The 54,814-nt window shown below is 70.7% G+C and carries 56 protein-coding genes and 2 pseudogenes (1 of these 58 cut by a window edge); 23 read left to right on the top strand and 35 right to left on the bottom strand.

Annotation, left to right across the window (positions count from 1 at the left end):
- A protein-coding gene (locus tag ACTOWY_RS05185; protein WP_441308449.1) for a GmrSD restriction endonuclease domain-containing protein crosses the window boundary here: on the top strand, positions 1–606 show its 3' portion. Its footprint begins 63 nt before the window's first position; only the last 606 of its 669 coding nucleotides appear in the window; its start codon lies off the left edge, out of view; it ends in the stop codon at positions 604–606.
- 81 nt (positions 607–687) lie between these two features.
- Here ACTOWY_RS05185 and ACTOWY_RS05180 read toward each other — a convergent pair whose 3' ends face one another.
- The 14 genes from ACTOWY_RS05180 to uraD all read right to left on the bottom strand — a co-directional run bounded on the left by ACTOWY_RS05180 (position 688) and on the right by uraD (position 15,769).
- A complete protein-coding gene (locus ACTOWY_RS05180; protein WP_441308448.1) occupies positions 688–1,947 on the bottom strand; it encodes an MFS transporter in 1,260 nt (419 codons plus the stop codon).
- 12 nt (positions 1,948–1,959) lie between these two features.
- Positions 1,960–3,957: a PEP/pyruvate-binding domain-containing protein gene (locus ACTOWY_RS05175; RefSeq protein WP_441308447.1), complete on the bottom strand. Its 1,998-nt coding sequence runs from the start codon at positions 3,955–3,957 to the stop codon at positions 1,960–1,962.
- A gap of 305 nt (positions 3,958–4,262) precedes the next feature.
- Positions 4,263–4,826: a nucleotidyltransferase family protein gene (locus tag ACTOWY_RS05170; protein WP_441308446.1), complete on the bottom strand. Its 564-nt coding sequence runs from the start codon at positions 4,824–4,826 to the stop codon at positions 4,263–4,265.
- Positions 4,823–5,251 carry a DUF3592 domain-containing protein gene (locus tag ACTOWY_RS05165; protein WP_246492695.1) on the bottom strand — a complete coding sequence of 143 codons (429 nt, stop codon included), beginning with the start codon at positions 5,249–5,251 and terminating at the stop codon, positions 4,823–4,825. The genes ACTOWY_RS05170 and ACTOWY_RS05165 overlap by 4 nt, the downstream gene beginning before the upstream one ends.
- Positions 5,252–5,336: 85 nt before the next feature.
- Positions 5,337–6,467, bottom strand: a complete 1,131-nt coding sequence (gene alc, locus ACTOWY_RS05160; RefSeq protein WP_441308445.1) for an allantoicase — start codon at positions 6,465–6,467, stop codon at positions 5,337–5,339.
- Between the two features lie 3 nt (positions 6,468–6,470).
- Positions 6,471–7,796, bottom strand: a complete 1,326-nt coding sequence (gene allB / locus ACTOWY_RS05155; protein WP_441308444.1) for an allantoinase AllB — start codon at positions 7,794–7,796, stop codon at positions 6,471–6,473.
- A 7-nt stretch (positions 7,797–7,803) separates the two neighbouring features.
- The gene (locus tag ACTOWY_RS05150; protein WP_441308443.1) at positions 7,804–10,035 is read right to left on the bottom strand and encodes a molybdopterin cofactor-binding domain-containing protein; all 2,232 of its coding nucleotides are present in this window, start codon (positions 10,033–10,035) and stop codon (positions 7,804–7,806) included.
- Positions 10,032–11,399, bottom strand: a complete 1,368-nt coding sequence (locus ACTOWY_RS05145) for an 8-oxoguanine deaminase (RefSeq protein WP_441308442.1) — start codon at positions 11,397–11,399, stop codon at positions 10,032–10,034. Before ACTOWY_RS05145 ends, ACTOWY_RS05150 begins: the two co-directional genes overlap by 4 nt.
- Entirely contained in the window at positions 11,396–11,869 is a 474-nt protein-coding gene (locus tag ACTOWY_RS05140; RefSeq protein WP_441308441.1) for a (2Fe-2S)-binding protein, read from the bottom strand. Before ACTOWY_RS05140 ends, ACTOWY_RS05145 begins: the two co-directional genes overlap by 4 nt.
- A complete protein-coding gene (locus ACTOWY_RS05135) occupies positions 11,860–12,732 on the bottom strand; it encodes an FAD binding domain-containing protein (RefSeq protein ID WP_441308440.1) in 873 nt (290 codons plus the stop codon). The genes ACTOWY_RS05140 and ACTOWY_RS05135 overlap by 10 nt, the downstream gene beginning before the upstream one ends.
- The gene (locus tag ACTOWY_RS05130) at positions 12,710–14,077 is read right to left on the bottom strand and encodes a nucleobase:cation symporter-2 family protein (RefSeq protein ID WP_441308439.1); all 1,368 of its coding nucleotides are present in this window, start codon (positions 14,075–14,077) and stop codon (positions 12,710–12,712) included. Before ACTOWY_RS05130 ends, ACTOWY_RS05135 begins: the two co-directional genes overlap by 23 nt.
- 3 nt (positions 14,078–14,080) lie before the next feature.
- Positions 14,081–14,953: a factor-independent urate hydroxylase gene (pucL, locus tag ACTOWY_RS05125; RefSeq protein WP_441308438.1), complete on the bottom strand. Its 873-nt coding sequence runs from the start codon at positions 14,951–14,953 to the stop codon at positions 14,081–14,083.
- Between the two features lies 1 nt (position 14,954).
- Positions 14,955–15,281, bottom strand: a complete 327-nt coding sequence (uraH, locus tag ACTOWY_RS05120; protein ID WP_441308437.1) for a hydroxyisourate hydrolase — start codon at positions 15,279–15,281, stop codon at positions 14,955–14,957.
- A complete protein-coding gene (gene uraD, locus ACTOWY_RS05115; protein WP_441308436.1) occupies positions 15,278–15,769 on the bottom strand; it encodes a 2-oxo-4-hydroxy-4-carboxy-5-ureidoimidazoline decarboxylase in 492 nt (163 codons plus the stop codon). Before uraD ends, uraH begins: the two co-directional genes overlap by 4 nt.
- A 140-nt stretch (positions 15,770–15,909) precedes the next feature.
- Between uraD and ACTOWY_RS05110 the strand changes: the two genes are divergently transcribed.
- A complete protein-coding gene (locus tag ACTOWY_RS05110; RefSeq protein ID WP_441308435.1) occupies positions 15,910–17,484 on the top strand; it encodes a PucR family transcriptional regulator in 1,575 nt (524 codons plus the stop codon).
- Positions 17,485–17,505: 21 nt separating this feature from the next.
- The gene (locus ACTOWY_RS05105) at positions 17,506–18,150 is read left to right on the top strand and encodes a hypothetical protein (RefSeq protein ID WP_441308434.1); all 645 of its coding nucleotides are present in this window, start codon (positions 17,506–17,508) and stop codon (positions 18,148–18,150) included.
- Positions 18,151–18,263: 113 nt separating this feature from the next.
- Here ACTOWY_RS05105 and ACTOWY_RS05100 read toward each other — a convergent pair.
- Positions 18,264–19,145, bottom strand: a pseudogene (locus tag ACTOWY_RS05100) (oxidoreductase); the annotation flags it as partial.
- Positions 19,146–19,189: 44 nt separating this feature from the next.
- Between ACTOWY_RS05100 and ACTOWY_RS05095 the strand changes: the two are divergent.
- Entirely contained in the window at positions 19,190–19,723 is a 534-nt protein-coding gene (locus ACTOWY_RS05095; RefSeq protein WP_441308433.1) for a TetR family transcriptional regulator, read from the top strand.
- A 30-nt stretch (positions 19,724–19,753) separates the two neighbouring features.
- Here the strand turns inward: ACTOWY_RS05095 and ACTOWY_RS05090 are convergent, their stop codons facing one another.
- Both ACTOWY_RS05090 and ACTOWY_RS05085 read right to left on the bottom strand, forming a co-directional pair.
- Complete coding sequence (locus ACTOWY_RS05090) at positions 19,754–20,572, bottom strand: SDR family NAD(P)-dependent oxidoreductase (protein WP_441308432.1); 819 nt, start codon at positions 20,570–20,572, stop codon at positions 19,754–19,756.
- Between the two features lies 1 nt (position 20,573).
- Positions 20,574–22,079: a flavin-containing monooxygenase gene (locus ACTOWY_RS05085; protein WP_441308431.1), complete on the bottom strand. Its 1,506-nt coding sequence runs from the start codon at positions 22,077–22,079 to the stop codon at positions 20,574–20,576.
- 74 nt (positions 22,080–22,153) lie between these two features.
- Here ACTOWY_RS05085 and ACTOWY_RS05080 point away from each other — a divergent pair, with 74 nt between their 5' ends.
- The 3 genes from ACTOWY_RS05080 (at position 22,154) to ACTOWY_RS05070 (ending at position 23,545) form a co-directional block, all read left to right on the top strand.
- Positions 22,154–22,774, top strand: coding sequence for a TetR/AcrR family transcriptional regulator (locus ACTOWY_RS05080; protein ID WP_441308430.1), 621 nt, complete (start codon positions 22,154–22,156; stop codon positions 22,772–22,774).
- A gap of 67 nt (positions 22,775–22,841) precedes the next feature.
- Positions 22,842–23,240 (top strand): hypothetical protein, encoded by a 399-nt coding sequence (locus tag ACTOWY_RS05075; protein WP_441308429.1) that lies wholly within the window; start codon positions 22,842–22,844, stop codon positions 23,238–23,240.
- On the top strand, positions 23,237–23,545 hold the full coding sequence (locus ACTOWY_RS05070) for a DUF3817 domain-containing protein (RefSeq protein ID WP_308302101.1): 309 nt from the start codon (positions 23,237–23,239) through the stop codon (positions 23,543–23,545). Before ACTOWY_RS05075 ends, ACTOWY_RS05070 begins: the two co-directional genes overlap by 4 nt.
- Before the next feature lie 12 nt (positions 23,546–23,557).
- Here the strand turns inward: ACTOWY_RS05070 and ACTOWY_RS05065 are convergent, their stop codons facing one another.
- Positions 23,558–24,325, bottom strand: a complete 768-nt coding sequence (locus ACTOWY_RS05065) for a TetR/AcrR family transcriptional regulator (RefSeq protein WP_441308428.1) — start codon at positions 24,323–24,325, stop codon at positions 23,558–23,560.
- Between the two features lie 82 nt (positions 24,326–24,407).
- Between ACTOWY_RS05065 and ACTOWY_RS05060 the strand changes: the two genes are divergently transcribed.
- The gene (locus ACTOWY_RS05060) at positions 24,408–24,971 is read left to right on the top strand and encodes a hemerythrin domain-containing protein (RefSeq protein ID WP_441308427.1); all 564 of its coding nucleotides are present in this window, start codon (positions 24,408–24,410) and stop codon (positions 24,969–24,971) included.
- Positions 24,972–25,006: 35 nt separating this feature from the next.
- On the opposite strand, the gene ACTOWY_RS05055 is transcribed toward ACTOWY_RS05060, so the two are convergent.
- Positions 25,007–25,396, bottom strand: a complete 390-nt coding sequence (locus tag ACTOWY_RS05055) for an STAS domain-containing protein (protein WP_441308426.1) — start codon at positions 25,394–25,396, stop codon at positions 25,007–25,009.
- A 139-nt stretch (positions 25,397–25,535) separates the two neighbouring features.
- On the opposite strand from ACTOWY_RS05055, the gene ACTOWY_RS05050 reads away from it, so the two are divergent.
- Entirely contained in the window at positions 25,536–27,047 is a 1,512-nt protein-coding gene (locus tag ACTOWY_RS05050) for a SpoIIE family protein phosphatase (RefSeq protein WP_441308425.1), read from the top strand.
- A gap of 53 nt (positions 27,048–27,100) precedes the next feature.
- Here ACTOWY_RS05050 and ACTOWY_RS05045 read toward each other — a convergent pair whose 3' ends face one another.
- Complete coding sequence (locus ACTOWY_RS05045; RefSeq protein ID WP_441308424.1) at positions 27,101–27,355, bottom strand: hypothetical protein; 255 nt, start codon at positions 27,353–27,355, stop codon at positions 27,101–27,103.
- Positions 27,356–27,478: 123 nt separating this feature from the next.
- Between ACTOWY_RS05045 and ACTOWY_RS05040 the strand changes: the two genes are divergently transcribed.
- The 3 genes from ACTOWY_RS05040 to ACTOWY_RS05030 are packed head-to-tail and all read left to right on the top strand — an operon-like array spanning position 27,479 to position 30,683.
- Positions 27,479–28,657: a PP2C family protein-serine/threonine phosphatase gene (locus ACTOWY_RS05040; RefSeq protein ID WP_441308423.1), complete on the top strand. Its 1,179-nt coding sequence runs from the start codon at positions 27,479–27,481 to the stop codon at positions 28,655–28,657.
- On the top strand, positions 28,654–30,237 hold the full coding sequence (locus tag ACTOWY_RS05035) for a sensor histidine kinase (RefSeq protein ID WP_441308422.1): 1,584 nt from the start codon (positions 28,654–28,656) through the stop codon (positions 30,235–30,237). Before ACTOWY_RS05040 ends, ACTOWY_RS05035 begins: the two co-directional genes overlap by 4 nt.
- Positions 30,234–30,683, top strand: a complete 450-nt coding sequence (locus ACTOWY_RS05030; RefSeq protein WP_441308421.1) for a response regulator — start codon at positions 30,234–30,236, stop codon at positions 30,681–30,683. Before ACTOWY_RS05035 ends, ACTOWY_RS05030 begins: the two co-directional genes overlap by 4 nt.
- A gap of 3 nt (positions 30,684–30,686) precedes the next feature.
- Here ACTOWY_RS05030 and ACTOWY_RS05025 read toward each other — a convergent pair whose 3' ends face one another.
- The 4 genes and pseudogenes from ACTOWY_RS05025 to ACTOWY_RS05010 form a co-directional block, all read right to left on the bottom strand.
- The gene (locus ACTOWY_RS05025) at positions 30,687–31,031 is read right to left on the bottom strand and encodes a type II toxin-antitoxin system PemK/MazF family toxin (RefSeq protein ID WP_441308420.1); all 345 of its coding nucleotides are present in this window, start codon (positions 31,029–31,031) and stop codon (positions 30,687–30,689) included.
- Entirely contained in the window at positions 31,025–31,288 is a 264-nt protein-coding gene (locus ACTOWY_RS05020; protein ID WP_441308419.1) for a CopG family transcriptional regulator, read from the bottom strand. The genes ACTOWY_RS05025 and ACTOWY_RS05020 overlap by 7 nt, the downstream gene beginning before the upstream one ends.
- Before the next feature lie 75 nt (positions 31,289–31,363).
- Complete coding sequence (locus tag ACTOWY_RS05015; protein ID WP_441308824.1) at positions 31,364–31,756, bottom strand: carbohydrate-binding protein; 393 nt, start codon at positions 31,754–31,756, stop codon at positions 31,364–31,366.
- A 24-nt stretch (positions 31,757–31,780) separates the two neighbouring features.
- A pseudogene (locus ACTOWY_RS05010) lies at positions 31,781–33,643 on the bottom strand (glycoside hydrolase family 3 protein); the annotation flags it as partial.
- 403 nt (positions 33,644–34,046) lie between these two features.
- Between ACTOWY_RS05010 and ACTOWY_RS05005 the strand changes: the two are divergent.
- Entirely contained in the window at positions 34,047–35,624 is a 1,578-nt protein-coding gene (locus ACTOWY_RS05005) for a S8 family peptidase (protein WP_441308418.1), read from the top strand.
- A 77-nt stretch (positions 35,625–35,701) separates the two neighbouring features.
- Positions 35,702–36,631, top strand: coding sequence for an AEC family transporter (locus ACTOWY_RS05000; RefSeq protein ID WP_441308417.1), 930 nt, complete (start codon positions 35,702–35,704; stop codon positions 36,629–36,631).
- On the opposite strand, the gene ACTOWY_RS04995 is transcribed toward ACTOWY_RS05000, so the two are convergent.
- Both ACTOWY_RS04995 and ACTOWY_RS04990 read right to left on the bottom strand, forming a co-directional pair.
- Positions 36,628–36,867, bottom strand: a complete 240-nt coding sequence (locus ACTOWY_RS04995; protein ID WP_441308823.1) for a carbonic anhydrase family protein — start codon at positions 36,865–36,867, stop codon at positions 36,628–36,630. The two genes, ACTOWY_RS05000 and ACTOWY_RS04995, sit on opposite strands and share 4 nt — an antisense overlap.
- Positions 36,868–37,267: 400 nt before the next feature.
- On the bottom strand, positions 37,268–37,858 hold the full coding sequence (locus ACTOWY_RS04990) for a dihydrofolate reductase family protein (protein WP_441308416.1): 591 nt from the start codon (positions 37,856–37,858) through the stop codon (positions 37,268–37,270).
- A 71-nt stretch (positions 37,859–37,929) separates the two neighbouring features.
- Here ACTOWY_RS04990 and ACTOWY_RS04985 point away from each other — a divergent pair, with 71 nt between their 5' ends.
- The gene (locus ACTOWY_RS04985) at positions 37,930–38,727 is read left to right on the top strand and encodes an MBL fold metallo-hydrolase (protein ID WP_441308415.1); all 798 of its coding nucleotides are present in this window, start codon (positions 37,930–37,932) and stop codon (positions 38,725–38,727) included.
- A gap of 124 nt (positions 38,728–38,851) precedes the next feature.
- Here the strand turns inward: ACTOWY_RS04985 and ACTOWY_RS04980 are convergent, their stop codons facing one another.
- Positions 38,852–40,501 carry a bifunctional 3'-5' exonuclease/DNA polymerase gene (locus tag ACTOWY_RS04980; RefSeq protein ID WP_441308414.1) on the bottom strand — a complete coding sequence of 550 codons (1,650 nt, stop codon included), beginning with the start codon at positions 40,499–40,501 and terminating at the stop codon, positions 38,852–38,854.
- A 100-nt stretch (positions 40,502–40,601) separates the two neighbouring features.
- Here ACTOWY_RS04980 and ACTOWY_RS04975 point away from each other — a divergent pair, with 100 nt between their 5' ends.
- Positions 40,602–40,766: a hypothetical protein gene (locus ACTOWY_RS04975; RefSeq protein WP_441308413.1), complete on the top strand. Its 165-nt coding sequence runs from the start codon at positions 40,602–40,604 to the stop codon at positions 40,764–40,766.
- Positions 40,767–40,793: 27 nt separating this feature from the next.
- On the opposite strand, the gene ACTOWY_RS04970 is transcribed toward ACTOWY_RS04975, so the two are convergent.
- From ACTOWY_RS04970 to ACTOWY_RS04950, 5 genes are all read right to left on the bottom strand, one after another.
- Positions 40,794–41,417 carry a response regulator gene (locus tag ACTOWY_RS04970; protein ID WP_441308412.1) on the bottom strand — a complete coding sequence of 208 codons (624 nt, stop codon included), beginning with the start codon at positions 41,415–41,417 and terminating at the stop codon, positions 40,794–40,796.
- Entirely contained in the window at positions 41,414–42,703 is a 1,290-nt protein-coding gene (locus tag ACTOWY_RS04965) for a sensor histidine kinase (protein WP_441308411.1), read from the bottom strand. Before ACTOWY_RS04965 ends, ACTOWY_RS04970 begins: the two co-directional genes overlap by 4 nt.
- Entirely contained in the window at positions 42,694–43,419 is a 726-nt protein-coding gene (locus tag ACTOWY_RS04960; protein ID WP_441308410.1) for an ABC transporter permease, read from the bottom strand. Before ACTOWY_RS04960 ends, ACTOWY_RS04965 begins: the two co-directional genes overlap by 10 nt.
- A gap of 27 nt (positions 43,420–43,446) precedes the next feature.
- Complete coding sequence (locus tag ACTOWY_RS04955; protein ID WP_441308409.1) at positions 43,447–44,349, bottom strand: ABC transporter ATP-binding protein; 903 nt, start codon at positions 44,347–44,349, stop codon at positions 43,447–43,449.
- A gap of 120 nt (positions 44,350–44,469) precedes the next feature.
- Entirely contained in the window at positions 44,470–45,480 is a 1,011-nt protein-coding gene (locus tag ACTOWY_RS04950; protein WP_441308408.1) for an LCP family protein, read from the bottom strand.
- 126 nt (positions 45,481–45,606) lie between these two features.
- On the opposite strand from ACTOWY_RS04950, the gene ACTOWY_RS04945 reads away from it, so the two are divergent.
- A complete protein-coding gene (locus ACTOWY_RS04945; RefSeq protein WP_441308407.1) occupies positions 45,607–46,131 on the top strand; it encodes a hypothetical protein in 525 nt (174 codons plus the stop codon).
- A 61-nt stretch (positions 46,132–46,192) separates the two neighbouring features.
- Here the strand turns inward: ACTOWY_RS04945 and ACTOWY_RS04940 are convergent, their stop codons facing one another.
- Positions 46,193–46,606: a VOC family protein gene (locus tag ACTOWY_RS04940; RefSeq protein ID WP_441308406.1), complete on the bottom strand. Its 414-nt coding sequence runs from the start codon at positions 46,604–46,606 to the stop codon at positions 46,193–46,195.
- A gap of 81 nt (positions 46,607–46,687) precedes the next feature.
- Between ACTOWY_RS04940 and ACTOWY_RS04935 the strand changes: the two genes are divergently transcribed.
- The 5 genes from ACTOWY_RS04935 to ACTOWY_RS04915 all read left to right on the top strand — a co-directional run bounded on the left by ACTOWY_RS04935 (position 46,688) and on the right by ACTOWY_RS04915 (position 49,493).
- On the top strand, positions 46,688–47,344 hold the full coding sequence (locus ACTOWY_RS04935) for a GntR family transcriptional regulator (RefSeq protein WP_441308405.1): 657 nt from the start codon (positions 46,688–46,690) through the stop codon (positions 47,342–47,344).
- A gap of 119 nt (positions 47,345–47,463) precedes the next feature.
- The gene (locus ACTOWY_RS04930) at positions 47,464–47,706 is read left to right on the top strand and encodes a hypothetical protein (protein WP_441308404.1); all 243 of its coding nucleotides are present in this window, start codon (positions 47,464–47,466) and stop codon (positions 47,704–47,706) included.
- 10 nt (positions 47,707–47,716) lie between these two features.
- The gene (locus ACTOWY_RS04925; RefSeq protein ID WP_441308403.1) at positions 47,717–48,118 is read left to right on the top strand and encodes a hypothetical protein; all 402 of its coding nucleotides are present in this window, start codon (positions 47,717–47,719) and stop codon (positions 48,116–48,118) included.
- Between the two features lie 95 nt (positions 48,119–48,213).
- Positions 48,214–48,891, top strand: coding sequence for a DsbA family protein (locus ACTOWY_RS04920; protein WP_441308402.1), 678 nt, complete (start codon positions 48,214–48,216; stop codon positions 48,889–48,891).
- Positions 48,888–49,493 (top strand): vitamin K epoxide reductase family protein, encoded by a 606-nt coding sequence (locus ACTOWY_RS04915; protein WP_441308401.1) that lies wholly within the window; start codon positions 48,888–48,890, stop codon positions 49,491–49,493. The genes ACTOWY_RS04920 and ACTOWY_RS04915 overlap by 4 nt, the downstream gene beginning before the upstream one ends.
- A 571-nt stretch (positions 49,494–50,064) precedes the next feature.
- Here ACTOWY_RS04915 and ACTOWY_RS04910 read toward each other — a convergent pair.
- Positions 50,065–51,594 carry a hypothetical protein gene (locus ACTOWY_RS04910; protein WP_441308400.1) on the bottom strand — a complete coding sequence of 510 codons (1,530 nt, stop codon included), beginning with the start codon at positions 51,592–51,594 and terminating at the stop codon, positions 50,065–50,067.
- 30 nt (positions 51,595–51,624) lie between these two features.
- Positions 51,625–52,998 carry an LVIVD repeat-containing protein gene (locus ACTOWY_RS04905; RefSeq protein ID WP_441308399.1) on the bottom strand — a complete coding sequence of 458 codons (1,374 nt, stop codon included), beginning with the start codon at positions 52,996–52,998 and terminating at the stop codon, positions 51,625–51,627.
- A 95-nt stretch (positions 52,999–53,093) separates the two neighbouring features.
- Between ACTOWY_RS04905 and ACTOWY_RS04900 the strand changes: the two genes are divergently transcribed.
- A complete protein-coding gene (locus ACTOWY_RS04900; protein ID WP_441308398.1) occupies positions 53,094–54,575 on the top strand; it encodes a peptide ABC transporter substrate-binding protein in 1,482 nt (493 codons plus the stop codon).
- The last annotated feature ends 239 nt before the right edge of the window (positions 54,576–54,814 follow it).

The following is a 54,814-nucleotide window of genomic DNA, read 5'->3' as shown; positions in this document are numbered from 1 at the left end:
AAATCTCCGACCGGGGCGCCACCATCGGCGACCTCCTCGGCGCAGACCCAGCCCGGCGCGGCACCCGCCGACGTGGCGCGGGCCCGCACCGAGCTGGGCACGCTGAAGGTGATCGCCTGGGCGCCGATGAAGGGCTACACCCGGGAGCGCTTCAAGCATTGGACGGCCCAGGGCGAGTCCTGTGACACCCGGGAGTTCGTGCTGCGCCGCGAGGGCGAGGACGTCAAGACGGACAAGGCGTGCAAGGTCATCTCCGGCCGCTGGCGCAGTGTCTACGACGACAAGGTGGTCACCGGCCCCGGCGAACTCGACATCGACCACACCGTGCCGCTGGCCAACGCCTGGCGCACCGGCGCGGCCGACTGGACCGACGAACGCCGCTCCGAGTTCGCCAACGACACCCGCAACCCCCAACTGATCGCGGTAACGGCGGCAACCAACCGCTCCAAGGGCGACCAGGACCCCTCCCAATGGAAGCCCCCAGCCACGGGCGTGTGGTGCACCTACGCGGTGCACTGGATCAGGGTGAAGGCGGTCTACGCCCTGGGCGTCACCGAGGCGGAACGCGGCGCCCTGAAGGACATGCTGGGCCACTGTCCTAAGTAGACAACAGTGCTGGATACAGGAAAGCCGCGTTCGTCGCCCCTGCGCGACGAACGCGGCTTCCCCTGGCGCGAGCCCGGTCAGCTAGCTGCTGCCCGTTCCCGCGTTCAGGCGGCGGCGGGCCACCGGCACCAGCACGGCCAGTGCGGCCATGAGTGCCAGTGATCCCGCCGCGGAGTACAGGAGGAATTCGCCGAGTGCGCCCCGGTTGAGGAAGCCGCCGAGGATCAGGGCGACCACGGCGCAGACGGCGCGGTCGATGATGGACTCGATGGACAGCAGGGTGGCGCGGTAGGGCGTTTCCGGGATGGCGTCGTTGATGAGCTGGCGCTGGATCGGGAAGGAGAACCCGCCGGCCATGGCGAAGACGCAGAGCAGGGCGATGGTGCCGGGGATGCCGGCGAAGACGGTGCCCGCCAGGGTCAGCGCCATCACGATGGTGATCAGGAAGACGGCCTTGGTGTCGCTGAGGAAGCGGCGCAGGAAGCCGGGGCGCATGGAGCCCAGGGCCTCGAAGGCGGTCATCGCGGCGAGCACGGCGCCGTGGGAGATCACCGGGAGTTGTTTGTCCAGCAGGATGGGCTGGAACAGGTTGACCTGGCAGATGCGGACCAGGGTGAAGATGGCCACGCCCTGCACGATCAGCAGCTGGAGTACCGGAGCATCGCGCAGCACGGTGAGCGCGCGGCCCATGGTGGCCCACGGCGACAGCTTCGCCGGGTCTTCGGAGTCCACTGTGGACGGTGCGGGCGGCAGTGCGGGCAGGCGTAGCGCGATCAGCACGGCGATCGCGGAGCTGATCGCGGTGAGCCAGTACGGCGAGGGCGTGTTCCAGGCCATCAGCAGGCCGACCACCGGCCAGGCGGCGATCCGGCCGATGAGACTGTAGAACCGGGCGCTGCCCTCGGACTGCTTGTACGCCGCGCTGTCGCCGGTGCGCTGCAGATAGGTGTAGAGGTAGGCGCTGGTGGCCACGATGGTCAGCGAACGGGCCACCGCGATCAGCAGGAAGTGCGCCAGGAAACCCCAGTAGGCAGGGGCGGCGACCACCAGCAGGTTGGCGGCGGAGAGGATGGCCGCGCCTGCCAGCATCGAGTTCCGGTAGCCGAGCCGGTCGGAGATCATCCCGGTGGGCACGGCCAGCAGGCAGAACGCCACGTAGTAAATGCTCTGGATGCCCAGGATCTCCGCCGCGGACAGGCCGAACTGCTGTTGGTAGGCATAGAAGATCGGCGTCCACAGCAGCAGGGTGAAGAAGAACTGGAAGCCGATGGAGAGCCGGATGACCCGCTTGGCGGCGGGGGACACCGGCGTCTTCGACGGGCGCGAAACCAGGACTGGCATGGGTTTTCGCGCTCAGACCGAGTAGGGGCGGAGCTGGAGGATGTGCACGCGTTCGGCGCCGGCGACCCATTCGATGTCCACCGGCGCGGCGAAGGTGTAGTCCGGGGAGAAGTGCGACTGGAGCAGTCGCCCGGCCAGCGCGAGTTTCTGCAGCATGGCCTGGATGCCCGCGGACAGGTCTTGTTTTGCATCGCCAAGGGACAGCGTGCGGCCGCCGCCCTCCACCGTGCTGTACAGGTACTGCATCGGCAGGACCGTGCCGGAGACGACGTCGGTCACCTCCGGCGAGACGTTGATGTAGACGTTGCGGAAGTCGTTGCGCGCCATGGGGTTGGTCGTGACCAGCACGCCGCCGACCGGGGCGTCGACCTGCTCCTGCACGATCACGCCCATGTAGCAGTCGTCCAGCGAGATCCCGGCTTGCTGGCGCAGTCGCACGCTGCGCGGGGAGACCAGCGAGGCCCAGACCAGCTTGATGCTGTCGAAGATGGCCTCGGCGGTACTGACGTGGTTGACCGACTCGTAGATACCGGCGGCGGAGAAGCCGTCCAGGTCCTCGGCGTTGGAGGAGCTGCGGACCACGAAGGTGCGCACCCCGCCGAGCTGTTCGACGATGGCGGAGTCGATCTCCTGCCGGATGTCCGCGGGCATCCGCGCGGTGCGGATCAGCTTCTGCAGCGCCAGGCTGAGCGGTTCGGCCTCGGGCACGTCCAGTTCCAGGGCCATCTTCAGCTTGCCGATGGTCTGCTGGATGCGCGGGGAGGACTGCAGGAACCGCTGCTGCACGGCGAAGGGGATGGCGATGCCGCGCGGGATGCGCACGGTGTCCCGGAGGAACTGCCAGGCCGCGCCGGCCAGTTCGTCGTTCTCCGGCACGTCCAGGTTGCGGGCCAGGTAGCTGAGCAGGTTCGGCCGGGGCGGGCGCGGCACCTGGTAGAAGCCGAGCAGCCGGTCCGAGCCGTGGTCCAGGATGTGCCGCAGTTCGCCGAGGTTGGCCGCCTTGGTGCCGTAGCGGTGCCGGTCGGCGGCACGCAGCTTGTGCATGTCCAGGATCGGCGTGCGCTCGGTTTCCGGCTCCTCCAGGGTGATCTGCTGCGCGCGCCAGGCGGGCGGCGCAACCAGGTCGGCCGGGGCTTCGGTGGGGGACAACGAGATCTCGGTGCCGCCGGACTCGACGCGGTATTCCACCCACTGCCCGTCGAGCCGGCCCTCGGCGATGGTCTCCAGCACGCCGAGCTGGATGGCGTTGGGGATCTTCCAGCCGGAGGCGAGCACGTTGGTGTGCGACAACGGGGTGGTGTGCTGGGCGTTGATGATCCCGGCCAGGCGTGGGATGTCGTCGGGCACCCGGTCCATCACGATGATGTCGAACCACTCCAGGGTGTTCGCCGCGGCGGCGTAGTCCCTGTCCGTGGCGAAGGCGCGCAGGCGGCCGGTGGCGGTGCCCGGGTTCAGCGGCACGAACCGGGTGGAGGCGAACAGTTCGTGCGCGGTGACCCTGGGCAGTTCGGCGGGCGGGATGCTGTCCAGGAACCGTTCCTGGAGGTGGGTGGCCGGTTTGAACACCAGCGGCACCGAGGGGTCGACCCATTCCCGGACGAAGCCGTAGAAGAAGCGGATCATGTCCGCGGACATGGTGTCGACCTCGACGGTCTCCAGGGAGATGAACCGGCGCTCGGCGCCGCCCTCGTGCGCGGTTCGCTTGTGCAGGGCCAGGATGCCGAGGTAGAAGCGGCGGTCCGGGTCGTGGTAGACGCTGTCGTTGAACGAGTTGACGTTGGCGGCCAGCTCGTCGAAGTCCATGCCCAGGATGTCCAGGCCGACGTACTGGACGTGGAACTCGCGGTGGGCGTTGTTGATGAAGTGGATGACACCCAGTTCCCGGTCGACCACGAGCTTCACGAACGGCTGGCCGGCGAGCATCCCGGAGAGCTGGTCGAAAGCGGCTAGGGACAGCTTCTCGCCGATGATGGGGTGAACCAGGTCCGTCTCGGTCGGGGCCGCGTGCACGGGTCCTCGTCTTTCCGGGGGCGTCGGGGCATGCCGGGATCCGGCAGCGGAAACTGGGTGAACAGCGGGTGAAGCTAGCAGGTTCTGACAAACCGGTCAGGTCGGCCGAATGGCCGCGCGATCCGTCGATCGGGGGACCCGCGGATTCGTCACGGATTCCCGGCATTCGGGAAAGGGCAAGTGCTTTCCAGGGCGGCAACGGGGTTTGCCCGATGCGCGCTCCCAGGGGCTGGGAGGCCGATCATGGTCGGGGTTCGGTCGAGTCGCTGAGTGCCGTTGGCCACAGTGTGGCAGGCAACACCCGTTCAGCCCAACGGGTTCGGAGTGTCCACATCAGACCCTTCGGCCACGTCCTCGCATGCCACGGGTAGTGGCGGATGGGTTCTGAGGTATTCGCGGGCACCGGCATCGCCGATGGCCGTGGCGGCCGCGGCCGCCCAGTGCGCGCGGCCGAACAGCACCGGGTGCCCGCGGCGGCCGTGGAAGGTGGCGGCGGCCAGCGCGGTGGGCGAGGCGTGCGCGCGGACCCGGCGGACGGCTTCGGCGGTGAGACCGGGCATGTCGACGGGCAGCACGATCACCGCGTCGAGGTCCGCGGGCAGCGCGGCGAGTCCGGCGCGCAGCGAGGAGCCCATGCCGGTGGGCCAGTCCGGGTTGTGCACCGGGGTGACGTCGAGGAGGTTGGCGGTGGCCAGGACCTCGTCGGCGGCCGCGCCGAGCACGGCGTAGACGGGGGTGCAGCCGCCGTCGAGCAGCACGGTGGTGGCCAGGTCGAGGAAGAGCACGCCGTCCCGCCGGGCCAGGGCCTTGGGACCGCCGTAGCGGCGGCCGGCCCCGGCGGCGAGCACGAGTCCCGCGACCCGGCTCACGTGGTGCGTTCGGCCAGGTAGAGCATGAAGGCCAGCCAGGCCAGCAGCACGGTGGCGCCGACCAGCAGCGCGCCCACCGAGACCGAGCGGGCCGAGACGGCGCGCTCGGGGCTCTCCGGCAGGTAGAGCACCTGGACCGATTCGCCGACGCTGTGGTCGCCGCGGATCTCGGTGACGTGCTGCTCGCCGCGGCTGTCCTGGTAGGCGACCGTGGCGTAGTGCTCGACCCGTGTCACCCATTCGGGGCCCACGCCGGGGTTGCGGTCCTCGTACAGCTGGGTGCGGCTGCTCAGCACGGTGGCGGCGGTGTTCACGCCCTGGGTCCGCCAGTGCAGGGTGCGTAGCAGCAGCACCGCCAGCACGATGCTGACCAGCAGGATCAGGGCGCCAGGCAGCCACTCCCAGTGCAGTTCGCCCGGTGTCATGCTTGGCAGCATCGTCGCGGTCGCCGCGCTGGTCAACGGCGTGTGATGACTCCGTGACGGGTTGCATGCCAAGGCGGAATATTTGTCACTCCGGTGCCGGGAAGGTGTCCCGGCCCAGTTCGCGCAGGACAGCGGGCAGCTGGGTGGCCGGGCGGACGTGCAGCAACGCGATGGCGTCGTTCTCAGCCAGGCCGTGTGCCTGGAGGACCGCCTTGGCCTCGCTGCCGGAGAGCGCGTTGAACCAGCGCAGCGCCAGGTCGTGCCGGCCGGCGGTGGTGAGCGGGCCGTAGACGCGCAGCCTGCCGATGCCGCCGTCGGGGTGGATGTCCAGGCGGATCTCGGTGACCGGGCGGGGCTCGGGGACGGGGAATCGGTGGCCGGTGTCGGGTAGCAGCGGGGTGTTCGGCAGCAGCGGCGCCCAGTCGGTGCCGGGGGTGCGGCCCCACACGGTGGCGCCGGCCGGTGAGTTGCCCTTGTAGTGCAGGGTGCTCACCTCGATCACCCGGGGGATGGCCTCGGCGGTCAGCCGGAGCACCGCCCAGTCGTTGCCGTCGCCGCGGCGGCGGGCGGTTTCCCAGCCGTCGCTCATGTATTTGGACTCGCCGGGCTGGAGCATGTTGTCCGGCGGGGAGAAGAAGCCGTCGCTGGCCTGCACGGCGCGGCCGCCGTTGGCGGTGGCGGCCAGGTCCAGGGGCACGCCGATGAGGTCGCGCGGGTCGGGCAGGGGTTCGCCGTGCACGCGCAGCCGGGCCACGCCGCCGTCGGGGTGGATGGTCAGCCGGATGTGCGTGATCCGTAAGGAGGTCTCGACACCGAACTCGTTCTGGGTGTGGCCCCGCAACGGGCTGCGCGGCACGAGTTCGATCCAGTCGGCGGCGTCGAGGTCGGCCTCGGTGGGGTAGCCGGCCAGGGCGGCGCCGTGCACGGTGGCCTGTTCCGGGTAGTTGCCCTTGAAGAAACTGGTGTCCACCACGATTGCGCGCGGGATGCCGGGCACGCCGAGCCGGACGATCACCCAGTCCTGGCCGGGCACACCGCGGCGGCGGCGGGTTTCCCAGCCGTCGTACTCCTGGCCCTTGGGGGTGAAGGTGTGCGGGCGGAACACCGGCGGCCCCGGCTTGATCAGGTTCTCCTTCTCGGCGAAGAACTCGTCGTTGGCGGCCAGCACCGAGCCGCCCAGGTTGCGGGCGGCCAGATCGGGCAGAGCGGTGTCCATGGTTCAGCCTCCGTCGCGCCGCAGCAGTGCTCCGTGTGGTCGCGGGCCGATGGTGTTGCCGCGCAACCAGGTCTGGCGGACCACCCCGGTCAGCTCCCGTCCCGCGTACGGGGTGATCGGGTGCCGGTGGTGTAGTTCGCCCGGACTCACAGTGAACCGTTCGTCGGCGGCGAAGGCGAGGAGATCGGCGTCACAGCCGACCGCGATCCGGCCCTTGCGGGTCAGTCCGGCCAGTGCGGCGGGGCGTGCGGACATCCAGGCGACTACCTGGGACAGCGGCACGCCGCGGGCCTGGGCGGCCGTCCACAGCACGGGCAGGCCGAGCTGGAGGGAGGACACGCCGCCCCAGGCGATGCCGAAGTCGCCGTCTCCCTTGAACTTCTCCGCCGGGGTGCTGGGGGAGTGGTCCGACACCACGCAGTCCAGGGTGCCCTCGGCGAGTCCCTGCCAGAGCAGGTCCTGGTTGGCGGCCTCGCGGATGGGCGGGCAGCATTTGAACTCGGTGGCGCCCTCGGGCACGGTTTCGGCGGTGAGGGTGAGGTAGTGCGGGCAGGTCTCGGCGGTCAGCCGGACCCCCGCCGCCTTGGCTTCGGCCACAATGGACAGTGCCTCGGCCGAGGACAGGTGCAGCACATGGGCTTTGGCCTGAGCCCCGGCGGCCAGGGCGGCCAGGTGGGCGACGGCGGTGTTCTCCACGCTGCTCGGGCGGGAGGCCAGGAAGTCCGCGTACCGCCTGCCCGCGGCGATGGGTGCGGCGGCGAGTTCTTCGCTGTCCTCGGCGTGCACGATGAGCAGTGCGTCCAGTTCGGCCAGTTGGCGCAGGGTCTGGTCGATCTCTGGCCAGGACAGGGGTGGGAACTCGGGCACGCCGGAGTCGACGGTGAAGCATTTGAAGCCGAAGACGCCCTCGGCGTGCAGGGCGGGCAGTTCGTGCAGTTTGCCGGGGATCGCGCCGCCCCAGAAGCCGACGTCGACGAAGCACCGGCCTTCGGCGGCTTGGCGTTTGAGGTTGAGGGCGTCGACATCGACGGTGGGCGGCAGGGAGTTGAGCGGCATGTCGATGATGGTGGTGACGCCCCCGGCCGCGGCCGCGGCGGTCGCGGTGGCGAAGCCCTCCCATTCGGTGCGGCCGGGTTCGTTGACGTGCACGTGCGTGTCGACCAGGCCGGGCAGCAGGGCCACCGCACCGAGGTCGGTGTCAGTGTGCGCGGGCAGCTCGGCGTCGTAGGTGGCGACCGCCGCGATCCGTCCATTGTGGACGGCCACGGCGGCGGGTTGTTCGCCGGTGGGCAGGAATACCCGCTCGGAGCGCAGGACGAGGTCGTACATCGGTCTCCTACGTGCCGGTCAGGTGTTCGGGGCGGACGGGGACGCGGTCCAGGTCGAGGCCGCTGGCGGCGCGGATGGCGGCGGCGATGGCCGGGGTGACCGAGATGGTCGGGGGTTCGCCGACGCCGCGCAGGCCGTAGGGCGCGTTCGGGTCGGCGAGTTCGAGCACGTCGATCACCATCGGCGGCATGTCCAGGATGGTGGGGATGAGATAGTCGGTGAAGGAGGGGTTGCGGATCAGGCCGTCCCGGAGCTGGATCTCCTCCATCACGGCCAGGCCGAGGCCCTGCGCGCTGCCGCCCTGGATCTGGCCGAGCACCGCCTCCGGGTTCAGCGCCTTGCCCACGTCCTGGGCGCAGGCCAGTTCGACCACCTTGACCAGGCCCAGTTCCAGGTCCACGTCCACCACCGCCCGGTGTGCGGCGAAGGCGTACTGCACGTGCGCGTTTCCCTGTCCGCTCAACGGGTCCAGGGTTTCGGTCGGCCGGTGCCGCCACTCCACGGTCTCCTCGATCACCGTGTCCCCGAGCACCGAGACGAGTTCCTCGGGGCTCAATGGCCAGCGATTCCCGCTCAGGGCAAGGAGTTTCGCGCGGACGGCCTCGCAGGCGGCCTTGGTCGCGCCGCCGGTGACGTAGCTCTGCCGGGAGGCCGAGGTGGAACCCGCGCTGCCGATGGAGGTGTCCGCGGGGGCGATGGTGACCTGTTGCACGCCGAGTTCGGTGCGGGCGATCTGGCCGAGCAGGGTGACCAGGCCCTGGCCGACCTCGGCGGCCGCGGTGTGCACCAGCGCCACCGGTTCGCCGCCGATGACGGAGAGCCGGACCTTGGCGGTGGAGTAGTCGTCGAATCCCTCGGAGAAGCAGACGTTCTTGACCCCGACGCCGTAGCCGACGCCGCGCCGCACGCCTTCGCCGTGGGTGGTGTTGGCCGCGCCGCCGGGCAGTTCCAGGATGTCCCGCGCACCGTCCACTGTGGGCAGTGGCTTGGCTTTGACCAGGCGGAGCAGTTCGGCGACCGGAGCGGCGGAATCGATGACCTGGCCGGTGGGCATCACGCTGCCCTCGGCGACCGCGTTGCGGATGCGCAGTTCCACCGGGTCCATGTCCAGGGCGGCGGCGAGTTTGTCCATCTGGGACTCGTAGCCGAAACAGGCCTGCACCGCGCCGAAACCACGCATCGCGCCGCAGGGTGGGTTGTTGGTGTAGACGCCGTAACCGTCCAGCACCACGTTGGGCACCTCGTACGGGCCGACGCCCAGGGTCGTGGCGTTGGCCACCACGGCGGCGGTGGTGGAGGCGTAGGCGCCGCCGTCCAGGTAGAGCCTGGCCTTGACGTAGACCAGTGTCCCGTCCTTGGTCGCGCCGTGCTCGTAGTGCATCCGGGCCGGGTGCCGGTGCACGTGCCCGAAGAAGCTCTCCTCGCGGCTGTACACCATTTTCACCGGGCGGCCGGTGTGCAGGGCGAGCAGGCAGGCGTGCACCTGCATGGACAGGTCCTCGCGGGCGCCGAACGCGCCGCCCACCCCGGCCAGGGTGATCCGCACCTGATCCGTTGGCAGGCCAAGGGCTAGGGCGACCTGGCCCTGGTCCACGTGCAGCCACTGGGTGGCCACGTACAGCTCGACCCCGCCGTCCTTGGCCGGTACCGCGAGACCGGACTCGGGACCTAGGAACGCCTGGTCCTGCATGCCGACGTGGTACACCCCGGACACCACGACCTCGGCGGTGGCGTCCGGGTCACCGCGCCGGATGGGCACGTGCCGGACCAGGTTCCCGTTGTCGTGCAACGGGTTGCGCTGGGGTTCGTGCGCGGCCAGCTCGCTGTCGATGACCGGTTCCAGTACCTCGTAGCCGACCGCGATCCGTTCCATGGCGCGGCGGGCGGTCTCCGGGTGGTCGGCGGCCACGATGGCGATCGCCTCGCCCTGGTAACGGATCCGGTCCACCGCGAGCACCGGCTGGTCCACGTGTTCCAGTCCGAAAGCGTTGCGGCCGGGCACATCGGTGTGGGTGAGCACCGCGTGCACGCCGGGCACGGCGAGTGCGGCGGCGATGTCCAGGCTGGTGATCCGGGCGTGCGCGTGCGGACTGCGCAGGGTGGCGCCCCAGAGCATGTCCGCGGCCCACAGGTCCGAGGAGTAGGCGAACTCGCCCTTGACCTTCAGGTTGCCGTCGGGCCGCGGCGGGCTCTGGCCGATGCCGCCGGTGACCGTGCCGCGGACCTCGCTGGTGGTCACTGGGTCACCTCCAGTCTGGCCTGCAAGCGACGGCTGGCCGAGCGCAGATCCCCGGCGAGTTCGGCCTCGCCCGCGGTGCGCAGTTCGCCGTCGACCACCACACTGCGGCCGCCGACGAGCAGCCGGGCCAGCGGTGGCACCGAGGCGAACACCAGTGCGGCAACGGGATCGGCGATGCCGGCGTGGCCCAGCCCGTCGATCCGCCACACCGCCAGGTCGGCCAGCTTGCCCACCTCGATCGAGCCGATCTCGTTCTCCCGGCCGAGGCAGCGCGCCCCGCCCATGGTGCCCAGGTACAGCGACTGGCGGGCGGTCAGCGCGTCCGGGCCGCCGCGCAGCCGGGCCAGGTAGAGCGCCTGGCGCAGTTCGTCGCCGAGGCCGCCGCCCTCGTTGGAGGCCGCGCCGTCCGCGCCGAGGCCGACCGGCACGCCGACACCGAGCAGGTCGGTGACCCGGCAGGTGCCCGCGCCGACCCTGGCGTTGGAGCTGGGGCAGTGCGCGACCCCGGTGCCGGTGGCGGCGAGCCGGGCGATCTCCTTGTCGGAGAAGTGGATGCCGTGCGCGAACCACACGTCCTCGCCGAGCCAGCCGAGCGAGTCGGCGTACTCCAGTGGCGTGCACCCCAGCTCCGCCAGGCACTTCTGTTCTTCCTCGACGGTCTCGGCGAGGTGGGTGTGCAGCCGGACGCCCTTGTCCCTGGCCAGTTCCGCGGCCTCGCGCATCAGCCGCTCGCTCACCGAGAACGGCGAGCAGGGGCCGACCGCGATCCGGATCTGGGCGTCGAAGGAGGTGTCGTGGTGGGTGTCGATGGCGGCCTCGGTGGCCTCCAGGGCGGCGTCGGTGTCCTCCACGATGTGGTCCGGCGGCAGCCCACCCTGCGATTCGCCGCGGTCCATCGAGCCGCGCACCGCGTGCAGCCGCACGCCGATCCGGCGGGCCGCGGAGATCACCGCGTCCAGCTGGTCGCCGCCGGTGCGCGGGTAGACGTAGTGGTGGTCGGCGGCGGTGGTGCAGCCGGTGCGGGCCAGCCAGGCCAGTCCGGCGCTGGCCGCGGCGTGCGTGACCGAGGCATCTAGGCGGGCCCAGATCGGGTACAGCTCGACCAGCCAGCCGAACAGGTTCTCCTCCTGGGCGATGCCCCTGGTGGCCCACTGGTAGAGGTGGTGGTGGGTGTTGACCAGGCCGGGGGTGACCAGGCAGCCGTGCGCGTCGATGTACTCGGTGGTGTGCTCGGCCAGTGGCGCCGGGCCGGGGCCGACCGCGGTGATGATCCCGTGCTCCACCACCACATGCCCGTTGGCGTACTCGGTGCCCGCACTGTCCACAGTGGACACGGCGGCGTTGTCGATCACGATACGGCTCATCGGGCTTCCTCCCGCCGGGTCGCGGCCAGCCGCACCGCGTCCAGGATCTTCTCGTAGCCGGTGCAGCGGCACAGGTTCCCGGCCAGTGCCTCGCGGATCTCCGGATCGGTCGGTTTTGTGTTGCGCCGCACCAGGTCGTGCGTGGCCACGATCAGCCCGGGGGTGCAGAACCCGCACTGCACCGCGCCCGCCTCCACGAACGCCTGCTGCACCGGATCCAGGTCCTCGCCGGTGGCCAGGCCCTCCACGGTGCGCACCGCGCGGCCCTCGGCCTGCCCGGCCGCGACCAGGCAGGCACACACCGGGGTGTCGTCCAGGTACACCGTGCAGGAGCCGCATTCGCCTTGTTCACAGGCGTTCTTGGAGCCGGGCAGGCCGAGGCGCTCGCGCAGCACGTAGAGCAGGCTCTCGCCCGGCCACACGTCGTCGGCCTGCCGCGGCTCCCCGTTGACGGTGAGGTTCACGCGCATCGTGACCACCTTCCGGAGCGATAGTCCTGCCAGGTCCAGGCCAGCGTGCGGCGGGCGAGCACGGCCAGGGCGTGCCGCCGGTAGGCCGCGCTGCCGCGGACATCGTCGATGGGGGCGGCCGCGGCCGCGACCAGTTCGCCGAAGCGGATGAGCAGGCTTTCCGGCAACGGTGCCGGGCTCTCCCAGTTCAGTTCGCCCGCCATCAGCGCCTCGGCCTCGGGGGCGCGGCGAGGGGTGGGCGCGGCCGAGCCGATGCCGGTGCCGACCGTGCCCCGTTCCGGGTGCAGGGCCAGCGCGAAGGAGCAGACCGCGATCACCATCGCGTTACGGGTGCCGACCTTGGAGAACTGTTGCGGCCCACCGGCTACTGGCAGCCGGACCGCGCGGATCAGCTCGTCGGGAGCCAGCGCGCTGCGTTTGACGCCGAGGAAGAACTCGGAGATCGGGATGGTCCGGGCGCCGCGCACCGAGGCCACCTCGACCACCGCGTCCGCGGCCAGCAGCGGCGGGTGCGCGTCCCCGGCGGGCGAGGCCGAGCCGAGGTTGCCGCCGACCGTGCCCCGGTTGCGGATCTGCGGTGAGCCCACCGTGCGCGAGGCCATCGCCAGTCCGGGCAGCCGCTCGCCGAGTTCGGTGATGATCCGCTGGTAGGGCACTGCCGCGCCCAGCCAGATCGAACCGTCCACTTCGGACCATTCGGTCAGCTCGGTGATCCGGCCCAGGTCGAGCAGCACCGGCGGGCGGCGGCGATCGAAGTTCAGCTCGACCATCAGGTCGGTGCCGCCCGCGATCGGCGCCGCCGCCGGGTGTGCTGCCTTGAGCGACAAGGCTTCCGGCCAGCTAGCCGGTCGGCGGAACTCCATCCACCGCCTCCTCCCGCGCCGGTTCGCGCCGGACGCCGTGGTTGAACAACAGGTTGAGCAGGACCGCCGCCAGGCAACCGGCGCTGATGCCGGACTGCATGACGGTCTTGAACCAGACCGGGAACGCCTCATAGATCCCGGGCACGCCGACCGGGATCAGCCCGATGCCAAGGGACACCGCGACCACGGTGAGATTGTTGTTGCCGCTGAAGGAGACCCGGGACAGCGTACGGACCCCGCCCGCGGCCACCGTGCCGAACATGGCCACACCCGCGCCGCCGAGCACCGGCAACGGGATCGCGGCCACCACCGCGCCGAGTGCGGGCACCAGGCCGAGCAGCACCAGGATGCCGCCCGCGGTGGCCACCACCCACCGGCTGCGCACCCCGGTCAGCGCGACCAGGCCGATGTTCTGCCCGAAAGCGGTGTACGGGAAGGTGTTCAGCACGCCACCGAGCACAGTGGACGCTCCGTCGGCGCGTAGCCCGTCGGCCAGGGTGCGCCGGTCCACCGGCTTGTCCACCAATTCGCCGATGGCCACGATGCTGCCGCTGGTCTCGATCATGGTCACCGCCATCACGATCAGCATCGCGGTGATCGCGGACAGCTCGAAGGTGGGCAGTCCGAAGTGGAACGGGGTGCTGATGCCCAGCAGCGGCGCCTGGGTGACGCCGGAGAAGTCGGTGTAGCCCAACGGGATCGCCACCAGGGTGCCGGCCACGATGCCGAGCAGCACCGCGATCCGGGACCACAGGCCGGGCAGGAACCGTTGCGCGGCCAGGATCACCAGCAGCACGCCGAGTGCGAGGCCCAGGTTGCGCGGCGCGGCGAAGTCCGGCGAGCCCACGCCACCGGCGGCCCAGTTGACCGCGACCGGCAGCAGGGACAGCCCGATCACCAGGATCACCGTGCCGGTGACCACCGGCGGGAAGAACCGCAGCAACCGGCTGAACCAGGGCGCGGCCAGGGTCATGGCCAGCCCGGCCACGATCACCGCCCCGTAGATCGCGGGCAGGCCGCCGCCCTGGGTGCCGATCAGCACCATCGGGCTGACCGCGGCGAAGGTGCAGCCCTGCATCAGCGGCAGCCGCACCCCGAACCGCCACACCCCGACGCACTGGATCAGGGTGGCGATGCCGCAGACCAGCAGGTCGGCGTTGATCAGGTAGGCGATGTCGGCGGCGGGCAGCTTCATCGCCCCGCCCACGATCAGCGGGACGGCGACCGCGCCCGCGTACATCGCCAGCACGTGTTGCAGCCCGAAGGCGAGCAGTCGCCCGGCGGGCAGAACCTCATCGACGGGGTGCGCCGGGCTCCCCGCGGTGCTTCTGGTGCGGAATGGCATGGCTCACCATGCCTCACCCGGTGGCGGCGCGTCCTCCCGCAGCGCCGAACCCTCGATCAGCCCGTAGGGCCGGTCCGCGGCGAAGAACACCTCACCGGGGTTGTCCAGCCCAAAGGGCGACAGATCGACCAGGAAGTGGTGCTTGTTCGGGAGGGCCAGCCGGATCTCCACCACGTCCGGCGCCTCGGTGAGCACCCGGGAGCCCATCGCGTGCAGGGTCTGCTGCAGGGAGAGGCTGTGCGTGTCGGCGAAGGCGGCCAGCAGCGCGGCCCTGGCCCGCCGGTGTGACTCGCCCCAGTCCCGCTCACCCGCGTCGCGGTGCCGCCAGTCGGCGGTGACCGCGGTGGCCAGGATGCGGTCCTTGGCCTCGGGCAGGGTGGTGTACTCGTCCTTGGCGTAGCCCCAGAACTCCGAGCCGGTGGAGTTGAGCACAGTGAGTTCGGCCAGGCCGGAGACCACCCAGGCGGTGCTGCCGTCGTAGGTGATGGTGGCGGTGCGGGTGCCGTCGCCGGTGCGGTGGAAGGAGTGCGAGGCGGGCTGACCGTCCACAGTGGTCCGCTGCCAGCCGTACCGCTCGATCCGCACCCTGGCCCGGTGGATGGCGGGCTGGGAGTCCACGAAGTGCCGGGCCAGCCGCAGCCCGAAGTCCTCGATCTCGCCGATCCCGTCGCGGGCGAAGGCGTAGACGGTGTTCTTCTGGCTGTCGGTGGGCAGCACCTTGGCGTTGTCACCGGTCAGGTGGGTGTCCGCGAGGTCGCCGGAGAGGGCCACGCTCACATTCAGATCGGTGATGCGGTGCTCGGCGGCGTCCCGGTCGATCCGGACCAGGCGGACCTCGGCCTTGCCGTACTGGTTGGGGCCCAGCACGATGCCCATCTCAGCTCCCCCGATAGGTCGAGTAGGCGAACGGGCTCAGCAGCAGCGGCACGTGGTGGTGCGCCTCGGTGTCGGCGACCAGGAAGGTGACCACCACCTCCGGGTAGAACACCGGCCGGCCGGTCGCGGCCAGGTAGGCGCCGGTGTGGAAGACCAGCCGGTGCGTGCCCTCGGCCACCGGCAGGTCCTTGAGCCTGCCGTCCTCGTCGGTGACGCCCTCGGCTACCTGGGTCCAGACCGCCTCGACCAGGTGTTCCAGGTGCACCCGGACCCCGGCGGCCGGGCGGCCCAGCGCCGCGTCCAGCACGTGCGTGGAGATCGCCATCAACCCACCATCTTGTTCAGTCGCAGCCGCACGATCCCGGCCAGTTCGGCCTTGACCACCTCGCGTTCGGCGTAGGGCTCGTTGCCCAGCCGGTGCCGCAGCGCGGAGAGGATCTCGCCTGCCGACTTGCCGGTCGCGCAGATCAGGAAGACGTGCCCGAACCTGGCCTCATAGCGCTGGTTGCCCTCCAGCAGCTGCCGCTGCACATCGGCCGCGACCGTCTTGGCCGCGGCCTGCTCGCCCCGGGACCAGCGGGCCTCCTGGCTGTCCCCACCGGCGCGCTGGCCGATCCGCGGGTGCGCGTCCAGGGCCTGCCGGAGCTGGGTCCAGTCGAGGGATTTGAGCGCGTCGGCCGAGGCGGTCTGCAGCGCGCGCAGGTCCCGGTAGGGGCGCCCGGCCAGCACCCGGCGCACCCACACCGGACTGGCGCAGCAGGCGCGCAGCCCTTCGGCGGCCCTGGACTCGGGCAGCTTGTTGAACTCCTCCAGCAACTCCCGGACCCCCGTAACACGGTGCTCACCAGGTGGTGTCGGCCAGTACACCCAGGTTGGCCCGGCTTCGACTAGGTATGAGAAGCATGAAAACGCCGTCTTGTGCGGGCCGGTCTTTTGTGGCTTCCTCCAATGCGGTGGTGAAGTCAGTGGAGGCGACGCGGATGCGGTTGCGCACGGTGCTGGCGGTTTCGGAGCTGAAGCTGGTCCTGCTGACCGGCCGGGAGCACCTGGACCGGCCGGTGCGCTGGGTGTACACCACCGACCAGCGCGACCCGAGCCGGTATCTCTCCGGTGGGGAGCTGGTGCTCACCGGCATGGTGTGGCGGCGTGGCCCGGCGGACGCGGAGGCGTTCGTCTCGGCCATCGCCGCGGCCGGGGTGGCCGGACTGGCCGCGGGCGACGCCGAGTTCGGCTCGGTGCCCGCTGATTTGATCGAGGCGTGCGCGCGGCACGGGGTGCCGCTGTTCGAGGTGCCCATCGACGTCTCCTTCGCCACCATCACCGAACGGATCGTGCTGACCCTGGCCGCCGACCGGTCGGCTGGCGCGGCCCGCGCGCTGGACCGGCACCGGCGCCTGGTCGAGGCGGTGGCCGACGGCGCGGGCCTGACCACGTTGCTGGAACTCGGCTCGACTGGGATCGGCGCGCATTGCTGGGTGCTCTCCCCGACCGGTCGGGTGGTAGCGGGCAGTAGCCGCCCACCGTCACCCGCCCGGCGGGAACTGCTGGTCCGCCAGTTCCTGCAGGCCGACCGGCTGCCGCGGACGGTCCGGCACCGGGACAGCCCGCCGTGCACGCTGCTGCCGGTGCCCGGCCGCGGCGGCCAGCGGATGGCGAGCTGGTTCCTGGTGGTCGACGGCGATCAGGAACAGTGGGATGCGGGGCAGCGCGAGGTGGCGGGTGAACTGGCCACGCTGATCTCCCTGGACCGCACCCGCCTAGAAGAGCGGCGGCGGGTGGAGAACCGCGCGTTCGCGCCGCTGCTGCACGCGATCACCGCAGGGCGGGCCGGGCCGGGGGAGATCGAGTCCCGGCTGGCCGCGGCCGGGCTGGCGCCGGGCGATCCGGCCTGCGTGCTCTTCGCGGCCACCATCGGCGGCGGACCGGGGCTGGCCGCGCTGGTGCTGGGTGAACTGGCCGCCGAACGCGCCAACCGGGTGCTGCTGGGCACGATCGGCGAGGAGGCGTGCGCGGTGCTCTCGGGCAGCGCGGAGAAGCTGACCGCGGCGCTGCGTGAGCTGCGCACGGCGGTGGAGATCGTGGAGCCCGGTCTCGGGTCGGCCCGGCTGGTGATCGGGATCAGCGGGATCACCGGCGCGGCCGGGCTGGCCGGGGCGGTGGAGGAGGCGCGGCACGCGCGCACGCTGGCCGAGCACCGGGACGGGCGGACCGCGGTGGTGGCGGCCGAGGAGATCGCTTCGCACCTGTTGCTGCTGGCCACCGTGCCCGAGGAACTGCGCCGGTCCTTCGCACAGCGGCTGCTCGGCCCGGTGCGTGCCTACGACACCGAACACGGTTCCGACCTGCTGGCCACGCTGCGGGTTTTCCTGGAGTGCTCGGGCTCGCCGACGAAAACGGCGGCCAAGCTGCACGTGCACGTCAACACGTTGCGGTACCGGATCGCCCGGATCGAGGAACTGACTGGCCGCGATCTCGGCTCCTTCCCCGATCGGGTGGATCTCTACCTCGGGCTGAACCTCTCGCCCGGCTGACCCCCGGTCGTGGTCGGCTGGGTGGGCGAAACCGGCCTGTCCAAGATCACTCCGGTCGGGTTCTGTGGCACTGTCGAAGGCATGACTCCCACGTCGGTTCTGAGTCCGCAGGGGGATGCCTTCGACGCCGCGGTGGAGACGCTGGCGGTGGCCTTCCTCGACGATCCGCTGGTGGCGTGGCTGTTTCCGGAACCGACCGGGAGATTGCGGTTCCAGCGCGGATTCATCCGGTTCCTGCTCGCCACGGGTGAGGCTGAGCTGGACACCACCGGGGACGGCGCGGCGATCGCGTTGTGGCTGCGGGTGGAGCCGAATGGGGAATTCGCCGGGCTCAGCGAGGGGGACCTGGACGCGTTGCGGTCGGCGTTCGGGCCCGCGGCGGAGCGGTTGATCTGGGTGGGCGGGGAATTCAGTCGGCGGCATCCCCGGGGAGAGCGGCATGTGTACCTGGCGTTGCTGGGGGTGTTGCCGGAGGCGCGGGGGCGGGGGCATGGCGGGCGGTTGCTGGGGCACCGGCTGACCGGGGCGAGGTTGCCGGTGTATCTGGAGGCGACCACCGGGCGTAGCGCCGGCTTGTTCGGGCGGCATGGGTTCGAGGCGCTGGGGGATCCGATTCACGTGCCCGGCGGGCCGTCGTGCCTGCCGATGTGGCGCGCGGCTCCCTGATCCGGTCGGGGTTCGACAAGCCACCGGGCTTCGCCGCCCACAACGGCCAACCCGGCGTACGACAACGGCCAACACTCGCGCGTGGGGTGGGTTGTGCGCTTCCCCGGTGGGGGTCACGCCGGGAAGTCGTACTGGACTTGGGTGAGGTGTTCGGAGCGGGCCCAGAGGTCGTGGCCGATTTCGCGGGCGGTGGTTTCCGGGGGGAGGGGGACCTGGCCGGGCGTGCCGCGGAGTTCGCGGCGGCCGGTGGGGGCGAAGAATTCGCCGGGGCGTACGTCTGGGCTGGTGGCCGCGTACAGCGAGGGGAGGGCGGCTTCGGCTGGGCTTTGGCCGAGCAGGGGTTCGAGCAGGGCGTTGGCCAGGGCCTGGACCAGGCGCGGGGTGTGGCGTTGCAGGCCGGTCATGCTGGTGCCGGGGTGGACCGAGACCGAGGTCAGCGGGGTGCCGGTGGCGCGGCGGGCCAGTTCGTTGGCGAAGACCACGTTGGCGTACTTGCTTTTCGTGTACGCGGTCATCGGGCGGTAGTCCTGTTCGCTGTTCGGGTCGGTCAGGGTGGTGCCGGTGCTGCGGGCCACCGCGGCGCTCACCGTCACCACCCTGGACGTGGGGGCGGCCAGCAGCAGGGGGAGCAGGCGGCCGGTCAGGGCGAAGTGGCCCAGGTGGTTGGTGCCGAAGGTCAGCTCGAAGCCGTCGTGGGTGCGCCTGCGGTCCGGCACGGCCATCACACCGGCGTTGTTGATCAGCAGGTCGAGGGGGTGGCCCTCGGCGAGTAGTTCGGCCGCGGCGTCCTTGATCGAAGCCAGGTTGGCGAGGTCCAGGGGGAGGAGCCGGAGGTCGGCGTTGGGCGTGGTGGTGCGGATATCGGTGGCGGCGGTGCTCAGTTTGGCGCGGTCGCGACCCGCGAGGACGACGGTGGCGCCCGCGGTGGCCAGGGCTCGGACGGTTTCCAGGCCGATACCGCTGTTGGCGCCGGTGACCAGGGCGCGGCGGCCGCGTTGGGTGGGAACGGGCCCGGGATCCGGTCGCGAAGCGACGGCAGTTGATCGAGGCCGGGCTGGCCGAGTTCGCCGAGTACGGCATCGCGGGAGCCCGGGTGGACCGGATCGCCACCAGGGCCGGGTGCAGCGCGGGGCTGGTCTACACCCACTTCGGCAGCAAGGAAGACCTATTCCAGGCGGTGTACGGGTTCATCGTGGAGCAGGTGGTGGCGGGCTCGCCGATCACCGCCGAGGACCTGCCGGGCTACGCGGGCGCGCTCTTCGAGGCCCAGCAGGACAATCCGGCGATCATGCGGCTGGTCGCCTGGCACCGGCTGGAGGCCAAGGAGGGCGAGCTGCTGGATGTGGTGCTCAAGGCCAATGGGGACAAGGCCGAGCGGATCCGGCAGGCGCAGGAGGCGGGGCGGATCTCTGACCGGTACCCGCCGGGGGAGTTGTTGTTGCTGGTGATCGCAGTGGCTTCGCTGTGGTCCCACTCGACCGACGCGGAGCTGCGCCAGCTCGGGCCCGCCACCCGGGATGAGCGGCGGGCCTTGGTGGAGAAGGTGATCCGGGATCTGGTCGAGCCGAGGTGATGGGGACGGCGGCGGGCCGCCCCCATCGGCTCAGTACATCGTGCGGCGGCTGATCTTCTCGGTGAACCAGGCGAAGCGGGAGCCGAGCAGGGCCTGCAGCGCGTTGAGCGCGTGCGCGTCCGGGCCGATCAGGATGCGGGCCTGGCCGCGCTGGATGCCGCGGATGATGGTCTTGGCCGCGCCGCGTGCGCTGGTGCCCGCGATCCGGTCGAAGGCGGTGCTGAGCGCCTTGCCCGCCTCCGGGGTCTGGTGCCGGGCGTTGTTCACGATGTTGGTCTTGATGCCGCCGGGGTGCACGCAGCTCACGCCGACCGGGTGGCCGTCGATGCGCAGTTCCTGGCGCAGGGACTCGGTGAAGCCGCGCACCGCGTACTTCGCCGCGTGGTAGGCCGTCTGCCTGGGCACCGTCATCAGGCCGAACAGGCTGGAGATGTTGACCAGGTAGCCGTCGCCGGAGTCGATCAGGTGCGGCAGGAACGCCTTGGTGCCGTTGAGCACGCCACCGAAGTCGATGTTCATCACCCAGTCGAAGTCGGCGATGTCGGTCTCGGTGAAGCTGGAGGTCGCGGTCACCCCGGCGTTGTTGATCACCAGCTCGACCCGGCCGAACTCGGCCAGCACCTCATCGGCGTGTGCCAGCACCGCGGCCCGGTCGGCCACATCCAGGTGGTAGCCCTGGGTTTTCGCGCCGATCCGGGTGCACTGGCGAACCGTCTCGCCGAGGCCGTAATCGTCCACATCGGACAGTGCGAGCAGGCTGCCCCGGCTCGCCAGGTCCAGGGCCAGTGCCCTGCCGATGCCCGAACCGGCTCCGGTGATCACCGCTACCCTGCCGCGGAACTCCCGCATGTCAGCGCACCGCCTTGTCGGCAGGGGTCAGCGCGGTCACGTCGGTGGTGGCGCGCAACCGGATCGAGTAGGCGTGCGCGTCGAACTTGCGGGTGAGCCTGCGGTAGGTCCAGGTGAAGGTGGGCCACAGCGTGGTGTTGCGGCCCTTCTGGTCCAGGTACCAGCTCTCGCAGCCGCCGGTCAGCCAGACCGTGCCCTTCATCTGCTTCTGCACCGCCTCGTTGAACTTGTGCACCCGGTCCACCCGCGGGTCGATGTCCACGACCTCCTCGCGCCCCAGCACCTTCAGTGCGTCCAGCACGTAGTTGACCTGCGACTCGATCATGAACACGATCGAGTTGTGGCCGAGGCCGGTGTTCGGGCCGACGAGCATGAACAGGTTGGGGAACCCGGCGATCGTGGTGCCCTTGTACGCCTCCATGCCCTCCCGCCACGCCTCGCCCAGCTGCACTCCGCCCTTGCCGTAGACCTTCTCCATCGCGGGCGGGTCGGTGGCGTGGAAGCCGGTGCCGTAGATGATGGTGTCCACCGGGCGCTCGGTGCCGTCCGCGGTGACCACGGAGTTGGCGCGCACCTCGGTGATCCGGTCCGTCACTACGCCCACATTGGACTGGGCGAGGGCAGGGTAGTAGTCGTTGGAGATCAGCACCCGCTTGCAGCCCATGGCGAAGGCAGGCAGCAGCTTCGTGCGCAGTTCCTTGTCCTTGATCGCGCGGAACAGGTTCTTCTTCGCGAACCGCTCACCCATCCGCAGGATCCTGGGCTGCTTGGTGAAGCCGATCACGTAGCTCTCCCGGCCCCAGTAGATCGCCGCGCGCACCAGCCGCTGTAACGGCGGGAAGGCGCGGAACAGGGCGCGCTCGATCGCGGTGATCGGCCGGTCCCGGCGCGGCATCACCCAGGGCGCGGTGCGCTGGAACAGGTGCAGTTCGGCCACCTTCGGCTGGATCTTCGGCACGAACTGGATCGCCGAGGCGCCGGTGCCGATCACCGCCACCCGCTTGCCGGCGAAATCGTGCTCGTGGTCCCAGCGCGCGGAGTGGAAGGCGTTGCCCTGGAAGGTGTCCAGGCCCTTGATGTCGGGCAGCTGCGGCTCGCACAGCGGGCCCATGCCGGAGACCAGCACCTTGGCCGCGAAGCTGCCCTGGCTGGTGCGTACGATCCACCGGCCGCGCTGCTCGTCCCAGTCGGCCCGCTCGACGTCGTGGCCGAACCGGATGTGCGGGTACACGCCCTGATCCCGCGCGGTGCGGCGCAGGTAGCGCCAGATCTCCGGCTGCGGGGAGAACGAGCGCGTCCAGTCCGGGTTGGGCGCGAAGGAGAAGGAGTACAGGTGCGAGGGCACGTCGCAGGCCGCACCTGGGTAGGTGTTGTCCCGCCAGGTGCCGCCGACCTCCTGCGCGCGTTCGAGCAGGACGAAGTCGGTGATGCCGCGCTGTTTCATCCGGATGGCCATGGCGAGGCCGGCGAATCCGGTGCCGATGACGGCTACGTGCACCTCGTGCATGGGTCCGCCTCCTTATTGAGTGCTATTCAATAAGCTACTGGTGTTGTTGAACCGAAGTCAATAAGCTGGACGGCGTGGCCCAGCGCACTCGTCTCAGCCCCGACCTCCGGCGGGCTCAGTTGCTCAAACTCGGCGTGGAGCTGCTCAGCACGCGCACCCTGGACGAGCTGTCCATCGACGACCTGGCCGCCGAGGCGGGCATCTCCACCGGCCTGCTGTTCCACTACTTCGGCTCCAAGCGCGAGTTCCACCTGGCCGTGGCCAGGGCCGCCGCCGCCCAGCTGCTGGACTTCCTGGCCCCCGACCCGGCGCTGCCGCCGGTGCCCCGGATGCGGCAGAGCCTGATCGGCTTCGTGGACTACGTGACCCAGAACCGGGACGCCTACACCTCGCTGGTGCGCGGCGCGGCCACCGGCGATGAGGCCATGCGCGCGCTGTTCGAGCAGACCAGGACCGCGATCGCGGAGATCGTGCTGCACAACGTCGACGACCTGGGCATCGAGCCGACCCCGAAGCTGGCCATGACCGTGCGCGGCTGGGTCGCCTTCGCCGAGGAGGTCACCATCACCTGGCTGCGGCAGGAAGAGGTCGACCGGGACGGGCTGCTGGACCTCCTGGAGCGCGGCTTCTTCCAGCTCGCCATGGTCGCGGTCGGGGTGGACGCGGTCGCGCCGTACCTGCCTGATCTGTCCTGATTCAGCCGGATCCGGGCAACCGGACCGCTCATCCGGTCGGATGAGTCGCGGTGCTACCGTCAATGCCGTGCGCAGCCGGTACCTGAGCCCTGGATGGCTGGCCGGGCATGTCCTGGTGCTGGTGGTCGCGCTGGTGTGCGGCTGGCTCGGCTGGTGGCAGCTCGAACGGGCGCTGTCCAGCACCGGCAGCGGCCTGAACCTGGGTTACGCGTTGCAGTGGCCGCTGTTCGGCATCTTCGGCATCGTCGGCTGGATCCGGTTCCTGCGGATGGAATCCACTCGCGCGGACGAGGACGAGGCGCCCGAACCCGCGGCAGCGCAGGCGGAGCAGCCTGCCGAGCCGGTGGCGGAGAAGTGGCTGCCAGGGCGGCCCAAGCCGGCGGCCCAGGACGCGGACCTCGACCCCGAGCTGGCGGAGTACAACCGCTACCTCAAGCAGAAGGCGGAACAGTGGCAACAAAGGTGAAGCCCGGAACCCTGTCCCGGTTCCGGATCATGGCCTACATCGTGGGCGTCGGCCTGCTCGCGCTGGTGCTGGTGGCCATGCCGTTGAAGTACTTCGCGGACATGCCGCTGCTGGTCGCCTTCATCGGCCCCATCCACGGCTTCCTCTACGCCGTCTACCTGGTGCTGGCCTTCGACTTGGCGCTCAAGGGCAAGTGGTCGATCGGCGGCACCCTGCTGGTGCTGCTGGCCGGGACGGTGCCGTTCCTGTCCTTCGTGGCCGAGCGCTGGGTGACCCGCAAGGTCCAGGCGGGCGAGAAGATCTAGCCTGGCCCCGGTCTAGCCGGCGCAGCGCTGGCGGACCAGCACCTCAACCCCGTCCAGGACCCTGGCCAGCCCGAACTCGAAGGCGTGCGCCGGGTCGACCGCGCCGCCGTGCTGCATGCCCGCGGCCTGGCCGACCCGGCTGGCCACCGGGTAGCGCGCCGGGTCCAGGACCTTGCTCAGCAGCGGGGCGTGCGCCTGCCACCACTGTTCGTCGGTGACGCCGCTGCGCTGGTTGGCCACCTCGATCTCGGCGGCGTTGCGCACCGCGCTGTGCACATAGTCCAGGACCAGCCACAGCACCGAGTCCATCTCGATGTCACTGAGGCCGATGCCGTCGATGGCGCTGAGTTCGTGGTCGTACTTGGCGGTCACGTTCGGGCCCAGCACCGGGCGGCTCATCAGCACGTGCGGCAGCCAGGCGTGCCGCTGGTAGAGGGCCTGGTTCTGCCGGGCCACGTGTTCCAGGCGGTCCCGCCAGCCGCCCTCGGGGTGCGCGCGGGGGAGTTCGCCGAAGACGGTGTCCAGCATGACGTCGATCAGCTCGCCCTTGCCTGGCACGTAGGTATAGAGCGACATGGTGCCCACGCCCAGTTCCTCGGCCACCCGGCGCATGGACAGCGCGCCCAGGCCCTCGGCGTCGGCGACCTCGATCGCGGTGCGCACGATCCGGTCCACGTTCAGCTCGGGCTTGCCCTTGCGGCTGGCCCGTTCGCTGGTGCGCCACAACAGGGCCAGGCTGCGCGCCGGGTCCCCGTGGCCGCTGTACTCGATGTTCGCCATGGCCGGATCAGCCTAAAGGGGTGTGGTTGAGCCGGGCCGGTCCGGGTATTCGGCTGGGCGTACCCACCACGAGGAGGACCCCATGACCCGCGACGCCGTCTCGCTGATCAAGGCCGATCACCGGGTGCTGGAGCGGCTGTTCGAGCAGGTCAAGCAAGCCGAGCCGGAGGACCGGATGCGGCTGGTGACCGAAATCGAGGCGCGGTTGAACGCGCACAGCCGGGCCGAGGAGGAGCACGTCTACCCCGCGCTCATCGCGGCCGATCCGGACGAACGGGGCGAGGTGCACCACGGCGCCGAGGAGCACCTGGAGGCCGAGGAGCTGCTGACCAAGGCCAAGGAGAGCACGCTCAACTTCACCGGCAAGTTCCAGAAGTTCGTCGACGCGGTCGCGCACCACATCGAGGAAGAGGAGACCGACCTGCTGCCCGCGCTGCGCAAGGCCGTGGCCGCCGCCGAGCTGCGCCGCCTGGGCGAGCAGTTCGACCAGGCGCGCCGGGCCCACCTCGCCGAGGCCGGGATCCAGGCCGACGTGCCGGAGCAGGTCACCAAGGAGGAGCTGTACGAGCAGGCCAAGGCCGCCGACATCCCCGGGCGTTCCAGCATGACCAAGGACCAGCTCGCCGAGGCAGTGCGCAAGTCCTGACCCCGGCGGGCGGAGGCGCGGGCCGCGCCAGGCCCTCAGATCGGCGCGGCCAGCGCCTCTTCCAAGGTTTCCCGCAGGTCGAACAGGGTGCTGAGGCCGGTGGTGGCCAGCGGCCGGAACACCGTGCGGTTGCCTGCCACCAGGCGCAGCGTGGTGCCCTTGCCCTGGGCTGCCTCGTGTGCCTCGACCAGCGCGGCCAGCCCGCTGGAGCCGAGGAAGGACACCCCGCTCAGGTCGATCACCAGCAGCGGGCGGCTGCTCGCGAGCTGTTCCGCGATGCCGGACTTGAGCAGCGGGGTGGTCAGCAGGTCGACCTCGCCGCCGACCTTGAGCACCCCGGCCGACTCGGTGGAGGCCGCCGAGTCCAGGTCGATCAGCGCTGCCGCGCGGGCCTGGTCCTCTGAGTACTCGCCAGCCGTCGCCACTGCGTCCTCCACTGAAGCTTCCCGAAGTGAACAGGCGTTTCACTTTTACCGTAAGCAGCTACGGGGTAAGGCACAACCATAGCCGGGGCGGGTGACACCGGTGTGGTCGGTGGGCGGACCGACGCGCAGGAAGGCCGGGATGTTGACTGGTGAGCGGATGGGGCGCGAGGACGCCGAGAGCGACCTGCCGCGCGGGCCGCGGCCGGATCTGACCAGGGTCCTGCAGGACAGCCTGCTACCCACCGCGCTGCCGGTGCTGCCGGGGGCCCGGCTGGCCGCCCGGTACGCCACCGCCGGATCGGCGCTGAGCGCGGGCGGGGACTGGTATGACGCGATCAGCCTCGGCGACGGCAGGCTGGCGCTCAGCGTCGGCGACGTGGTGGGCAGCGGACCGGCGGCGGCCGCGGTGATGGGCCAGCTGCGCAGCGCGCTGTCGGCCTATTTGCTGGCCGGGATGGAACTGGCCGAGGTGATCACCCGGCTGGGTGAGTTCGCCCGCCGGGTCCCTGGGGCCGCCGGCGCCACCGCCTGTGTGGCCGTGCTCGACCCGGCCCTGGGCGAACTGAGCTACACCAGCGCCGCGCACCCGCCGATCGTGCGCGCCCGGCCGGGCGCCAAGGCCGTTTTCCTGCCCAGGGCCGCGGGTCACCCGCTGGCGCTCGGCGACGGCGAGTTCGAGCTGCGCCGGGCCCAGGTCGAACCCGGCGACCTGGTGATCTTCTACTCCGACGGCGCGGTGGACCGCACCGGCACGCCCCCGCAGCGCGGCACGGCCGGACTGCTGGCCTGTGCCGCGCAGATCGCCGCCGACCAGGAGGCCACCGTGGACGCCTGCTGCGACCGGCTGTTGACCGGCCTGCTGCCCGCCGGTCCACCGGCCGACGACATCGCGTTGCTGCTGCTGCGGGTGCGGGAACCGCACGGACCGCTGGACCGGACCGTGCCCGGCCGGTCCGACCAGCTCAGCGTGTTGCGCCGGGAGCTGCGGGACTGGCTGGCCGAGCGGGAGATCGACGGCGAGGACGCGCTGGCCATTCAGATCGCGGTCGGCGAGGCCACCGCCAACGCGGTCGAGCACGCCTATGCCGGGCACGACCCCGGGCCGGTCACGCTGACCGCCGACCTGGACCCGGCTGGCACCCTGCTGCTCTCAATCACCGACGCCGGGAGCTGGCGGGTGCCGGATGAGGACCCACGCGGGCGAGGCAGGGGGCTGCTGCTGATGCAGGCCGCGATGGACTCGGTGCGGGTGCGGCACAGCGAGGCGGGCACCACGGTGGAACTGCGCCGCAGGCTGGGCGCCGGACCCGGCCAGGAGGCCGAACCCGGCCTGGACGAGCTGGCCATGGCGATCGAGACCGGCCCGGACGGCCCGGTGGTGCGGCTGCGTGGCGTGATCGACTCCACCACCGTCGACCTGCTCCAGCCGGTGCTGCGCCGGACCAGCCGGGGCGGCGCGCTGCAGCTGACCGTGGACCTGGCCGAAGTCGGTTACCTGGCCAGCGCCGGGGTCAAGATGTTCTTCGAGCTGGCCGCCGAGGCCGCCGCGGCCGGCGGGCGGCTGGTGCTGTGCGCCCCGCCGGGGACCTCGGCCGGCTACGTCGCCCGGCTCACCGGCCTGGACGCCTATGTCGAGGTGAGGACCCGCTGAACGCGACACCGGCCGGCGAGGCCGCGTCCAGCGTGCCCACTCCCCGCACCGGCTCAGTCGGTGCTGAAGGTCTGGTCCCCCGGGGTCTGGCTGCTGCGGAAGTCGGTGACGGCGGTCTTGGCCGCGAACACCGCCGCGACCGCCTGCCCGACCGCGACCGCGCCCTTCACGCTGACCAGGTTCTTCTCCTTGGTCAGCCGGATCAGCAGCCGGACCGTGTTGATCGCCGAGACCGCGGCGAAAGCCAGCTTCAGCACACCCTGGAGCAGTTCGAGCTTGTCCACGGTGGACTTGGTCTTGGTTTCCATCCGGCTCCTCCTATGACGACGGCTACAGAAAGCTCGGGTACCCCCATGGCCGGTCCGCACTCCGCTCCGGCACTCGCGTCACCCGCTGCGTATTCTCCGGGGAACGAGGAAGGCAGGCCGGAGGTGGGTGACCCACAGGGCGACGGGCGGCTCTCGATCGTGCTGGTCGAGGACGATCGCGGGGACGCGTTCCTGGTCGAGGAGCTGCTCGCCGAGGCCGGGCTGAGCGTGGACCTGCGCTGGGCGCGCAGCGTCGCGGACGCGCGCCCGTACCTGCGTCCAGGGGTGCACTGCGTGCTGCTGGACCTCAACCTGCCCGACGCCGAGGGACTCCAGGCCCTGCACACCGTGCTGGAGCGGGTGCCGGGCGCGGCCATCCTGGTGCTCACCGGGCACAGCGACGAGCAGCGCGGCGTCCGCGCGGTGGCCGCAGGCGCGCAGGACTACCTGGTCAAGGGGCAGGTCGACGGCGGGCTGCTGGCCAAGGCGATCCGGTTCTCGGTGGAGCGCAAGCGGGTCGAGGAGGGCCTGCGCAAACTGCGCGAGGCCGCGCTGGTGGCGCAGGAGAACTCCCGGCTGGAACGCGGTCTGCTGCCCACCGCGCTGCTGGCCGACCCGCGGATCGGCCACCGCACCCGGTACCGGCCCGGCCGCAGCCAGACCCTGGTCGGCGGCGATTTCTACGACCTGGTCGAGGCCGATGACGGCACCTTGTTCGCGCTGATCGGCGATGTCTCCGGGCATGGGCCGGACGAGGCCGCGCTGGGCGTGTGCCTGCGCGCGGGCTGGCGGACCCTGGTGCTGGCCGAGACCCCGCCGGAGCGGATGCTGCCCGCGCTCAACCGCAAGATCATCCGGCACCCGTACCCGCGGATGGTGTTCGCCACCGTGTGCATGCTGGTCATCTCGCCGGACCGGCGGGTCGTGCACCAGTACCTGGCCGGGCACCCGCCGCCGATCGCGCTGGCCGGTCCGGACACCCGGCAGCTGCCGGAGCGGCCGAGCGGGCCCGCGCTGGGCATCTTCGAGCACAGCGAGTGGCCGCCGCTGCGGCTGGAGCTGCCGCCGGAGTGGACCCTGCTGCTCTACACCGACGGGCTGTTCGAGGGCCGGACCGGGCGGGGCCGGGAACGGCTCGGCGAGGACGGCCTGGTCCGGTTGCTGCGGGCGCGCCCGCAACCCGGTCCCGATCCCGCGCACTGGCTGGACGAGGTGATCAACGAGGTGCAGCAGCTCAACGGCGGCCCGCTCACCGACGACGTGGCCATGGTGCAGCTGTCCTTCCACCCTGCCACCGGATGAGCGCGGCCGTGGCCACCGCGCTGTCCACTGCGCACGAACGGCGGCGGTGGTCGTTGCGGCGGCGGCTCGCGGTGTCCTTCGGGGTGCTGGGCGTGTTGCTGGCCATCGGCGTGCTGGCCGGGGTGCTGGCCGCCTCCCGGTTGTTCGCCGCCAGCACCGAGGTGGTCGACGATGTGTCCCCGGCCCGGATCCGCTCGGCCATGCTGGGCCAGACCTACGGCGCCCAGCAGCTGGCCGTGCGCGACTACGTGCTCAGCGGCACCGAGAACCGCCTGGAGCGCTACCAGGCCGAGCGCAACCAGGAGTTCGTCACGCTGACCCGGCTGCGCGAGCTGCTCGACGGCAGGCCAGGGCTGCTGGCCAAAGTGGACACCGTGGAGGCGGCCGCCCGGCGCTGGCAACGCGAACTGGCCGAACCGGCCATCAACCAGGTCAAGCGGAGCGGCGCCAGCGGGGCGCTGCTGGGCGGCCTGGACTACACCGAGCCGCGATTCGTGGCCCTGCAGGACTCGCTGACCCAGCTCGACGGCGCGGTCGGCGCGCAGCGGCTGGCCAGCAAGGCCGCGATGGAGCGCGCGCTGTGGGTGCTCACCGGCCTTGGCGTGGGGTTCGTTGGCTTCGCGCTGGTGTGCGCGCTGGTGCTGTGGTTCGCGTTGCGGCGCTGGGTGACCGGGCCGCTGCGCGTCCTCGGCGAGGAGACCACCAGGGTGGCGCAGGGCGATCTGGCCCGGCAGGTCGGCAGCGACGGGCCGCAGGAGATCGCCGCGCTGGCCGCGGACATCGAGGCCATGCGGGTGCAGATGTTCACCGCGCTGATGACCGCGGTGCGGGTGCAGGAGACGTTGCGGGAACAGGCCCAGCAGCTCGCCGAGTCCGCCGAGGACCTGCGCCGCTCCAACGCCGAGCTGGAGCAGTTCGCCTACGTCGCCTCGCACGACCTGCAGGAGCCGCTGCGCAAGGTGGCCAGCTTCTGCCAGCTGCTGCACCGCCGCTACGGCGGGCAGCTGGACGCGCGCGCGGACCAGTACATCGAGTTCGCGGTGGACGGCGCCAAGCGGATGCAGCAGCTCATCAACGACATGCTGGCCTTCTCCAGGGTCGGCCGCGCCCTCGGCGAGTTCACCCCGGTCGAGCTGACCGAGGCCCTGGACCGGGCCAGGACCAGCCTGACCGCCGCCCGCGAGGAGACCGGCGCGGTGATCGAGTCCGACCCGCTGCCCAGGGTGCTCGGCAACCTCACCCTGCTGGCCCAGGTGCTGCAGAACCTGCTCGGCAACGCGATCAAGTTCCGCGGCCAGGACACCCCGCTGATCCGGATCACCGTGGAACGGCACTCCGGCGAGTGGCTGTTCCGCTGCGCCGACAACGGGATCGGCATCGAACCGCAGTACGCGGAGAAGATCTTCGTGATGTTCCAGCGGCTGCACCCGAAAGAGGATTACGCGGGCACCGGCATCGGCCTGGCGCTCTGCCGCAAGATCATCGAACACCACGGCGGCCGGATCTGGCTGGACACCGAGGTCCGCGCAGGCACTACGGTCTGTTGGACCCTGCCCGTGCTCGCCGAGGAGTCCGCGTGATCGATCCGTCCATCAGCCGCCCCATCGAGGTCCTGCTGGTCGAGGACGATCCCGGTGATGTGCTGATGACCACCGAGGCCTTCGAGGAGAACAAGGTCGGCAACCGGCTGCACGTGGTCAGCGACGGCGTGGCCGCGATGGCCTTCCTGCGCCGCGAGGGCCAGTACGACCAGGCCCCGCGCCCGGACCTGGTGCTGCTGGACCTCAACCTGCCCAAGATGGACGGCAGGGAGGTGCTGCAGGAGATCAAGAACGATCCGGCGCTGCGCCGGATCCCGGTGGTGATCCTGACGACCTCGGAGGCCGAGGAGGACGTGCTGCGCAGCTACCAGTTGCACGCCAACGCCTATGTCACCAAGCCGGTGGACTTCGAGCAGTTCGTGAAGGTGGTCCGGCAGGTCGACGACTTCTTCCTCACCGTGGTCCGGCTGCCCCGGAGCGAGTGAGGTTCAGACGCCGAGCACCCGGCGCAGACCGGCGTCGACATCACGCATCAGCCCGCTCGGCACCTGACCGACCCCGTCGTCCAGGTCGGTCTTGTTCAGCGTGACCAGCGCGGTCACGTTGACCACGGAGTCCTTGGGCAGCCCGGAGGCGGCCGCGGGCAGGAACACGTTGCCCGGAGCCGCGGCCAGTTTCGTGTTCGAGCTGACCACCGCGACGAGCACGGTGGCCAGTCTGCTCGCGTTGTAGGGGTCGGACTGCACCACGAGCACCGGGCGGCGCTTGGCGGGCCGGGAGCCCTCGGCCTCGCCCAGGTCGGCCCAGTGCACGGCGCCGCGTTCGATCACCACTCGTCGTCCGTCCCGGCCAGGTGGCGGCGACCGGCGGCGACCGCGGCCCCGGTGGCCTCGTCCTCTCCTTGGATCAACCGCAGTGAGCCGTTGATCTGATTGGTCAGTGATTCGTTGTCGAGTTGATCCAGATAAAGCCGCGCGGCTCGCGTGAAGAACTCCGACCGGGTCACGCCCAGCCGGTCCGCGTAGACCTCTACCTGGAGAAACGTCTCCCTTGGCACGGAGATCGCAGTTTTAGTGCTTAACTTCGTCATGGCACGAGTATAACCCAGTTATACCGCCGACGGCACCCCCGCCCGGATGCGGCGAGGGTGCCGTCGATCAGCGTGTCAGCGGGCGAACTGGAACCAGTTCACGTTCACGAAGTTCGCCCCGCCACCCCCGGCGGCCACCAGGTACAGCCGCTGCACCCCGGTGGGAGTGCCGCTGACGGTGGCCACCCGGCTCTGCCAGGTCTGCCAGCCGCCCGTGCTCGACCCGGACACCGTGGCGACCAGGGGACCACCCGGCGAGCCGAGCCGGTACTCCAGCGTGCCGGTGCCGGTCGCGCCGGAGGCCACCCGGGTGGTCACCGTGCGCGGGGCGGTGGCGCCGAAGTCGACGTCGGCGTAGGCCAGGTAGTCGCCTGCGGCCAGCCAGCCCACGTTCTGCCCGCAGCCGGAGTCGGTGCAGCGCTGCACATCGGTGCCGCGCTGCTCGTCGTAGTAGGCGGCGCCGACGATGCCGTAGGGGCTCTGGGTGGCCGGGAACCGTTCGCCGAAGCCGTAGCCGAACAGCGGGGTCTTGCCGTCGCCGACGTTGACCGGCTGCTGGGCGGCACTGGCCATCCAGCTCACCGGCAGGGTCGCGGTCGGCTTGTGGTCGCCGAAGAGCACGTCGGCCACGCCGTTGCCCTCGGTGCCGGGCAGCCAGGCGGCCACCAGCGCGGTCCAGTCCGGCAGCTGCGGGGCGATGTCCAGCGGGCGGCCGGAGACCAGCACGGTGACCACCGGGATGCCCGCCGCCTTCAGCCGGTTCAGCGTGGCCAGATCCTCCGCGTCCAGGCCCATGCCGCCGGGGCGGTCGCCGTTGAACTCCGCGTACGGGGTCTCGCCGACCACCGCGATGGCGGCCTGGTAGCTGCCGTCCACGCCGTTGCCGCCGCGGTCGTAGGTCACCGTGGTCTGCGGGGACACCGCGGCCCGGATCCCTTGCAGCACAGTGGTTCCCGGCGTGATGTCACCGCTGCTGCCCTGCCAGCCGATCGACCAGCCGCCGCTCTGGTTGCCGATGTCGTTGGCGTTCTTGCCCGCCACGAAGACCTTGCTGGCGGTCTTGGGCAGCGGCAGCACGCCGTTGGCGTTCTTCAGCAGCACCTGGGACTTGCGCACCGCCTCCCTGGCCAGCGCGCGGTGCGCCGGGCTGCCCACGGTGCCGGTGAAGGAGCGGTCGGTGAGCGGCTTCTCGAACAGGCCCAGCTCGAACTTCTTGGTCAGGATGCGCCGGTTGGCGTCGTCGATCCGGGACATCGGCACCCGGCCCGCTTGCACCTCCGCGCGCAGCAGGTCGATGAACTTCCGCCACTCCGCGGGCACCATCACCATGTCGATGCCCGCGTTGATCGACTGCCGCACCTCGGCCGCGGTGAAACCGGGCTGGCCGTCGATCTGGTCGATGGCGTTGTAGTCGGAGACCACCAGGCCGGAAAAGCCCAGCTCGTTCTTGAGCAGGTCGGTGATCAGGTACTTGTGGCCGTGCAGCTTGGCGCCGTTCCAGCTGCTGTAGGTGATCATCACCGAGCCGACCTTGCGTGCGATGGCCTCGCGGAAGGGCGGCAGGTGCACCGAGCGCAGTTCGGCCTCGGAGATCTGGGTGTCGCCCTGGTCCTTGCCGCCGGTGGTGCCGCCGTCGCCGATCCAGTGCTTGGCGGTGGCCAGCACCGCGCCGGGCTGGTTCAGCGCGCTGCCCTGCAGGCCGGTGATCAGCGAGGTCATCGAGGTGGCGATCTCGGGGTGCTCGCCGAAGGACTCGTAGGTGCGGCCCCAGCGGTCGTTGCGGGCCACGCACAGGCAGGGCGCGAAGTCCCAGTCGATGCCGGTGCCCGAGACCTCCTTGGCGGTGGCCTCGCCGATCCGGCGCACCAGCTCGGGATCGCGGGTCGCGCCCAGGCCGATGTTGTGCGGGAAGAGGGTCGCGCCGCGCACGTTGTTGTGCCCGTGCACCGCGTCCACCCCGTAGATCAGCGGGATGTTCAGCGGGCTGGCCAGCGCGGACCGCTGGTAGTTGTCGTACATGTCGGCCCAGGCGGTGGCCGTGTTCGGGCTGGGCGCGGAACCGCCGCCGGAGAGCAGCGAGCCAAGCCGGTAGCTGGTCACGTCGGCCGCGCTGACCGAGGCGCGTTCGCCCTGGGTCATCTGGCCGATCTTCTCATTTAGCGACATCCGGGGGAGCAGGTCGTTGACCCTGGCAGGCACCGTCTGGGCCGGATCCTTGTAGATCGGGTCGGCCGCGGCGGCGGGACCAGCGGTGACCAGGGTCGATGCCAGCAGGGCGAGGGTGAGCGCGCCGGTGGTCAGTCTCGCGACCGACCGGCGTCCGTGAGCGCTCTCACGACGATGTGAAAGAGGCATGGCGGGGCCTTTCGGGAATTCGTTGCGACTCACAACAAGGCGGCGCCCTGACCGTATCCGGTCAACCCCCGTTAGGTCTAGACCAATCAGGCCCCTACTTTCGGGCTGAACCGAGCAGTCTAGAAAATGTCCCTGTTCGGCTTATCGACCCGATGTAGAAATAGAGCTACGCTTTTCTTCCATTTCCTTCGAGAGCGTTTCAGCGACAACCGCGAACGGCGAACTCTCTTTTCTAGCGTACCCCCGCACGCATGTCCACGGCTGTACGTGAGTGCAAACTGTGAATAGAGTCCGCCCTTACGTTCGCGCGAGCGTGCCTCACTTCCGTTCTGCACTAGAGCCAACCCTGCCCGGTGGCGCCAACAGGTGCCCTCCGGCAGCTCTGCGGGAGAGGAATTATTCGATGAGTGGAACACGGGACTGGCGGGGCAAGGCCGCGGCGGTAACGCTGCTGGCCGCTGCCACCACCGCCATGGCGGCCCTGCCCGCCTTCGCCGCGCCGGAGGCGGCCATCCGCAACGCGGGTGGTGAGGGCGCTGTGCCCAACAGCTTCATCGTCGTGCTGAAGGACAGCGCCGAGGTCAGGGCAACCTCGGTCGCCGCGGTCGCGAGTGACCTCGCGAGCACCTATGGCGCAACGGTCGGACGAACCTATGACACCGCCCTCCGTGGTTTCTCGGTGACCGCCGGGGAATCGCAGGCGCGGCGTCTGGCGGCCGACCCTAACGTCGCATTTGTGGAACCGAACCGCACGGTGCGTATTTCCGGGACCCAGCCGAATCCGCCATCCTGGGGACTCGACCGAATCGACCAGCGGGCCCTTCCGCTGAATCAGTCGTATACGTATCCGGTCGACGGCACCGGGGTGACCTCCTACGTCATCGACACCGGTATCCGGGTGACGCACCAGGACTTCGGCGGCCGGGCGGTCTCCGGTTACGACTTCATCGACAACGACACCAACGCCGATGACTGCCAGGGGCACGGCACGCACGTCGCGGGCACCGTGGGTGGCACCGCGCACGGCGTGGCCAAGGGTGCCAAGCTGGTCGCGGTCCGCGTGCTGAACTGCCAGGGTTCGGGCACGTACGAGCAGGTCATCGCCGGTATCAACTGGGTGGCCAACAACGCGGTCAAGCCGGCCTCGGCGAACATGAGCCTGGGTGGCGGGGCCAGTGACGCGGTGGACGCCGCGGTTCGCGGCGGTATCGCCAAGGGCGTGACCTTCGCGCTCGCGGCGGGCAACGGCGACCCCTTCGGCCGCCCGCTGGACGCCTGCACGGTGTCCCCGGCGCGTACCCAGGAGGCCATCACCGTCGGCGCCACCGACATCAGCGACAACAAGGCGACCTTCTCCAACTTCGGCACCTGCGTCGACATCTTCGCGCCCGGGGTGAACATCACCTCGGCGTGGAAGGACAACGACACCATCACCCGCACCATCAGCGGCACCTCGATGGCGGCCCCGCACGTCGCGGGCGCGGCGGCGCTGATCCTGCAGGCCAACCCGGCCTACACCCCGCAGCAGGTGCGCGACGCCATGGTCAACGCGGCCACCCCGGACAAGGTGGTCAACCCGGGCACCGGCTCGCCGAACAAGCTGCTGTTCGTCGGTGAGGGCGGCACCGTGCCGCCGCCCACCTGCACCGTCACCAACGACACCGACATCCCGGTGCCGGACCTCGCCACCGTGGAGAGCCCGGTGACCGTGGCCAACTGCGCGGGCAACGCGGCCACCGTGACCGTGGACGTCAACATCAAGCACACCTGGCGCGGTGACCTGGTGATCGACCTGCTGGCTCCGGACGGCACCCCGTACCGGCTGAAGAACTCCAGCGGTTCGGACAGCGCGGACGACGTGGTGGGCTCCTTCACCGCGAACGCCGCGGGCAAGGCCAAGAACGGCGTGTGGAAGCTGCGGGTGCAGGACGTGGCCCGTGCCGACACCGGCACCATCCTGACCTGGACCGTCAAGCTCTGACGAACCTCTGGTGTGGCGGCGTGTTGGGTGAATCTCAACCGCCGCCACACCGGCGTCAGCCGGGTTAGCTTCACCGGGTGCCCACCGTTGTCGCCGGTTTCGTGCCGATCTGGGCGCTGACCGGGGTGGGTTACCTGGTGCGCCGGACGAACCTGTTCGGCCTGGCCGCCGAACGCGCGCTGACCAGGGTGGTTTTCTACCTGGCGATGCCCGCGGTGCTGTTCACCACGCTGAGCCGGGTCTCGCTCGACGGCCTGGCCAGCACCTCGATCCTGGCCTTCGCGGTGAGCACGGTGCTGGTCGGCGCGATCGGCCTGGCCGCCAGCCGCTGGCTGTTCCACCGCAGACTGGCCGATCAGGCCATCGGCGGCATGTCCTCGGCCTATGTGAACGCGGCCAACCTGGGCATCCCGGTGGCGATCACCGTGCTCGGCGACCCGAGTTTCGTGGTGGCCGCGCTGATGTTCCAGCTCCTTCTCGTCATGCCCACGGTGCTGACCCTGATCGACACCGACCTCAACACCGGCGCCACCGGCCGCTTCCGCCGGGTCCTGCTGCTCCCGGTCCGCAACCCGGTGATCCTGGGCGCCGCGGGCGGCCTGGCCATGGCCGCCCTGGGCTGGCAGATCCCACCGCTGCTCGCCCAGCCCCTTGACCTGCTGGGCGCGGCGGGCGTTCCGCTGGCACTGCTGGTGCTGGGCATGTCCCTGTTCGGCCGCGGCCAGTCAGCGAACCTGCCCCGCCGGAGCGAGGTCCTGCTGGTGGTGCTGCTCAAGATCGTGCTGCAACCCCTGGTGTGCTTCCTGGTCGGCCACTTCGCCTTCGGCCTCACCGGCCCGCCGCTGCTGGCCGCGGTGCTCTTCGCCGCGCTGCCCACCGCGCAGAACGCCTTCGTCTTCGCCAGCCAGTACGAACTCCGCGCGGGCGCGCTGGCCCGGGACGCGATCCTGCTGACCACCCTGCTGTCGATGGCCAGCCTGACCCTGGTCGCCTACCTGCTGTCCTAACCGCACTCCCCGGACCACAGCACGAACCGCCGATGCCGTGGCTGCTGCGCCCGCGCGCTGTCCGCGTGCGCCCGGATGAACCCGCGCAACCGGTCATCGCCCACCACCACCGGCTCCGGGTACACCACCCAGCTCACCGTCTCGTCGTACTCCGGCGTGGTCAACGACCCCTCGTACCGGTAGAAATCGCGTCCCGTGGGCAACAACGCCGCCAGGTCGAAGGCGAACGGCGGCACCTCCACCGGCACCCCCCGGCTCCTCCGCGCCCAGGTCCAGGAAGATCGCCACCGCGCACACCCGGAGATCCTGCTCGGCCCGCACGTGCACCGCGTGCAGCTCGGCGATGTGCGGCCCGAACGGCACCCCGTCCAGCCAGTGCTCGACCGGCCGGTGGAAATGCACGTTCACCATCCGGAACGCCCGCCCGTCCAGCACCACGGTGTTGTCCACCATGGGCGCGAACCGGTACCCGTGCTCCTGCTTGCTGACCGAGAAACTCTGCTCGCCCTCAGCCCACTCCACCCGGAACCGGTCCCGCAGCCCCGGCGCGGACAGCGCGCCCCCCAGGCTGATCGGCGACTGCTGATCTCCCATAAGGCCACGCTACCGACGCCCGCACCCGCCCCGCCCGCACAATCACCCGGTCGGGACCGGCACCCGATAGGTCACATGGGTCACCGCCGCACTGCTCTCCACCAGCACCGGCTCCAGCTCCATCCGCGGCCCCTGGTCGAACAGCGAGGTCCCCGCCCCCAGCAACACCGGCGCCACGTGCAACCGCAACTCCTCGACCAGTCCCGCGTGCATGGCCGCCCGGATCACCTGCGCCCCACCGGCCACCACCACATCCCGCCCGCCGGCCGCGGCCCGCGCCCGATCCACCGCCCGCCGCACCCCGTCGGTCACGAACGTGAACCGGGTGACCCCCTGGAGGTGATCTCCCCGCTCCCGGTTGGTGAGCACAAAACAAGGTCGCTGCCACGCCCCGTCCCCACCCCACTTGCCGATCCCGACGTCGAAGAGCCGCCGCCCCATGACAAAGGCCCCGGTATTGGCGAACATCCGCCCGGCGACCTCCAGATCGGCGGCACTGGGTGGCGTGTCGCCGAACCCCAGCCAGTGGTGCAACCGCAGCCCGTGCAACCCCATCGGCTGCGCCGCGCTCACCTCCGGCCCGGCGACAAACCCGTCCACCGACACGGTGATCTCCGCGATGACCCGTCCCACACCAACTCCCAGCCCCGCCGATTAGCGTGTCCGGTATGCCGGGCAGACCCGGCGCACTGGGAGGAAACCCTATGGCCAGCCACACCCGCCCCATCTGCCGGACCTGCGGCACCCAATACGCGGCGCCCCGCCCGGACTGTCCCATCTGCACCGACGAGCGCCAGTACGTCCCCGCCGCCGGCCAGCAATGGACCGACTTCGACGAGCTACGCGCCGACCCGGACCTGTCCGCCCGCATCGAGCCGGAGGGCCCCGGCCTCACCGGCATCGGCACCAACCCACGCTTCGCCATCGGCCAGCGAGCCCTGCTGGTGAACACCCCCAACGGCAACATCCTGTGGGACTGCACCGCCTACCTGACCGAGGACATCATCACCGAGGTCAACAACCAGGGCGGCCTGCACGCCATCGCGATCAGCCACCCGCACTACTACACCACCATGGTCGAGTGGTCGCACACCTTCAACGCCCCCATCCACCTGCATGAGAACGACGCCCAGTGGATCGGCCGCCCAGACCCGGACATCCAGCTCTGGTCCGGCACCCACAAAACCCTCCTGGACGAGGTCACCCTGATCAACCTGGGCGTGCACTTCGCGGGCGGCACCGTCCTGCACTGGCGCCACACCCTGCTGACCGGCGACATCGTCCAGGTGATCCCGGACCGCTCCCACGTCGCCTTCATGTACAGCTACCCCAACCTGATCCCCGAACGCCCAGCGGTAGTCCAACGAGCAGCGGAACTCCTCAAACCCTTGGACTTCACCACGATCTACGGCGCCTGGTGGGACTCCAAGATCGAAACCAACGCCCACGAGATCGTCCAACGCTCAGCGGCCCGCTACCTCGCCTACACCCGAGAGAACTGACCGCGATCGCGGAAACCGTGACCGGGCAAGGGCTCGGCCGTCGACTTGGCCCAAGTGGGACGCCCAGTTGGGCCAACTACGCGTACGACTTGGGCCAACTCGGCGCCGGGCCGTCCGCGAGTCCCTACTTGGCATCCCCGTAACACTCGACAACCGCCGCGCTCAACGGAAACCGCACCGGCGTGTCCCCGAACAACAACCGGGTAGCCCGCTCCGCGCACTCCCGCACCACCGCCACCACATCCTCCGCCTCCTCCCGCGGACAATGCACGATCACCTCGTCATGCTGGAAGAACACCAGCTCCGCGGACCCCCGCAACCCGGTCCGCAAACAGGCCAGCAAAGCAAGAGCCCACTCCGAAGCCGTTGCCTGCACCACGAAATTCCGGGTGAACCGCCCCCGCGCCCGAGCCTGCCGCGCCTGGCTGGTCTCAGTCTCGGCATCCTCCACGATCCCCTGCCACTCCGCCCCCGGCGGCGGACAGGTCCGCCCCAGATGCGACCGGACCAGCCCACCCAGCTCCCCGGTCCTGGCCGCCCGCTCCACGTACTCGATCGCCGCCGGATACCGCTTCCGCAAGGCAGCCAGCAACTCCCCGGCCCCACCCGAGGTCTGCCCGTACATCACCCCCAGCATCCCGATCTTCGCCCGATCGCGATCCCCGCCAAAAGCCTCCGCAGCCAGCGCGGTGTACAAGTCCCCACTGGCCCCCGCCGCCGCCAGCCGCTGATCCCCGGCCAGCGCCGCCAAAACCCGCGGCTCCAGCTGACTCGCGTCCGCCACCACCAGCGCCCACCCCGGATCAGCCACCACCGCCCGCCGCACCGTCTTCGGGATCTGCAACGCACCCCCGCCCCGCGTCGCCCACCGCCCGGACACCACACCCCCGGCGACCCACTCCGCCCGGAACCGCCCACCCCGCACCCAGGCCGACAACCAGGACCACCCGTGCGCGGTGTAGATCCGGTAAAGCTCCTTGTACTCCAACAACAACGGCACCCCCGGGTGATCAACCCCCTTGATCACCCACGACCGCGTGGACGGCAACGAGAACCCGGCCTTCGCGAACGCCCGGAGCACCTCCGCAGGCGAATCCGGGTGGAACCGCCGCCCGCCGAACGCCTCGATGATCTGCTCGGTCAACTCCACCAGCCGGGGCGGCGTGGCCCCCAGCGGTGGCCGCGGCCCCAGCAACTCGGTCAGCAGCGCGTCATGGATGTCCGCCCGCCACGGCACCCCCACATGCCCCAGCTCCGCCGCCGCCAGCCCACCCGCCGACTCCGCCGCCACCAGCAAGCGGAACCGCCCGGGATGCGGCAGCTCCGCGATCCGCGCCTGCTGGTCCCGGTGCACCGCGATCACCGCGTCGAGTGGATCCAGATCCACCAGGTCGTTGCGCGCCGTCTCGAACAGCACCGGGTGCTCATCCCGCGGACGCACCGGCGGATCAGGGAACACCGGCAACCCCGCCTGCCGGGCATAGGCCGCCGCCAGCCCACGCGGCTCACCCCACCGCCCCGCGTACCCGGACAACAGCGATTCGGTCAGTTCCAGGTCATGGCACCGCTCCAGCCGCACCCCGGCCCGCAGCAGCCGCGGGTACAGCTCGGCGCTGCCTGCGAGCACCCAGCGCGGGTGGTGGGCCTGTTCCAGCGCCGCCATGGTGCCCGCAAGGGCAGTGGTGGACGTGACCTCGCTCACGGGCTGCCCGTCCTCGGTCAGCTCGCGCAGCCTCGCCTCCCCATTGGGGCTGGTCACCACCGCGATACGCATCACGAGCGATTCTGCGCCAAGGCACCGACAATCCTGTGTGGACGAGCCCATGGGTAGCGTGTCGGGCGCACCCATGCGAGGGAGTTACTGAGGAGGGAACATGAGTGCGAACGAACGACCTGTGATTGATCTGTCCCGGGATCCGAACCCGGGCAAGCCGGATCACGCGCTGCCGGAGGGGGCGCCGCGGCATCCGCTGATCGACCTGTCCCGCGACCCGAATCCGGGTGTCGCGGACCACGCCCGGCCGGATGACGAGGACTGATCCGGAGCTGGCTCGCGTCGGCGGGGCCTACAACAGGCCCCGCCGGTACGCCTGTCCGACCGCCGCCGCGCGGTCCCGCACGTCCAGTTTCGCGTAGATGTGCAGCAGGTGCGTTTTGATGCTGGCCTCGCTGATGAACAGCTTGCGCGCCGCCTCCCGGTTGGTGGCCCCGCCCGCGACCAGCGTCAGCACCTCCAGCTCGCGTGTGCTCAGCGCCCCGCGCGCGGGCTTGCGCACCTGCCCGATCAACCGCCCGGCCACCGTGGGCGCCAGCACCGACTCACCGCGACTGGCCGCGCGCACCGCCTTGAGCAGCTCCGCCGGCGGCGCGTCCTTGAGCAGGTAGCCGGTGGCCCCGGCCTCGATCGCGGGCAGCACATCGGAATCGGTGTCGAAGGTGGTCAGCACCAGCACCCGCAGCTCAGGGTGCCGCTCGCGCAGCAGCCGGATCGCCCGCACCCCGTCCAGCTCCGGCATCCGCAGGTCCATCAGCACCACGTCGGCGGGCACCCGGGCGGCCAGTTCGACCGCCTCCAGGCCGTTGGCGGCCTCGCCGACCACCTCGATGTCCGGTTCCGCGCCGAAGGCCACGGCCAGCCCGTTCCGCACGATCGGGTGGTCGTCCACGATCAGCAACCTGATTCGGCTCATGCCTCGCCTTCCCTGGCGTCGAACGGGATCGCCGGCACCGCGGCGGCCACGGCGGTGCCCTGCCCCGGACCGCTCTCGATCTCCAGCGTGCCGCCCACCCCGCGCACCCGCTGCCGCATCACGCCGAGGCCGTAACCCTCGACCCCGGGTGCGCGGCCGGTGGGCGGCTGGATGCCCACCCCGTCGTCGACCACGTCCAGCAGCACCACATCGTCCTCATAGGACAGTGTCACGCCGACCCTGGTCGCCTTGGCGTGCTTGGCCACATTGGTCAGTGCCTCCTGCGCCACCCGGAACAGCACCACCTCCACCCCGGTGGCCAGCCGGTCCGGGTCCCCGGTGACCGCCAGTTCCGGGGTGATCCCGTTGGCCTCGGCCCACTTCGCGGTCAGCTCGGCCAGCGCCTCCGGCAGCGGCGAGTCGGTCAGCGCCTCCGGCCGCAGCGCCCGCACCGACCGCCGTGCCTCGGCCAGGCTGTCCGCGGCCAGCGTCCGCACCCGGTCCAGGTGCTCCCGGCGCGCCACCTCGCCCGGCACCCGGTCGGCCGCGTTGAGCTGGGTGATGATCCCGGTCAGCCCCTGCGCCAGGGTGTCGTGGATCTCCCGCGCCATCCGCTGCCGTTCCTCCCGCACCCCGGCCTCACGGGCCTGGGTCAGCAGCTGCGCGTGCAGCCCCGCGTTCTCCGCCATGGTCTCCCGCAGCGCGGCGTTGGCCGCGGTCAGCTCGGTCACCATGGCCCGCCGCCGCTCGCTCTCCCTGCCGATCACCCAGCCGCCGAAGGCCAGCGGCAGCAACAGGCCCAGCAGCGCCGAGTACGGCTGGACGTGCTCGGTCAGCCAGTCGGTCTGCGCGGCCAGGTTCACCACCGCGGTCACCCCGACCCCGACCATCGCCTCGCGCGCCGGGAACAACAGGAAGGCGAACGGGTACCCCACCGAGGCGAACGCGGCGAACTGCGGGTGCACCGCCAGCAGGCCGCCGCCGATGGCCACCATCACCGCGTAGTAGCCGATCGCCAGCCGCCGCCGCCTGCCGGTGAGCCGCTCGGCCGGGATCCAGAACCGGCCGTCCCGCCGGTTCTCCGCGACCAGGTCCGGCAGCCAGGGCAGCCACAGCACGGCCAGCCCCAGCAGCACCAGCAGCACGGTCAGCTCGGTCCCGGAAGGCCAGCCGCCGGTGACCCACACCAGGAAGCTGGACAGCGCGAGCGCGCCGTACACCCAGACCAGGTGCACCCACCGGCCCGGCGCGTCCGGCCGCCCGTGCAGCTCCTGGATCACTCCCACCGGAACGTCCGCGCGGCCACGGCGCCGAAGACCACGATCAGGCCGGCCATCGCCACCAGCGGCAGCGTCTCCGGCCACTGCCCGGCCCAGCTGGCCCGCATGGCCTGCATGGACGCCCCGATCGGCAGGTAGGAGCCAATGGCGATCATGAACTTCGGCGAGACCTCGGCAGGCATGAACACCCCGCCGAAGACAATGGACAGGAAGAACACCCCGGCCCCGATCCCACTGGCCACCCTCCCGCTGGGCGCCACCGCGGCCACGCACAGCCCGACCGCGAACAGCGCCCCGGTGCCCAGCAGGAAGGCCAGCGCGAAGCCCAGCGGCTCCTTGGGCAGCGGGAAACCGAGGACGAGCGAGCCGACCACGAGCACCATGGCCAGCGCGGCCAGCGCCATCAGCAGGCTGACCGCGAGCTGCGCGCCCAGCAGCTTGCTCGGGTGCACCGGGGTGGAGGCCATACGACGGAGTATGCCGTTCTCCCGGCAGTTCGCCAGCGCGCTGGGCAGCACGGTCAGCGCCAGCTGGGCCACGCCGAGGGACAGCGCCATGGCAGGGAAGTAGGTGACGATCGGGTTGGTGTTGGTCCGCGGGTTGGCCGTCAGGCCGAACATGGTGACCAGGACCAGCGGCAGCATCAGCACCAGCAGCCAGGCGGCGGGCTCCCGCAACAGCAACTTGAGTTCGACGACGAAGAGCTTGCGCAACACATGCATGTCAATGTCCTTTGTGGAGTGTCTGGGTCAGCGTTCGGTGCCCGTGAGGGCGACGAAAGCGTCGTCCAGCCCGGTCTGATCCAGGCGCAGGTCCTCGGCCACGATCCCGGCCCTGGCCAGCGTCGCGGTCACCGTGTGCAGCAGATTCCCGGTGCCGCGCACCGTGATCACCGCTCCGCTCCGGTCCACTCCGGACACATCCGGCAGCGATTCCAGGAACCCCGGTGGCAGCGGGATCGAGGGCCGGAACCGGATCCGCACCTCCGCGCGCACGCTGGCCACCAGTCCGCCCGGGGTGTCCAGCGCGACCACCCGGCCCTGGTCGATCACCGCGATCCGGTCGCAGAGTCGTTCCGCCTCGGCCATGAAGTGGGTGACCAGCAGCACGGTGACACCGTTGTCCCGCACCCGTTCCACCAGTTCCCAGGTGTCCCGGCGGGCCTGTGGGTCCAGGCCGGTGGTCAGCTCGTCCAGCACCGCGATCTTCGGGTTGCCGATGAGGGCCAGCGCGATCAGCAGTCGCTGTTTCTGCCCGCCGGAGAGCTTGCGGAAGGCGGTGTTCCGCTTCTCCCGCAGCCCCCATTCCTCGATCAGCCGCTCAGGGCTGGCCGGGTCAGGGTAGAAGGCGGCGTAGAGGTCCAGGGCCTCCCAGACGGTGATCTTGTCCGGCAACCGGCCCTGCTGGAGCTGCACCCCCAGGGCAGCCCGCAGTTCCAGACTGGCGTGCGCCGGGTCCTCGCCGAGCACCCGGACCGTGCCGCCGTCGCGGGCCCGCAGGCCGGTGACGCATTCGACCGTGGTGGTCTTGCCCGCGCCGTTGGGGCCCAGGATCCCGAAGATCTCACCGCGTTCCACGGTGAAGGACACATCGGCCACCGCGGTGTGCTCGCGGTAGCGCTTGTGCAGGTTGGCCACTTCGATAACCGGCATCGCCGCCCGCCTCTCGCTCGTTCCGTTGCCGGAACACAGCTTGCGGCGGACGGCGATGGTCGCGGATCGTCCAGGTGGCAGGTGGAGTGGTTGATGACGGCATCAGCCGATCGGTTGATGTCAGCCCGCGGTGATCAGGTCCTGGGGCAGTGGGGTGTCGTTCTTCAGCGCGTCGAAGAACCGCTTGGACCTGGCCGGATCCCATTGCACCACCGAGCCGACGCCTGCCACGCTGCGGCTGGCGCCCAGCGGCACGGTGGTGGTCACCAGGCCGCCGTCGGCCGCCCCGCGCATCGCCCAGGCCAGCCCGGTCAGGTTGTGCAGGTGGTCGCCCTCGTTGACGGTCAGCGTCTCGACGGTGTTGTTGGCCAACGGGATCGCCCGGAACGGGTTGATGATCGTGGTGAACCCGGTCGCCTTGTCCACCAGTGCCGACAGGAACTGCCGCTGCCGCGCGATCCGGTCCAGGTCGGCCCTGGGGGTGGCCCTGGTGCGCACGTAACCCAGCGCCTGCGCGCCGTCCAGCTCCTGGCAGCCTGCCTGCAGGTCGAGTCCGGCCTTGGGGTCCTTCATCGGCTTGTCGATGCACATGTCCACCCCGCCGACCGCGTCGACGATGTGCACGAATCCGCCGAAGCCGATCTCGGCGTAGTGGTCGATGTGGATCCCGGTGTTGGTCTCCACCGTGCGCACCAGCAGTTCCGCCCCGCCCAGGGCGAAGGCGGCGTTGAGCTTCTGCTTCTTCTTGCCTGGAATGTCCACAAAGGAGTCTCGTGGCAAGGAGACCAAAGTGGACGGTCCGGAGCCGTCGGGGATGTGCAGCAGCATCATGGTGTCGGTCCGCTTGCCCGCGGCGCCACCGGTGGCCAGCTCCTCGCGGTCCTCCTCGCTCAGCCCCTCTCGGCTGTCCGAGCCGACCACCAGCCAGTTGGTGCCTGGGGTGTCCGCGGGCCTGCCGGGGTAGTCCTTGAGCGCGTTGATCCGGTTCAGCTTGGAGTCGAGGTAGAACCAGAAGGCCACCACCCCGATCAGCAGGACCAGCAGCACGATGAGCACGATTCGGCCCCAGCGCCGTTTGCGACGCGGTTTCGCCTGCACCGGAGCGGCCTCCCGGTAGTAATGACCAGACACGACGTCACCATACGCATTTCCGGCGGTCAGTGACCCGGCGGCACCGGTGTTTCACCGTGTGTGCCCACCGGGTACCCGGGGAGCAGACCAACACGCGCTGGTCCAGACGTCGAGGATGTGAGTCAGGTGGACGAGAACCTCAACGGGTATGTCGCGTTCCTGGTGCTCGGGGTGATCCTGGTGCTCATCGACGGCCAGCTCATCCTGCGCAGCGGCAAGGCCTACCTCCAGCAGGGCTACCGGGACCAGGAGGCGGCCGCGTCCATGGCCCGGCTGGTCGCGGTGCTGTTCCATCTGATCGTGCTCGGCCTGTTCATGATCATCTCAACGATGGAGGTCCGGGTCGGTGGCACGGTGCAGACCGTGATCACCAAGCTGGGCATCGTGCTGCTGCTGCTCGGCCTGATGCACGCGGTGACCATGGCCATCCTGAACCGGATCCGGGCCCGCCAGCGCGAGCAGCTGATGGCCGATGAGATGAACGAGCGGATCGAGGAGCGGCACGCCCAGCAGATCCAGCAGAACTCCGGCCAGACCTATCCGCCGGTGCCCGCCCAGGGGCAGGCCACCGTCACCCCGGGCACCAGCCCCTCGCCAGGACCGGTGGTGAGCCCGGCGATCGAGGACCAGCCCGGCGTGGCGCGACGCTGACCGTCGTGCCGTCGGCGCACGGCGCCACGCCACCGTTCGCGGTCTGACCCTCCCCTCCGGGTCAGGCCGCGAACACCTGGTCGTCATCGGCGAAAGCCTTGAACTCCAGGGCGTTCCCGGCCGGATCGCGCAGGAACATGGTCCACTGCTCGCCCTTCTCCCCGGCGAAGCGCAGGTAGGGCTCGATCACGAACACGGTGCCGGCCGCGCGCAGCCGCTCGGCCAGCTCGTCGAACTGCACGGTGCCCAGCAGCAGCCCGAAGTGCGGCACCGGCACGTCGTGCCCGTCCACCGGGTTGTGCGCGTCCGGATTGCGCGGCGCGAGGTGGGTGACCAGCTGGTGGCCGTAGAAGTTCCAGTCGGTCCAGCTGTCCGCGGACCGTCCCCGCGGGCACCCCAGCACCTCGCCGTAGAACCGCCGCGCGGCGCCGAGGTCGTCGACCGGGATCGCCAGGTGGAAACGAGGCACGGACATGCGCACTCCTCAAACAGGGTCACTCAGGACGGCAGAATGTTAACATTCAGACAATCTGCTGACCTGCTCCTGGAGGCCAAGGTGACCGACACCACGCCGCTGCGTCCCGCCGACCGCCGCGGCCTGGCCGACGAGGTCGCCGACCGGATCCGCGCCGCGATCTTCGACGGCGCCTTCCCGCCCGGCGCGCCGCTGCGCGAGGTGGACCTGGCCGCCCGCCTGGAGGTCAGCCGCGGCCCGATCCGGGAGGCCCTGGCCAAACTGGAACGCGAGGGCCTGGTCCGCACCCAGTGGCACCGCGGCGCCACCGTCACCACGCTGTCCGCCGAGGACGCCGAGGAGCTGTACACCCTGCGCGAGGCCCTGGAGCGCCTGGCCGTGGCCCGCTTCCACACCCACGCCACCCCGGCCGACCTGGCGACCCTGGAGGAGATCGTGGACCGGATGCACACCGCCGCCACCGAGCACGACCTGCTGCGCCTGGACCTGGAGTTCCACGACGCGGTCTACGCCGCCACCCGCCACGACCGGCTGAACCAGGCCTGGTCGGCCATCCGCGCCCAGATCATCCTGTTTCTGCTCAGCCGGATCGCGATCAGCACCGACTACCGCAGCCAGGTCCCCGGCGAGCACCGGTCCCTGGTGGCGGCGTTGCGGGCGGGGGATCCCCGGCACAGCACGGAGTTGTTCGTGGCGCACCTGCGGCTGGCCTACGACCGGCTGGCCGGCACATTCTGAGGCAACCTCCGACCCCGTCCGGCATCTATAAGGAAGGAACATCGCCAATCGAGGGGAGAACGACGTTGGCGGTTCAGCGGAGTAATCCGGGGTGCTGGGGTCTGTTCACGGTGGGCGCGGTGGGGCTGCTGGCGATCCCGCTGGGAATCGGGGCCGCGGTCGGCGCCGAGCCGAGAACCGTTGCCGGGCAGCTGATCGCGGCCCCGGCAGCCAAGCCGGAGCCGGAGGTGGGGGTGTTCCGCCTCCGCGGGTTGTTCGAGGTCAGCCAGTTCTCGGCACGGCCGCGGTCCGCCGGGACGGTGTCGGAGGCGCTCGCCATCTGTACCCGCGGAGCGGAGCGGACGCCCTGCTCGTTCCAGTAGCCTGAACGGCGTGTTCGGCGGACGGCGGGGGATCTTCACGCGAGCGGGTCTCGCGCGGGCTCTCGCCGTCCTCGGCCTGCTGGTGGGCCTGGTCCTGACCCAGGAGGCCGCGCACGCCGACGATCCGGGCACACCCGGCTGCCATTCGCTGTACTCGGTCGCGCTGCTGGTCGCCGACCACTGCGTGCCCGGCCAGCCGGGGCAGGCCGCGCCGCCACACGGTCCGGACCAGCCCGCCGACCTGCTCGGCGCCTGCCTGGCGTTGCTGGTGGCTGTGTTGCTCGTGCTGGCCGCCCTGCCCGGCCCACGGACGTTGACGACCGTGCTCGCCCGGCTCACCGCACCGCGACCACCCACCGGGCGTAGTCGTCCAGCACCCAGCCTCGCCCAGCTCTGCGTGCTGCGCACGTAGGCCGATCCGCCAGCCCCGCCACGAGGTCCCGCTGACCTCGTGTGCCCGCGCGCGTTCGCGCCTGCCCGCATCCACCCAGAGTTCAGGGGATACCCATGTCCGCCAATGCCAGGATCTCGCTCGTCGTCATCGCGGTGGTCGCCGCGGTGGTCACCGCCCTGTTCGTGTTCAACCAGCCCAACACCCCGGCGCCCGCCGCGCAACCCGGTCCGCCGGGGGCGCCGTCCACCGCGCCGGCCGAGGTGCTCGTCCGGCCGGACAGCCACAAGCTCTCCACCGCGCCTGACGGCAAGGTCACCGTGGTGGAGTTCCTCGACCTGGAGTGCGAGGCCTGCCGTGCGGCCTACCCCGGCGTGGAGAAGCTGCGCGCGGAGTACGCGGGCAAGGTCAGCTTCGTGCTGCGCTACTTCCCGATCCCCAGTCACCGCAACGCCGAACTCGCCGCCCGCGCGGTGGAGGCGGCGAGCAGGCAGGGCAAACTGGAGCCGATGTACCAGGGGCTCTACCAGACCCAGCAGCAGTGGGGTGAACAGCGGACCGAGCAGCGTCCGGCCTTTCTCGACCTCGCCCGCCGGATCGGCCTGGACCTGCCCGCCTTCGAGCGCGACCTGGACGACCCGGCCACCCTGGCCCGGGTGCTGGCCGACCGCGCCGACGGCGTCACCCTCGGCGTGCAGGGCACCCCGACCTTCTTCGTCAACGGCGCCAAGTTCACCGGCCGCCCCAGCTACGAGGGCCTGAAGTCCGCCATCGACGCGGCACTGGCGAAGTGAGCACCGATGTGGCGGAGCGGGCCCCGTTCCCGCTCCGCCTGCTGCCCTGGCTGCTGACCGCGGGCGGCCTGCTCGGCCTGGCCGCGGCCTTCACGCTGACCGTGGAGAAGATCGTGCTGCTGCGCGATCCGGACTACCTGCCCAGTTGCAGCATCGACCCGATCCTCAGCTGCGGTTCGGTGATGCGCACCGCCCAGGCCGAGGTCTTCGGCTTCCCCAACCCGGTGCTCGGCGTGGCCGGGTTCGCCGCGATCACCACCATCGGCGCGGCACTGCTGGCCGGCGCCCGGTTCCGGCGCTGGTTCTGGCTGGGCGTGCAGGCCGGGGTCACCTTCGGCGTGGTCTTCGTACACTGGCTGATTTTCCAGAGCCTGTACCGGATCGGCGCGTTGTGCCCGTACTGCCTGGTGGTGTGGGCGGTGACGATCCCGATCTTCCTCTACGTCACGCTGCACAACCTGCACCACGGCCACCTGCCGTGCCCGGCCGGACCGCGGCGGACCCTGCTCACCTTCCACACCGTGGTGCTCACCGGCTGGTTCACCCTGATCCTGGCCGGGGTGCTGCAGGCGTTCTGGACCTACTGGAGCACCGTGTTCTAGGCCCACCCCCGTCGAGTTGGCCGTTGTCGTACGCCCAGTTGGCCGTTGTCGTACGCCACGTTGGCCGTTATGGACACCGAGTTGGCCGTTGTTGTACGTCGCGTTGGCCGTTGTGGGATCTCTTCAGATCAAAACCCGAAGATCAAAAAGGGATGGCCTCGCCGGCCGGGCAGACCACCGGAGGGGTGGGGCAGATCAACACCCGGGATGAGCGGGTTGCGGGGCGGGGTTTGGGCTGCCGACTTAAGACCCAGCGTGGCTCCGAGGGCTCGCGTGTTCTCCGTACGGCCTTCCGCCAGCCAACCACACCCCGATGAGCGGCCCCCGTCGCGTTGGGTTGGCCGGGCTGCGGTTTGTGTTGCAGGGGCCGCTCATCGGGGTGTGGTCTGCATGCTCCAGGCCGTACGGAGAACACGCGAGGGCCCTCGTCGTGGGGGTTTCACCCCTCCGCCCCGGCCTGCCGCGTCCCACAACGGCCAACGTGGCGTACGAGTTGGGCCAACTCGCCGTCCATAACGGCCAACTCGGCGTACGACAACGGCCAACACGCTGGTGGGTGGGTTGCGGACTCCTAGGCCCGCATGATGATCACGTCGCCGTGTCCGCCGTAGCCCAACACCGGTTCGGCGTACTGGGTGCCGTCGAAGGTGATCAGCAGCCAGTTCTTGCCCACCGGCACGATCTGCGGGTGCGGGATGTTGGTCTTGTACGGCGCGTCCAGGGTGCCCAGGAACTTCACGTCCAGGTCGTAGACCCGGTACTGCCGCCCGATCCCGTCGCTGGCCAGCAGGTACCACTGCCCGCCGACGCGCTGCAGGATGGTGCCCTCGCACTCCCGCACGGTGGCGTCGCGGCCGCGCAGGGTGAGGCGTTCGTGGTAGTCCGCGCCGCGCGGGGCCACGGCCAGGGCCGGGTGGAAGTTGAACGGGGTCTGGCTGGGGCTTTCCACGAAGCCGACGTGCCAGCGGCCGTCGATCTTGGTGATGGACGGGTCCCAGGAGCTGACATCGGTGGGCACGGTGAGCCGCTTGGTGGGCAGCACGTGCACCCCGGCGAGCACGTTCGCCCTGGTCCGCAGGTGCCGGATGTGCACGCCGCGGAAGGCGAAATCGCCCCAGGAACTCATCGCCACGATGAACTCCTCGCCGTCCAGCACGATCTGCCCGGCGTGGTCGCCGACGATCACGCCGTCCTCGCGGCTGAAGTACAGCTGCGCGACCTGGTTGATCCTGCTCGGGTCCTTCAGGTCCAGGGTCCACACACCCCAGTGCGCCTGCTGGAAGAAGCCCAGCCCAGCGCAAGTGGCGGTCAGGTACAGCTTGCCGCCCCGCACCAGGGGTTTCCCGTCCGGGGTCTGCACCGCGTGCAGGTCCCGCAGCCCGGCCTGTCCGAAGTACCCGGCCTGCACCCGGCCCAGCACCACCGGGCCGTCCCCGCCCGCGCCATAGGCGTAGGAGAAGGTGCCCAGGGTGGCCGGGCGGCGCAGGTCCAGCTTCGCGGACACGCCGTCGCGCTCGCTGACCAGGGGCGCCCAGCCGGTGCCGGTGCCGGTGCTGTCGTGCAGCGCGGTGACCGCGTTCTCGTTGACCACGAAGGCGAACCGGAACGGCGCCCGCAACTTCGCCGCCGCCGATTTCACCACGGTGGTGACGCCGTTGACGGTGACCTCGATGCTGGCGGTGCCGGTCGCCGCGTCGTAGCGGGCGAGCACCCGGTTGGCCGAGTTGGCGGCCAGCCCGGCCACCACCGAGGCGCCGGGGGCCAGTTCGGTGACCTCCACCAGCACCGAGGCGAACGGCGCGCGCGGGCTGATCCCGGTGCGCACCAGGAAGTCCCCGCTGGTCCTGGGCAGTGGCGGCGCGGCCGTGTCGTACTGCTCGAACCCTGGCGCCAGCAGCGCGAACGGCCGGAACTGCTCGGCGATCCGGAACCGCAGGTCCATCGGGGTGATCCCGGCCGCCTCGGCCAGCGCGGTCTCCGCCGGGGTGGCCTCGGCGGCCGCCGCGGTGCCGGTGCCCACGATGGCGGCCGCGCCCAGCGCGCCCAGCCCGGTGAGCAGGTGCCTGCGGTCGATACCGCGTGGCGACTCGGGAATCGTCATTGTCTCCCCCAGGTTCTGTGGCCGGCGGAACTACTTCGTGAGCTTGAGGATGTCGATGCCGCGCTTGTTGTCCGCCACGTAGGTCAGGCCGCGGTGCCACGCAGGTTCCCACGACGCGGCGTCCACCGGCCGGAAGTAACCGACCTGTGTCGGGTTGGTCGGATCGCTGACGTCGATGAACCGGGTGCCCTGGGCGTAGAAGGACTGCACCAGGATGTTGCCGCGGATGTCGAAGTAGTGCGCCGAGCAGTCCCCGCTGTCCGGGTTGCTGCCCTCCTGACCGGCCACGCTCCAGGTGCCCACGGTGTTGAGCCGGAACGGCTTCTCCTTGCTGGAGCGCCAGCCCTGGCCGCCGTAGGAGCCCTTGAGCGAGGAGATCACCAGCACGCCGTCGGCGGCGCAGCCGGGGTTGAACGCCTCCTCGGTGGCGAAGAGCAGGTCGCCGCCGCCCCAGTGCCACGGGTTCGCGCCGTCCCCGGCCCGCCAGCCGACCTGGCGGTAGCTGTTGTGCATGAACTTGGAGGCCGCGGCCAGCTCGTCGATGCCGCCGCCCGCGTAGGGGATCGGGTCCCACGGGGTGGCCTTGCGGATCCGGTTGGCCACCGGGTCCCAGTGCCAGCCGCCGGTCCGGTACCCGCGCACGCCGCCCCGGCCCGCGGCCCAGGCGATGCCGGTGGCGTCGACCTGGACGTCGTGCACGTAGTCGGTCTTGCCGTCGTTGCGGCCGGTGTCGATGGGCTTGCTGAAGACCTTGGGGTTGCGCGGATCCCGGATGTCGGTCACCCACACCGGGCGGCCACCCCAGTCGGCAGGCATGTCCGCGGCCTTGGCCGGGCCGCCGGTCCACAGGTAGCGGCAGTCCTCGATGCAGCTCGTGGTGTGCCCGGCCGGCAACTCGACGAAGCTGAGCACGGTGAGCTTGGCCGGGTCCTTGGCGTCGACGATGTACACGCCGGACTTGCCGGTCTGCACGTTGCCGCCGAAGGCCCTGGGATCCCTGGCCAGGAAGACCAGCTTGCGTTTGGGGTCGACCTCGGTGTCCTCGGTCTCCCACAGGCCGGGCATGGACAGCTCGCCGATCTGCACCGGCTTGGCCGGGTCCTTGCTGATGTCGTAGGACTTCAGCCCGAACTGCCCGGAGACCAGCAGCACGTCCTGCCTGCCGTACTGCAGGAAGTCCAGCGCGATCGCGCCCTGCGCGCCCGGCACCGAGCCGACCAGTTCGACGTTCTTGACCGCGCCGGTGTCCTTGCCGCTCTTGCCGTGCCCGTGTCCAGCGGCAGCGGCGGGCGCCTGGAACTCCGGTTGTTCCTCGTCACAGGCCCACGCGGGCAGCGCGGTGGCGGCCAGCGCCAGCGCGGTGATCATCGCCACCATCCCGGACCGTTTTCCTACCCGAGCCATCACGCCCTCCCGATCGTTCGGCCAGGAACAACCTAGGCTGGGATGCCGTGGGGGACAAGGCATCGACCGCTCGTCCCCAGAAGGAGGAAGCCCGGATGCGCCGCCGCGACACCCTGCTGATGGCCCTGGCGGTCAGCGGCCTGACCGCCTGCACCACCCCGGAGGCCCCGGCGCCCGCCCAGCCCGGCACCTTCACCGTGGCGGTCGCCGAACCCGCCGCGCTGCTGCCAGGACAGGCCCTCGACCAGCCAGGCAAGCTGCTGGCCGGCGCGCTGTGGACGCCGCTGATGACCCTGGACAACCCGGGTGCGGCCCCGGTCCCGGCGGCCGCGGAGAAGGTCGAGAGTCCCGACCAACGACGCTGGACGATCCGCCTCCGGCCGGGCTGGCGCTTCCACGACAACACCCCGGTCACCGCTCGCTCCTACGCCCAGACCTGGGCGATGGCCAGACAACAGCGCTGGGCCGCCACCGGGCTGCTGGACCAGCTCCAGGTCCAGGAGGTGGCCACCCCGGACGACCTGACCGTCGAGGTCACCCTGGCCGCCGCCCAGCGGCACTTCCCGGTCGCGCTCACCAGCACCCTGCTCGCCCCGCTGTCCGAACAGGCCCTGACCCGCCGGGACTGGACCACCCTGATCGGCAACGGCCCCTACCGCGCCGAAGGCCAGTGGTCCCAGGGCATCCGGCTGACCGCCAACCCGGCCTACGCGGGCGCCACCAGGGCCAGGTCCGAGGCGATCAAGGTCGTGGTGGCCACCGCCGAAGCCCAGTACGCCCAGCTCGTCGCGGGCGGGATCGACCTGGCCACCGAGATCCCCGCCGCCGAACACGGCAAGCTGACCAGCCAGTTCGCCAACCGGAGCACCACCTGGCCGCAACCGGAGGCCACCTACCTGGCCTTCCCGGCCCGCCCCGAGTACGCCGACCCGGCCCGCAGGCACGCCCTGTCCATGGCCATCGACCGCGAGGCCCTGGCCACCGGCCCCCTCTCCCACCGGGTCACCCCGGCCACCGCGCTGCTGCCCGCGGCACTGGGCGCCGAGCGCAAGGACTCCGCCTGCCGCCCCTGCGTGCACGACGTCCAGGCCGCCGCCCTGCTGGCCCGCCAGAGCGAACTGCCCAAGAACCTCACCGTGTACTTCAACCAGGACACCTATCAGCGCACCTGGATCGAGCCCCTGGCCGCCCAGCTCCGCCTGTCCCTCAACGCCGAGGCCATCAGCACCAAGGGCCTGCCCGCCGCCGAGTACGCCGACCGGCTCGAACACCACCGCTTCGACGGCCCCTACCTGCTCACCGCCCGCGCCACCTACCCGCACCCGACCGCCCTGCTGTCCAGGCTGGCCGCCCAGGTGGGCTTCACCCACCCGAACTTCGCCGAACTGCTCGCGGCCGCGGACACCTCGGAGGCGGCCGACCGGGACCTGCGGCTGGCGGAGAACATCGCGCTGCGCGAACTGCCACTGGCCCCACTGTGGTCACCGCACGGCCACCTGTACTGGTCTCCCCGGCTGGCCGAGGTGACCCCGGACCCGGTCACCGGCCTCCGCCTGGCGGGCATCCGCGCGGGCTGAGCAGCCCGCCCGTACCAGACTCGAAAATCGGTTGGTGAGTGGGCAGACGGCGATGCCCCGGCGGGCGGGTTGACCGGCGGGGTCAGTTGTCGGTGTTGACAGTTGTGGCGGCTGGCGGCTGGCGGCTGGTTGTGGTGTGGGTCAGGCCGCGGTGTGGTCGGGACGGGGCTGGAGGGTGACCCTGTGGCCGGTCAAACGTTCGAGCTGGCGGGTGAGGTCGCGTTCGCGGCGTTGCCGGT

The sequence above is a fragment of the Crossiella sp. CA198 genome, assembly GCF_052078295.1.
Classification (GTDB): Bacteria; Actinomycetota; Actinomycetes; order Mycobacteriales; family Pseudonocardiaceae; genus Crossiella.
The sequence above is the reverse complement of the archived record's forward strand: the minus strand, read 5'-3'. Positions and strand labels throughout refer to the sequence as shown.

What these genes read in the sequence shown, in the direction of transcription:
- ACTOWY_RS05020 (WP_441308419.1), bottom strand. Translation starts at nt 31,288, where the DNA reads ATGACGAAGTTAAGCACTAAAACTGCGATCTCCGTGCCAAGGGAGACG.
- ACTOWY_RS05090 (WP_441308432.1), bottom strand. Translation starts at nt 20,572, where the DNA reads ATGCGGGAGTTCCGCGGCAGGGTAGCGGTGATCACCGGAGCCGGTTCG.
- ACTOWY_RS04905 (WP_441308399.1), bottom strand. Translation starts at nt 52,998, where the DNA reads ATGGCTCGGGTAGGAAAACGGTCCGGGATGGTGGCGATGATCACCGCG.
- ACTOWY_RS05035 (WP_441308422.1), top strand. Translation starts at nt 28,654, where the DNA reads ATGAGCGCGGCCGTGGCCACCGCGCTGTCCACTGCGCACGAACGGCGG.
- ACTOWY_RS05145 (WP_441308442.1), bottom strand. Translation starts at nt 11,399, where the DNA reads ATGAGCCGTATCGTGATCGACAACGCCGCCGTGTCCACTGTGGACAGT.
- allB (WP_441308444.1), bottom strand. Translation starts at nt 7,796, where the DNA reads ATGTACGACCTCGTCCTGCGCTCCGAGCGGGTATTCCTGCCCACCGGC.
- ACTOWY_RS05085 (WP_441308431.1), bottom strand. Translation starts at nt 22,079, where the DNA reads ATGCACGAGGTGCACGTAGCCGTCATCGGCACCGGATTCGCCGGCCTC.
- ACTOWY_RS04960 (WP_441308410.1), bottom strand. Translation starts at nt 43,419, where the DNA reads ATGCATGTGTTGCGCAAGCTCTTCGTCGTCGAACTCAAGTTGCTGTTG.
- pucL (WP_441308438.1), bottom strand. Translation starts at nt 14,953, where the DNA reads ATGGGCATCGTGCTGGGCCCCAACCAGTACGGCAAGGCCGAGGTCCGC.
- ACTOWY_RS05065 (WP_441308428.1), bottom strand. Translation starts at nt 24,325, where the DNA reads ATGGCGAACATCGAGTACAGCGGCCACGGGGACCCGGCGCGCAGCCTG.
- ACTOWY_RS05135 (WP_441308440.1), bottom strand. Translation starts at nt 12,732, where the DNA reads ATGGAGTTCCGCCGACCGGCTAGCTGGCCGGAAGCCTTGTCGCTCAAG.
- ACTOWY_RS04975 (WP_441308413.1), top strand. Translation starts at nt 40,602, where the DNA reads ATGAGTGCGAACGAACGACCTGTGATTGATCTGTCCCGGGATCCGAAC.
- alc (WP_441308445.1), bottom strand. Translation starts at nt 6,467, where the DNA reads ATGGACACCGCTCTGCCCGATCTGGCCGCCCGCAACCTGGGCGGCTCG.
- ACTOWY_RS04970 (WP_441308412.1), bottom strand. Translation starts at nt 41,417, where the DNA reads ATGAGCCGAATCAGGTTGCTGATCGTGGACGACCACCCGATCGTGCGG.
- ACTOWY_RS05050 (WP_441308425.1), top strand. Translation starts at nt 25,536, where the DNA reads ATGTTGACTGGTGAGCGGATGGGGCGCGAGGACGCCGAGAGCGACCTG.
- ACTOWY_RS04955 (WP_441308409.1), bottom strand. Translation starts at nt 44,349, where the DNA reads ATGCCGGTTATCGAAGTGGCCAACCTGCACAAGCGCTACCGCGAGCAC.
- ACTOWY_RS05140 (WP_441308441.1), bottom strand. Translation starts at nt 11,869, where the DNA reads ATGCGCGTGAACCTCACCGTCAACGGGGAGCCGCGGCAGGCCGACGAC.
- ACTOWY_RS05060 (WP_441308427.1), top strand. Translation starts at nt 24,408, where the DNA reads ATGACCCGCGACGCCGTCTCGCTGATCAAGGCCGATCACCGGGTGCTG.
- ACTOWY_RS04980 (WP_441308414.1), bottom strand. Translation starts at nt 40,501, where the DNA reads ATGCGTATCGCGGTGGTGACCAGCCCCAATGGGGAGGCGAGGCTGCGC.
- ACTOWY_RS05005 (WP_441308418.1), top strand. Translation starts at nt 34,047, where the DNA reads ATGAGTGGAACACGGGACTGGCGGGGCAAGGCCGCGGCGGTAACGCTG.
- ACTOWY_RS04910 (WP_441308400.1), bottom strand. Translation starts at nt 51,594, where the DNA reads ATGACGATTCCCGAGTCGCCACGCGGTATCGACCGCAGGCACCTGCTC.
- ACTOWY_RS04940 (WP_441308406.1), bottom strand. Translation starts at nt 46,606, where the DNA reads ATGTCCGTGCCTCGTTTCCACCTGGCGATCCCGGTCGACGACCTCGGC.
- ACTOWY_RS05130 (WP_441308439.1), bottom strand. Translation starts at nt 14,077, where the DNA reads ATGCCATTCCGCACCAGAAGCACCGCGGGGAGCCCGGCGCACCCCGTC.
- ACTOWY_RS04900 (WP_441308398.1), top strand. Translation starts at nt 53,094, where the DNA reads ATGCGCCGCCGCGACACCCTGCTGATGGCCCTGGCGGTCAGCGGCCTG.
- ACTOWY_RS05180 (WP_441308448.1), bottom strand. Translation starts at nt 1,947, where the DNA reads ATGCCAGTCCTGGTTTCGCGCCCGTCGAAGACGCCGGTGTCCCCCGCC.
- ACTOWY_RS05165 (WP_246492695.1), bottom strand. Translation starts at nt 5,251, where the DNA reads ATGACACCGGGCGAACTGCACTGGGAGTGGCTGCCTGGCGCCCTGATC.
- ACTOWY_RS04985 (WP_441308415.1), top strand. Translation starts at nt 37,930, where the DNA reads ATGGCCAGCCACACCCGCCCCATCTGCCGGACCTGCGGCACCCAATAC.
- ACTOWY_RS05045 (WP_441308424.1), bottom strand. Translation starts at nt 27,355, where the DNA reads ATGGAAACCAAGACCAAGTCCACCGTGGACAAGCTCGAACTGCTCCAG.
- ACTOWY_RS04920 (WP_441308402.1), top strand. Translation starts at nt 48,214, where the DNA reads ATGTCCGCCAATGCCAGGATCTCGCTCGTCGTCATCGCGGTGGTCGCC.